The organism is Kribbella sp. CA-247076 (assembly GCF_050942445.1).
GTDB lineage: Bacteria > Actinomycetota > Actinomycetes > Propionibacteriales > Kribbellaceae > Kribbella.
The window spans coordinates 3,818,032-3,874,207 of the sequence record NZ_CP192051.1; the positions used below are offsets into that span (position 1 = coordinate 3,818,032).

The following is a 56,176-nucleotide window of genomic DNA, read 5'->3' on the forward strand; positions in this document are numbered from 1 at the left end:
TCGAGGCGTCGGGCGACTGGTACAACGTCCAGCTCTGCGGGCCGGGGCCGGTCCAGGTGGGCCCGTTCGCGGTCGAGCCCAATCACGGTCTCGACCGACTGATCAGCGCCGACACCGTGATCGTGCCGGCGTGCGCCGATGTCGACGAAACCCCGCCGGCCGAGCTGATCGACGCCGTACGGGCGGCTCACGAGGCGGGGGCGCGGATCGCCTCGCTGTGCACGGGAGCGTTCGTGCTGGGGGCGGCCGGACTGCTCGACGGACGACGGGCGACCACGCACTGGGCGCACACGGCGGAGTTGAGTGCCCGGTATCCGCTCGCGATCGTCAACCCGGATGTGCTCTACACCGACAACGGGTCCGTGCTCACGTCAGCCGGCAAGGCGGCCGCGGTGGACCTCAGCCTTCATCTCATCCACCTGGATCACGGTGCGACGATCGCGAACAGCGTCGCGCGGCGGCTCGTCGTACCGCCGCACAGGTCGGGCGGTCAGGCGCAGTTCGTATCCACGCCGGTGCAGGTGAGTGGTGACAATCGGCTCGCGGAGCTGCTCGCCTGGGTGCTCGAGCGGTTGGACGAGCCGTTGACCGTGACCGACATGGCCCGGCGGGCGAACACGAGTCCACGGCATCTCGGCCGGCAGTTCCGGTCGATGACCGGGCAGACGCCGCTGCAGTGGTTGCTGACCCAGCGCGTACGGCGGGCGCAGGAGTTGCTGGAGACGACGGACCGGAGTGTGGAGTCGATCGCGATCGCGACCGGGATGGGGACGGCGACCACCCTGCGACGGCAGTTCAAACGCGTCGTCGCAGTCCCACCCGACACCTACCGCCGCACCTTCCGCCAGACCGAACCCGCCCAGGCCGCCGACTGAGCCCGCCGCGGCGGCTCCGGCTGGCGAGGGCCATGCGGCGGCTCGCGAACGGCTACGGCTCGGGAACGGCTACGGCTCGGTGACGGCGGCTCGGCGGGCAGCGGGGTCGACCAGCACCGCGACGTTGTCGGTGCGCTGCTCGACGCTGCCGCGCCCTCGCGGCAGGTCGGGCGCGCCGGCCAGGAGCTCGTCGATGATCGCCTCGTTCGGATGCAGGTACGGACGGTCCCAGAAGTCGACCGTCGCCGGCCCGGGCGCCGGCAGGCCGACCGCGCGCTGCCGGTTCAGCAGATGGTCGAGCGCCCGCCCGAGCTGCTGCTGCCGGTAGCGCCAGTGATCGGCCTTCAGCGTCTTCCGGAGCGCGTCGCCGACCTCGCGCGCACACGGCAGTCGCGCGAACATCGTCCCCCGCCATTTCGAGTACGGCGGCCACCGCCGCTCGATCATGAACGCCAGGTGGATGGCCACGTCGACCAGCCGTGCGGCGATCACCCGCGAACCGAGATCGTCCCCGAGATCCCCGGCCCGGCTCATCAGCGGCATCTCCTCCGACAATCGGCACCAGTCGCAGGCCACGACGTACCGCCAGACGTCGTCCGGGTACCACTGCAAGCTCTCACGAACAGCCGTGATCTCCCCGGGCAGATCGACGAACACCGGCCCGCCGACCACTTCAAGCACCGACTGCCCGCTCATCGTCAACCAGTCGATTGTCGACAATCCTCGCCGTGGATCGACGCCGAGCCGAGCCTCGACGAAGCCCTCCACCGACGACACCTCGACGTGGTGGATCGCCTCGGTCTGCCCGGTGAACGGGAACCGCGTCGGCAGCCCGGCGTACGTCTCGGGCAACTCGGCGGCCAGGTAGGCGTCGAGCTCGTCGACCATCGCCTCGTCGACCAGGAGGCTGAGCCGCAGGCCCCAGTCGTGGTCGCGCGACGTCGCGTCGTCCAGCCCGAGTACGTCGGACCCGCTGCCGAGCCGCCCGGCGGCGTGCGGCAAACCCGGCCACTTCCTCCCGATCAACGGCCCCACGACGTCGTCGTAGTACCGCCGAGCGAGTCCCCGTCCGTCCTCCACCCTCCTGATACTGCCTGACCGCGCAGCCGTTCCACGAGCGGATTTCCTGCGCGTGTCGTCCGTCTGCTGGATGCTGGTGGCAACCGAAAGGAGGGCCTGGTGGCTGGATATCCACGGCGGATGCACACCGTGCTCGACGCGATGGACGTGCGTGGGTTGGCGGAGTTCTACCGGGAGTTGTGCGGGTGGCAGTACCGGCCTGGGCACGAGGCGCCGGATGACGGGGCGGTCGACGACGCGGACTGGCTGGTGCTGGTGGACGACGACGGTCGGCGGCAGTTGGCGTTCCAGCAGGTCGAGGTGCTGCCCCGGTCGACGTGGCCGACGCACGACGTACCGATGCAGTTGCATGTCGACTTCGCCGTACCGTCGTTCCAGGAACTGCAGCGGCACCGGCAGCGCGCGGAAGAGCTCGGGGCCGAGCTGCTGCTGGACCAGTCGGCCGACCCCGACGAGCCGCTGTACGTGCTGGCCGATCCGGCCGGCCATCCGTTCTGCCTGCTCGTCGGCCATCCCTAGACTCCGTGGGATGGGCAGACATTTCAATCCGGCGGAAGTCTGGGCGCCGAACGGCCGGGCGTTCAACCAGGGCGTCATCCAACCCGAGGGGTACGTCGTCCACGTCACCGGGCAGGTCGCGTGGGACGCGGACAGCGTGGTCGTCGGTGTGGGCGATGCGGCGGTCCAGCTGCGGAAGAGCTTCGAGAATGTCCAGGCGATTCTCGCCGAGCCCGGCGGCCGGTTGACCGACGTGGTGAGTATGACGATCTACTTCCTCGACCGGGCCGACCTGCCCGCGATCCAGCGGGTGCGGGCCGAGTTCTTCCCCGCCGCGACCGCGCCGGCGAGCATCCTCATCCAGGTTCCCGGTCTCGTCGTCCCGGAGCTCCTCGTCGAGGTCGTGCCGATCGCGGTCATCCCACCGGACCGCTTCCGCGAGCCGGCATAGAACCGTGGGATTCATTGGTATGCCCAACGACTACTGTTATCGTTGGTCACACCAACGTTCACCGATCCCCTGGAGTCACCGGCCATGATCACGCCGTTCCGCATCGACATCCCGCAGGCCGACCTCGACGACCTGACCGACCGGCTGGCCCGCACCCGCTGGCCCAACGAGGTCGCCGGCGCCGGGTGGGACTACGGGTTCCCGCTCGCCCGGCTCCAGGAGCTCGCCGAGTACTGGCGCACCGGCTACGACTGGCGCAAGCACGAGGCCGAGCTCAACGAGCTCCCGCACTTCACCACCGAGATCGAGGGACAGACCATCCACTTCGTGCACGTCCGGTCGTCGGAGCCGGACGCGCTGCCGTTGATCCTCACCCACGGCTGGCCCGGATCGTTCCTGGAGTTCCTGGAGGTGATCGAGCCGCTGTCGCGTGACTTCCACCTGGTCGTCCCATCGATTCCCGGGTACGGCTTCTCCGGGCCGACGCACGAGCGCGACTGGGACATCCTCCGGGTCGCGCGCGCCTGGGCCGAGCTGATGCGCCGGCTCGGGTACGAGCGGTACGGCGCACAGGGCGGCGACTTCGGTTCGGGGATCTCGCTGGCCCTCGGCGCGGTGGCGCCCGAGCAGGTGGTCGGCGTCCACGTCAACTACCTGCCGACGAGGCCGGACCCGGACGCGAACCTCGAGCTGTCCGCGACCGACGAGGCGCGGTTGGACAAGATCAAGCACCTGATGGCGAACCGGCCGCCGTACCAGGCCCTGCTGGCGACCACGCCGCAGACCATCGGGTACGCGCTCACGGACTCGCCGGTCGGGCAGCTCGCCTGGATCGCCGAGCGCTTCGCCCACTGGACGGATCCGCGGTCGCCGATCAGCGACGACCGGATGCTGACCGACATCTCGCTGTACTGGCTGACCGCGACCGCGGCCTCCTCGGGCCGGCTGCACCACGATGCGCCGCGCCGGATCGAGCCGTGCCCGGTGCCCGTCGGTGTCGCCGTCTTCCCGCACGACATCACCCAGTCGGTCCGAACGCTGGCGGAGCGGCTGTACGACATCAGGCACTGGTCGGAGTTCGACCGAGGCGGCCACTTCGCCGCCCTGGAGGAACCGGAGCTGCTGGCCGAGGACGTCCGGGCCTTCTTCACCCGAATCCAGCAGGACTAGACCTCCAGCAGGACTAGACGGCGACCGAGTCAGGTACGCCGAGCTCGAGCCAGTGGAGTCGGGAGTCGGCGCCGGCGAAGGCCTCCTCGATGCCCGATCGGCCCTGGGAGAAGTGGCTCCAGCCCTCGTAGTGGACGGGGATCACCGTATGCGGGCGCAGGAGCGAGCAGAGCTCGACGCCGTCGCGTCCGGTCATGGTGTAGCGCAGCGGTCCGGTCACCCCGAACCGGACCGCCCCGAGGTGCAGCACGACAGTCCCGATCTCGAACCGTTCGCCGACCTGGCGGAGTCCGTCGTACAGCACGCTGTCCCCCGATACCCACAACGCGCCGTGCTCCTGACCCGGCCACTGCAGCACGAACCCGATCACGTCACCGGTGATCCGCCGGCTCAGCGGCGGCCCGTGCCGGCAGGGCGTCGCCGTGATCGACACCGGCGGCAGCCCACGCCGGCTCACGGTGTGGACCGACCACGGCGCCAGCCCGACAGCGCCGCCACCGAGCCGCGCCGCCCCGGCCTGCGTCGTCACCACGGTCTCCACCCGCGGCAGCAGCGACCGGCCCAGATCGTCGAGATTGTCGGCATGCTGATCATGCGTCAGCAGTACGACGTCGATCGGCGGCAGCTCGCCGATGCCGAGCGCGGGGCCCGTCGTCTTCACCGAGAACGAACCCCACCCGAACGTGTACCTCCGGCCCGGAGGGTCGAACGTCGGATCGGTCAGTACCCGCCAGTCGTCGACCTCGATCAGCGTCGTCGGGCCGCCGAGGTGGGTGAACCGGACCACGCTCACGAGTGTTCCAGCGCCCAGTCCAGCACCTCGTCGGCGATCAGTTCCCAGCCGTCCTGGGCGGGCAGCAGGTGCGCGTATCCGTCGTACTCCCGGATCTCGGTCACGGTGTTCGACTTGTAGTGCTTCGCGTTCGAGCGCTGCACCTCCGGTGGCATGATGTGGTCCTCGGAGCCGGAGACGAACAGCAGCGGCGCCCGGGCGTCGTTCTTGTAGTCGACCCAGGTGTCCTGGTGCCCGGGCTGGAAGTTCGCCAGTACGCCGCCCCAGACGATCGCGCCGCTGGCCGGGATCGCGTAGCGCTCGTACAACCGGCGCGCCTCGTCGTCGGGGAACGTGTTGGTGAACGCGTAGTTCCACTGCTCGAAGGTCAGCGGGATCGCCTTGTGCCGGTTCGCCGGGCTCTTCAGCACCGGGAACGTCGACTTGACCTGGGACAGCGGGACGACGCGGACGCCTTCGGTCGGCGCGGAGTTCATCGCCACCCCGGCCGCGCCGAAACCGTGGTCGAGCAGGATCTGGGTGAACGCCCCGCCGGCCGAGTGGCCGATGATGATCGGCGGCGCGTCGAGTCCGCGGATGATCGTCTCGAGGTGCTCGATGATCGCCGGGACGGTCACCTTCGTCACCGGGCCCGGATCGGCGTTCAGCGACTCCACCTCCACCTCGAACCCGCGATAGGCCGGAGCCAGCACCTTGAAGCCGCGTGCCTCGTAGTGCGTGATCCAGTGTTCCCAGCTCCGCGGTGTCACCCAGAATCCGTGAACCAGCACGATGGTGTCAGCAGGCATGGTGGCGCGTCCTTCCGTCCGGCAGGTTTGCCGGAAACGTAGCTGCCGATCCGGCGTCCTCCGTAGGATGTGCGTGCACGGATCTGGGCTGTGTCTGCACAGTTCGCCCACCAGATTCCAGGGGTGGAGGGGGTTGGGCATGGCCGTGCTGCTGGACACCGCCGCGCTGCCGCGGCAGGACCGGGCGGAGGCGTTCTACTCGGCGATGATGTCGGCGAGTGTGCCGTCGCGCATCGAGCACGAGGACCCGGACGGGGAGGTGCACGCGCGGATGGACTTCTGGCGGCTCGGGACGCCGGACCTCTTCCGCAACGAGGGGTCAGGGATCCGGCTCGTGCGTACGCCGGAGCACGTGCGGATCGGTGGACCGGAGCGGCTCGCACTGGCCGTCCAGGTGATCGGATCGGGTCGCTTCAGCCAGAGCGGGTCGGATCAGCGGGTCCGTACTGGTGAACTCATGCTCGTCGACCTGACCGCGCCGTACGAGTTCGCCTGGAGCGGTCAAGGCGCGTCGCAGGCGTTCCAGATCGACTTCGCCGATCTCGGGCTGAGCGTCGAGACGGTCCGCGCGGCGGCTCACCGACTGCCCAGTAGTCCGCTGTACGACCTGATGCTGCACCACCTGACGGCGTTGCCCGGCGTCATCGATGCGCTCCAGGGGACACAGCCGGCGGAGTTGGTCGGTACGGCGACGACCCAGCTGGTCCGAGCCTTGCTCACCTCCGCCGTGGGCGATGCCGATCGGCGTCCGCACGCGATCGCCGACGTACTGTTCACCCGCATCACCTGGTACGCGCGGCAGCACCTGGCCGATCCAGAGCTGACGCCGGCGCGGATCGCGGCGGAGCACAACATCTCCGTCCGCTACCTCTACAAGCTCTTCGCCGAGCAGCAACTCAGCCTCGAGCAGTGGCTGATCACCGAGCGTCTCCAAGGCGCCGCCCGGCAGCTCACCGATCCCGCATACCGCCACCGCTCGATCGCGGCGATCGCTGCCGAGTGGGGCTTCCTCGACGCCGGTCACTTCACCCGCCGCTTCCGCCGGGAGCACGGCATGACGCCTCGCGACTGGCGGCGTACTAACCAGCGACCCTGAAGACCGGCCAACCGATCTCAGTACGCCAACTCGACGGATCCGGGTCGTCTCGCGGTCCGACGACGTACGTCTCATGCACCGGACCGTCGACGGCCAGGGCGTGGTCCACGACCCAGGCGCCCAGCCGCCCGTAGGTCACATCGATGTCGTCGTGGGTGCCGGGGTGGACGGTGGTCGCAAGCTCGACCGCGGGCAGTTCGACCGCCCGCACCCGGCCGTACGACGGTGGATCGGTCGCCGGCCGGTAGACGAGGACAGCCCCGCGCCCGGTCGAGAACAGCTCGTTGTCGTAGCGCCCGCCCGGCGGACCGAGCCGCTCGTGAACGGACGCGTCCAGCTCGGCCATGGCAGCGTCGTACCACTCGAGAACGTCGCCCACGTCGACCACCGCGGCGATGCCGGCGACGGTCCGGGCCGGCACGGACCTGAGGTGGACCGCGAGCTCACCGGTCTCCCGGCGAAGCAGGCGCTGCAGCGAGTTGACCGCCGTACGGGTCCGGTCCAGCGAGGCCTGGAGCCGGTCGAGGTGCCCGGCGATCAGCTCGGCGCGCATCCCGGGGTCGTCCGTCGCCAGGATCCTGCCGACCTCGGCCAGCGGTACGTCGAGCTCGCGCAGCCGGTGGATCACCTGCGCGGACGGGATCTGGCCGGTCGTGTAGTACCGGTACCCGCTGACCGGATCGACCGCGGCCGGCTCCAGCAGTCCGCTCTCGTGGTAGCGGCGAAGCGTTCGCACGCTCAGATGGGTGAGCTGCGCGAACTCGCCGATCGTCAGACCTCCCCGCACCCCGCCACTCTGCACCCTCTCCCCGGGAGAGAGTCAACTTCTTGACCCTCTCCCAGGGAGAGACGCCACCGTGGACGACATGTTGCCGAACACAATCACCACCTACCTGACGACCCCGTCCATCGACCTCTTCGCCGAGCACGCCGAGGTCACCGACGAGGGCAAGACCCACCGCGGTCGCGCCGAGATCCGCGCCTGGCTCGACCGGTCGGCGAGCGAGTACACCTACACCACCGAGCTGGTCGACACCCGACAGCTCGACGCCAACACCTGGGTCGCGGTGAACCACCTCGAGGGCAACTTCCCCGGCGGCACCGTAGACCTCAACTTCACCTTCACCCTCGACAACAACCAGATCACCCACCTAGTCATCGCACCCTGAAGTAGACGTTGCGCGCAGCCAGTCCCTGTCACGCACACCTCGACACCTGGCACGCACACCGACAGCCCAGTTGCTCGACAACCCCGCCCCCGACCGACCACGAGCCGCCACCCGACTACGCCGGCCGCCTCGTCGCAGAGCCCGTCCTTCCACAGTCCGAGCAGGACCGTGCAAGTAGCGGCCACGACCGCGGGCCGCAGCGAGGCGTTCCCGGAGTTCGCCACCGCGGTCCCGGCGGCCCTCGCGGACCGGTCAGACCGGTCTACGTTCTCAACAACGCAGGCGTCGGGCAGTACGCCGTACCGATCGAGGAGACCACTGAGGACCTGTTCGACCAGACGCTGCACCCGCCGCTCGCGGACAGCGGTGCGATCGTCAACACCAGCAGCTCCGCCCTCGCGAACACCAAGTCCGAGCCCAGGTATTCGGTCTGCAGGAGCATGAAGTGTGCGCAACTGGTGCAGGCCAGGTACGTCGCCAAGGCGTTCAGTGCCCGCCGAACGGACGCGCGCGACTTAGCCCCCGGCGTCTCCGAGCCCGGCGTTCCTGGTCGCGACCCGCTCGATCACCGTCTCCATGATCGGCTCGCGGTCTTCCGGCTGAACGCGGTCGTCCTGGGCGTGCCCGTACGCGTCCCGGGGACGACGCGTTCGCGAAGTACCCGGAGCTGATCCCGCCGCCCGCCGCCCGGACCGCCCTCGGCCGGATCGGCGAGCCGGACGGCGTGGGCAAGGTGATCGCCTTCCTCCCCTCCCCCGACGCTTCCTGGATCACCGCGCAGACCCTCAAGGCCTCCGGCGGCTACGACCTCCGACCGGCTTCCCAGCTGTCACCCCAGGTGGCGTCTCGTGCGCTGCGGAACTGCTCGGACGACTTGGGTACGACGAGTTGCTTACGCGTACCGTCCGCCGTACAGAGATCCAGGACGACCCGTCCCTTCGGACGCGTCGGGCGGTTGATGATCCGGTTCGTCGCTGAGGTGCTGGGCCGGCGGGTCGCGACGAGGTAGCTGAACTTCTCGTCCTCGTAGTTGCGGGTGCCGTGCTTGGCGAGCCGATGAAGCTCGCTGCGCGGCACCCGCACGGCGAAGTGACACCAGTCGTTCGCAGCCAGCGGGCAGGCTTGCTCATGCGGACACGGCGCGGCGAACGTCATCCCGAGGTCGATCAGCTGCCGTCGAGCTTCGAGGATCCGCTCGAACCCGCGCGGCGTCCCGGGTTCGACGACGACAACCGTGTCCGCCGTATTCGCCGCCTTGGCGACGACTCGGCCGCGGGTTGCCGCAGTTAGCTCACCGAGCACGTAGCTGATCGTGACGAGCTCGACCCGACGTTCCGGCTCCCATCGCCGAAGGTCCGCTCGCGTCCACTGCTGGTTGCCATTGGCAAGCAGCGTCGAGCCTAGCTCGATGGCGTCAGGTTGCCGCTCGACGATCTCGGTGGAGATCCCCGGCCACACATCGGCGGCCGCCCAGGCGCCGGCCCCGGTGCCGCCGCCCAGATCGAGATGGTTGCTGAATGAACCAACGTGCGCATCCGCCGCGGTCAGGGCCGCCCGCAGCGCGCGGAACGTGGCCGGCATTCGAAACACGGCGTACGCAAGACAATCAAGCCGATCAGCCATGCTGGCCGCGCCATCTCTCACGCACTCACCACGATAGCGAGCCGACAAATCGGCGATCCGCTGCCGCAAGACGTCGTACTTGATCCCGTCGAGGGCCTGATTCAGGGCAGCCTGCAGTTGTTCGTCCACTGAGGACATGGAAGGACTCCGGTTCGGTCGGTACGGGCGCGCGAAACCCCGCGCAGGACCCGCGGCCTCCGCCGCGACGTACCAACCGGTCCAGAAACGCGTCAGTCAGAACACGAACAGGAGGGGGTTGGCACGGAACCGGCTAACCATGCAAGCCATGACCCACCTCCTCAGCAGACGCTGCCCCCCACTCTAACGAACCGCAGCTCTCTGTGCCCCCGATTAAAGGTGACCCAACGCCTACCAGATAGGGCCGCCGCCGGTTGGATTTGTCCACAGGCCTAGATGTCATGTGGACAACGTGGAGGCGCGAGAGCCCTTAAAAACAAGGGGAATCAGCTTTGAAAACTGTCGGACGGGCCGTCTAGAGTTTGATGCATGGAAGATCTGGGACAGCGCCCGGTGTGGTCGATGAGCGGCAGCGAAATGCTGTCGACTCTCGACGTACTGGATGCCGAGCTGGCCCGGTTGCAGACCTACCGCCTCCAGGTCATCGCCGGCCTCGAGGATGTCGGCTACGCGCAAGAGGTCGGTGCCCACGACACCGCCCGACTGCTGACCTTCCGGTACCGCCTCAACAGCACCGACGCCCACCGCGACGTCCGCCTCGCCCGCGCCCTGCCCAAATACGACGCAGTCGCAGCAGCCCTGCCTGACACAGCCCTGCCTGACACAGCACCCGGCGCGCAGACCGCGGCTGCGACCGCCGAGCACGAACATGAGCACGAGCACGACGCCGAGCCCGACCACGACGAGCACGACGCCGATCCCGACGACCGCGGCGAGCATGGCAGTGAGCACGCTGATCACCGCGAGGACGATCAGCGATGGCTGCTGCGACCAGCCCAGGCCGAGGCCATCGTCTCCGCCCTCGAACGGGTCCCGGCAACGGTCCCGGTCGAGGACGTCGAGGTCGCCGAACAGCAACTGGTCAACCTCGCCCGCCACCTGTCCCCGGCCGAACTGCGCCGGGCCGGCAAACAGATCCGCGACCTGCTGGACACCGACGGCCCCGAGCCCGACGAACACAAGGCCTACGCCCGCGAATCACTGACCCTGAGCGACGCCGACAACGGCGTGGCTTTCCGCGGCTACCTGGCCAACGAGAACGCCGAACTCCTCCGCGCCCTCATCCACGCCAACGCCCGCCCCCACAAAACCGTCGACGGCGACCCCGACCCCCGCCCCCGCACCAAACGCCAAGCCGACGCCCTCACCACCACCCTCACCCTCGCCGCCACAACCACCGACACCACCCACCGCCGCGACGACCGCCTCAGCGACCTTGCCCGCCCTGCACCGACCGGCACCGCTGATCGCCGCGACGACCGCCCCGCCACCGACCCGCGCTCGCCTGGTGTCGGCACTCCCCTCGACGGCGACGGCCCGACGTCGGCCGACCATGATCGCCCTACCGCCGAGCCGACCACCAGGCCAGCGGCCGATCAAGCAGACGGGGCCGGGCGGTCTGGCCGGAACAACTGGGTGCCGGGGTTCGGGGCGAAGGCGAACATCACCGTCACCATCGACCTCAACGACCTCAAGGCCGCCACCGCCGAGGCCACCGGCCAACTCGTCTACGGCGACAACCTGTCCGCGGCCGCGATCCGCCGCCTGGCCTGCGACGCCAACATCATCCCGCTCGTGCTCGGCACCAACTCCGAACCCCTCGACATCGGCCGCGCCGCACGCCTCGTCAACCGCCACCTGCGCCGCGCCCTCAACGCCCGCGACAAAGGCTGCGTCGTCTGCGCCGCCCCACCCATCCACTGCGACGCCCACCACCTCCACAGCTGGCTCGACGGCGGCCCCACCGCCATCAACAACCTCGTCCTGCTCTGCCGCCGCCACCACCGCGACCTCCACTCCGGCCACTGGACCATCCACATCACCAACGGCACAGTCCACGTCACCCGCCCCACCTGGGCCGACCCACCACCCCCACCCCCAACCCGCAACCAATCCTGCTGCCACCCACCAACTCGTGAAGCCGGTGACCGCACACCCGCGCCTGACCGCACATCCGCGCCCGAGCAGCCACCGCCACACGAGCAGTCACCGCCACCCGAACCCGCGCGCCCGCGGCCGCCCAGCGCTGACCTCGCGCCCGAACGTTCACCGGCAACCGAAAACCCGCCCGAGAACGCGCGTGTGCCGCAACCGTCACCCGACGCCGAACGTGCGCCCTCGCCCACCCACACGCCCGGATACATCCACACGCCCGGAGACGTCACACGCCCCGGCACGTCCACACTCACCGAGCGTCCGGATCGCCAACCAGCGTCCGCGGACTCTCCGCCTGATTGTTCAGTATCGTCGGGCGGACCGACCGCGGCTCCACCCACGCCCTCCCGCTGGAAGGCCAACGACGAGACACTCAGACAGGCCGCCCGCTTCGCTGTCTGGGGCAACGAACCTCCGGACCAGCAACCGCCCGACAACGGGAGCCGTGTCGATGTGAACACGGCGGGACAGGCCAGCACAGCCCTCACGTAGCTTCACAGGATCCGCAACTCGCAGAACGCGACAGCATCTCGTCCCGCTTGGTCACCGGCCGAACCTTCGCGGGGGTCAGCATTGTCCGTCGACCACCTCGGCTGACGCCGCCACGCCGCGAGTGGTTCCACAGATCTCGTGCTAAAGCGTCAGCGCCAACTGCTGCACGTACGCCGGCGATACGACAGCTGCCCCGCGACCGGTCGCGAGCCGCCGGTCGGGGTTACTCGGAGTCGGCTCTACGGGAGGTACGTCTCGCTCGCACGCGTGCGCAGCCGGCTCTACGGAAGCTGCCTCTAGCACGCACCGGTGCGTAGCGCGCGGTTCCTGCTTCACGCATGGTCCCCGCTGACCTGTGTGAAGCGGCGCACCTTCCTACGACCCTCTCGCCTTGCGCAGACCGGAACGGACCGGCCTTCTTGCTCCGGTCCGGAAGTAGACGTGCACCACGCCGCCTGCTCAACGCATGGTCACCGCAGAGCCGTGGCGAGCGGAGCAGCTTTTCTACAACCGTGTCGCCCTGCGTGGCCTCGAGCGGGACGTCTTGTTCCGGGTGCGACCGTAGACGTGGGCCACCCCGCCTGTTCAGCCGCTTCACCGGGTGATCGCGGTCGACCCACCGCGCACGGGATCCTCGCACAACACCGCCTGAGCTGTACGTCGGGATCGCGCGGGAGATGTCAGTCCCGAGACCGACGAGGAAGCAGGTCGCGACAACTCCGTCCCACTGGCTATCGCCCGGCGTCATCACCTCCAGGTGCAGGAAACACATCACCCCCAGGGTGCAGGAACCCGCATCACCTCCGGATGCAGGGATCACATCGTCTACGGATGCAGTAGCCACCTCCGCACCGTGGACTGTCGGCTGCCCGAAGAACCCCGGGCTGACCCCGACCTGGAGCGAGGGCTTAGCGGTCGAGGCAGGTGCAGATGCAGACTTTGTTGCCTTCGGGGTCGGCGAGGACGGTGAAGGCGGGGGCTTCCTGGTCGTAGGTGATGCGACCGCCCGCGGCCACGCCGGCGGCTATGCGCTCATCCGCAACGTCGTGCGGGACCCACAGGTCGAGGTGGAAGCGCTGGCGCGGGGTCTCGTGTGACTCGGTCGTCTGGAACCAGAGGTTCGGCACCCGGCCGGTCGGGTCCACGACGTCGCCCCCGCCGTACGACGTACCGGCCAGCACCGCCGCCCAGAACGGACCGACAGCGGCCAGGTCAGCCGTGTCGAGCGCGAGCTCGAGCTGCCGCACCGCCATCGGATCAGCCCCGAACCCGAGGGATTCCGCAATCGAACTGATCCGCCGCGCCTGCTCCAGCTCCCGCTCGGTCACCCGTGAGATTGTGTGCTCGTCTCGATGGACCGCGTCCTCGCTGAGCAACTTCAGCTCGACAAACCCGGCCGTCAGTCGGACCTCCGCGCAGCCCTCGCCGACGGCCTCCAGGAAGCGGAGGCCGTCGGCGTACGTCCTGGTCAGGAAGTGACCGTGCAGACCCTGCGCCAGCATGCGCCAGTCGGCCAGCCCGGCGTCGAGGATCGCCTGCGTCGTCACGACATCCATGTCCACACCTCGCCTCTCCCCCAGAGCAGTTCCAGGAGCCCCGAGGCTAGGACACGGCACCGACAGATCTCAGAGCAGCACTTCCTTGCCGTCCTCGACGATGATGTCACCGGTGCCGATCGAGCCGAAGCCCTCCTGCCGCAGCGTCAGCGACACCACGCCCGAGCCGCCGGTGAGCACCTCACCGGAGGTGATCTTGTACGTCGACGGTACGGCGCCGTCCGCGAACAGCCGCTTCCCGTCGCCGACCACGACCGGGAACTGGATCAACCGGTACGTGTCGACGAGGCCGGCGTCGTGCAGTGTCCGGGCGAGCTGCCAGCTGCCGTGGACCTGGAGCTCCCGCCCGGGCTGTTCCTTCAGCCGCCGTACCTGCTCGACGATGTCGTCGCCGCGCAGGACGGTGGTGTCGCCCCAGGCCGCGTCCTCGTCGGAGAGGGTGTTGCTGACGACGTACTTCTTCCAGGTGTTCAGCGCGGTCGACACGATGTTGTCCGGCTCGACCGTGACCTGTGACCAGAAGGTCCGCATCATCTCGAACGTCGACCGCCCGAGCAGGATCGCGTCCGCCTCGCGGAACCACCCGTCGACGGGGTCAAGCTGGCCCTCGCCGGCGTGCGGGACCAGCCAGCCGCCCTGCTCGAACCCGTTGCTGCGGTCCTCGTCCGGTCCGCCAGGACCCTGCATTACGCCGTCGAGGCTGACGAAGGTGTTGACGCTGAGTTCCATGACTGTCTCCTGTGGTTCGTAGGTGCGTTCTCGCCAACGCGTCGAACCGTCCGGACGGAACTCGACACTTTCAGTCCGGGGATTTTGTGAGGACGGCGAGGTCCCGCTCGGCGAAGAGGCGGTGCTCCCACTCCTCGCCCAGGATGCAGCTGAGACAGTCGCCGACCCGGTACGTGTCCGACGCCGGGTAGCCGGGCTCGGGCACGGGTGTCGTCATCTCGTCGATCCGCTCGTCGGTGAGTTCGGCGATGATCCCGCGGACGGTCGCCATCCGGTCGGCGCGCAGCGCGAGCACTTCGTCCAGCGACGGCCGTACGTCGCGGTCGCGCGGGATCGGCGGGGTGTCGTGCATCTCGTCGTGCGGGAGGTCGAGCGGGTTCCACGGTGCTGGGTCGCCGAGGACCGTACGCCGGATCCACGCGTCGGTGGCGAACACGAGGTGACGCTGAGTCTCGATGAACGACCACTCGCCGTCAACGGACTCGTGCAGCTTGGCCGGCGGCAGCGACCGGGCGCGCTCGACGGTCTCACCCCAGAGCCGCTCGAGCAGGTCCCACGCCTCCCGGTACCCGTCCGCGTCGGCCGGCCGCATCTTCACCCGGTCGGGATAGCGGCGGTTGAGCTCGGCGTCGATCAGCGGTACGACGTCGATGCCCCAGACCGTCAGGTTGCGGATGTCACCGTCGAGCGACACGTCGTGCAGCAACGCACCGCGGATCGTCGCGCCTCGCAGGCTGACGTTGTCGAACCGCGCCTCGGCCAGGTCGACGTCGTGGAACACCGCACCCCGCAACGACAGCTCCTCGAAACGAGCCCCGGCCAGATCCTCCTGCTTGAACTCAGTCACCCAGCCAGCCTGCCGCCCCACCCGCCCACACGTCCAGACTCCACGAATTCCGTGGTAGATCTGGGCTCCATGTATCGACGGCTGGTGCTCAAGCTCTCGGGTCAGGCGATCGCCGGCCCGAACGACTTCGGTTTCGACAGCGACCGGCTCACCCACCTGGCGACCGAGGTGATCGCGCTGCGGGCGACCGGCGTGCAGGTCGCGGTGGTGGTCGGCGGCGGCAACGTGTTCCGCGGCAACCGGGCCGCCGACTGGGGCATCGACCGGGTCGAGGCGGACAACATCGGCATGCTCGGCACGGTGATCAACGCCGTATTGCTGCGTGGGCGGCTCGCAGCCCTCGGCGCGGACGACGTACGCTTGATGACGGCGATCCCGATCAACAACCTGGCCGAGCCGTACATCCGGCTGCGGGCGCTGCGGCACCTGGAGAAGGGCTCGATCGTGCTCCTTGCCTGCGGCAACGGGCAGCCGTTCACCACCACCGACTACCCGGCCGTCCAGCGCGCGATCGAGCTCGGCGCCGACGCCCTCCTGGTCGCCAAGAACGGCACCGACGGGGTGTACGACGCCGACCCGAACACCACGCCCGCCGCCACGCGCTTCGACCGCCTCACCTACGACGAGGTGATCACCCGCCGCCTGACCGTCATGGACCAGTCCGCCTTCATCCTCGCCCGCGACCACCACCTCCCCCTGCACGTCTTCGACATCGACCGCCCGCAAGCCGCCCCCACCATCGCCACCGGCGACCCCCTCGGCACCCTGATCACTAACGCGCCAGTTCGTGGGTGATGGTGGTGATGTGAGGGGTGATCCAGGTGCCTCCGGCGGTGTGTTCTGCGTGGATCGCCATCAGGGCCCAGAGGGCTCGGTACATCGAGAAGGTCTGTTCCAAGCCGGTCACGTCCAGGTCGTAGCCCGCCAGGAGGGCCTTGGTTGCCTCCGGGCCGGACATGGTGAAGCGGGCGAGGTCGAAGAGCGGATCGCCGTACATGGCGTCGCCCCAGTCGAGGATGCCGGTCAGGTCGTTGCCGACGGCGTACAGGTGCCGCGGGTGCAGGTCGGCGTGGAGGAGCACGGGGTCGACGTGGGCGACGGAGTCGACGAAGGGTGGGACGACCTCCCGCAGGCGCCGGATCAGGGCCGGGGGGAGGATGCCGGTGAGGGTGTCGAGGTGGTTGATCGGCTCGGACAGGCGCTTGGCCCAGTTGGCGTCACCGTGGAGTTCGTTCATGCGGCGGAGGCGGCGGCCGGCTTCGGTGAGGACGGTCGGGGAGGTGGACGCGCCACCGGGGATCTCGGCGGCGAGCAGGTAGGTCGGCTCGACGTGCAGGATCTCGGGCGCTGGTACGCCGGCGGACCGGGCGAGCCGGCAGACGCGCGCTTCGGCCTCGACGGACGCGCCGGACTTCAGGTAGACGACCGGACCGGCGGCGGTGTGCAGGCGGTACGTCCGGTTGCCGGCGAAGCCCTGTACGGGCTCCACGCGGACGATCGGGCCGACGCGGACGGCGGCGTGGGCGACTGCGGCGGACTCGGTCAGTGGTGTCCGGGATTCGTGCGGCATCCGGGGCAGCCTATGGAAAATCGGTTGAGGGTCGCGTGGGGTTTTGCTGTACTCGGGGAGTCCGAGCAGGTGTGAGTGGAAGGAGTGCGGCGATGCGAGCTCGCTTCATGTGTGTCGCTGAGATCACTGACACCTGTTCAAAGGACATGAAGCTTTGTGAAATTACTGAACCTGGGGATTCTGGCGCACGTCGACGCCGGTAAGACGAGCCTGACCGAGCGGCTGCTGTACGCCGCCGGGGTCATCGACGAGGTCGGCAGTGTCGACGACGGCAGTACGCAGACCGATTCGCTCGCGCTCGAGCGGCAGCGTGGGATCACCATCAAGTCGGCGGTCGTGTCGTTCCCGATCGGCGACGTCACGGTCAACCTGATCGACACACCAGGTCACCCGGACTTCATCGCCGAGGTGGAGCGGGCGCTCAGCGTGCTCGACGGCGCTGTGCTCGTGATCTCGGCGGTCGAAGGCGTCCAGGCGCAGACGCGAGTGCTGATGCGGACGTTGCAACGGCTCCGCATCCCGACGCTGATCTTCGTCAACAAGGCCGACCGTGCGGGTGCGCAGTACGAGCCGGTGCTGAAGTCGATCGCGGACAAGCTCTCCGCGGCGATCGTGCCGATGGGGTCGGCATGCGGTCTCGGCACGCGCTCGGCGACGTTCACGCCGTACGGTCCGGACGACCCGTACGGCGACCTGCTCGAAGTGCTGACCGAGAACGACGACCAACTGCTGGCGACCTTCGTGGAGAACGAGGAAGCACTCTCGGTCCACGCGCTCCGGCGCCAACTCGCCGTACAGACGAAGAAGGCCCTCGTGCACCCGGTGTACGTCGGCTCCGCGATCACCGGCGCCGGCACGGACGCACTGAGCGAAGGCATCCGCGAGTTCCTGCCGCTCGCCTCGACCGATGCCGACGGCCCGGTGGACGGCTCGGTCTTCAAGGTCGAGCGCGGCCCGGCCGGCGAGAAGGTCGCCTACGTCCGGATGTTCTCGGGTACGGCGCACGTCCGCGACCGACTGCGGTTCGGCCGAGGCGAGGCGAAGCTCACCGCCCTTGAGGTCTTCGGCGAGCCGCAGAAGGCAGCCGTCCGGGCCGGCCAGATCGGCAAGCTGTGGGGTCTGGCCGACGTACAGATCGGCGACCGGATCACCTCGACCGGGCAGGAGCCGAGCACCGCGACCGGCGGATTCTTCGCACCACCGACCCTGGAGACGGTGATCTCGCCACTCCGGCCGTCCGACAAGGGCAACCTGCAGGTCGCGCTCACCCAGCTGGCCGAGCAGGACCCGCTGATCAACCTGCGCCAGGACGACCTCCGGCAGGAGACGTACGTGTCGCTGTACGGCGAGGTGCAGAAGGAGGTCATCCAGACGACGCTGGCGACCGAGTTCGGGATCGACGTCGACTTCCGCGAGACCACCACGATCTGCATCGAGCGGATCGACGGCACCGGACAGGCGGTCGAGTTCAACAAGAAGGACCCGAACCCGTTCCTGGCCACGGTCGGTCTGCGGGTCGAGCCGGCGCCGGTGAACGCCGGGGTGACGTTCGAGCTCGAGGTGGAGCTCGGGTCGATGCCGTACGCGTTCATCAAGGCGGTCGAGGAGACCGTCCGCGAGACGCTCGGGCAAGGCCTGCACGGCTGGCAGATCCCGGACGCGCGGGTGGTGATGACGCACTCGGGGTACTCGGCGCGGCAGAGTCACGCGCATGCCGTCTTCGACAAGAGCATGTCGAGCACGGCCGGCGACTTCCGCTTCCTCACGCCGCTCGTGCTGGTGACCGCGCTGCAGGAGGCCGGTACGACGGTCCACGAGCCGATGCACCGGTTCCAGCTCGAGATCCCGACCGACACGACGCGCGCCGTGCTCGCGGCTCTGGCGCGGCTCCGGGCGATCCCGCAGGTGCCGGCGCTGGCGGCCGAGACGTCAACGCTGGAAGGGGAAATCGCCGCGGCCGCGGTGTACCAGCTCGAGCAGCAACTGCCCGCGCTGACGCGGGGCGAGGGCGTGCTGGAGTCGGCGTTCGAGCGCTACCAGCCGGTGACGGGCCCGGTCCCGGAGCGGCCGCGGACCGACCACGATCCGCTGCACCGCCGCGAGTACCTCCTGCACGTGCAGCGCCGGGTATGAACCCGAACCGCATGGCCCCGGCGCGCGGGAACTGGGGTCACGCCGATCCAGGAGCGTGGGGACCGCGACCGCGACGCCTCGGACGGGAGCCACGAGGCCGCGCCAGCCGGCGCGGCCTCGGTTCTCACCTCAGTCCGCGACGCCGATCACGACGTTCGCAGTGAGCTCCTCGTCGGTGGCGACGTACGCGGTGAGGCCGTTCTCCTGCAGCACGGCCCGCGCGAGCGGTGCCTGGTGTTCGCTCATCTCGACGAAGACGTGGCCACCGGGCACCAGCCAGGCGGCGGCCTCGGCGGCAACCCGCCGTACGGTCGCCAATCCGTCGGGCCCACCGTCGAGGGTGACGTGCGGCTCGTAGAGGCGAGCCTCCGGCGGCAGCAGCCGGATCTCGTTCGTCGGAACGTAGGGGACGTTCGCCAGCAGTACGTCGACCCGCCCGCGCAGCTCCGCCGGCAGCGCTGAGAACAGATCGCCTTGATAGACCGTCCCGCCCCAGGCCTCGACATTGCGCGCGGCACAACGCACCGCGGCCAACTCGATGTCCGCGGCATGCAACTCGACCGGTCGCTCGGCCGCGACCGCCACCCCGAGCGCGCCGGACCCGCATCCCAGATCGACGACGACGGCGCCCGGCGTGGTCACCTGGAGCGCTTCGGCCACCAGGAACTCGGTCCGCCGACGGGGAATGAACACACCCGGATCGACCGCGATCCGGAGCCCACGGAACGACGCCCAGCCGAGCACGTGCTCGAGCGGAAGTCCCGCGATCCGGCGGTCGACCATGACGGCCGCCTCCACCTGGTCGCGGGCGGTCGAGGCGATCAGCGCGGCCTCGTCCTCGGCGAACACACAGCCTGCCGCCCGCAGCCGGTCGACGACCGGGGCGAGCTCGAAAGAAGGAACAGAAGATACAGACACGGAAACCCTTCGACTACGAGGCTCCCGCGGTCAGCGAACGTCGCCGACTTCTCGAGGCGGGAGCAACCAACCTGCCCGACCGGTGATCGTTCCCACCTCCTCAGTCCGTCGTACTGTCGCGACTACAGTACCCGACCTGCACCCTCCGAGCTGCGGAGTGGCTCGAGCAAGCGGTGGAGAGCCGGGTTGGGGTTGTCGGGGTTCCAGCAGGCGTGCAGGGTGACCGAGTGGGCGTCGGCGGGGTCGAGCTCGCGGTAGCGGACGCCCTCGACCCGCATGGCCATGATCGAGCGCGGGATCAGCGCGCAGCCGAGGCCGGCCCGGACCAGCGCGAGCATCGTCGGGACCTGCGAGGCGAGCTGGCTGACGGCGTAGCGGTCCATCCCGATCATCGCGGCGCAGATGTCGTGCAGGTACTGCGATCCTTCCGGGCTGTACCCGATGTAGTCGTCGGTGACGTCGACCAGCGCGACCGGTCCGTCCCCGACCGCCAGTGGATGAGCGGCCGGTACGGCGAGCACCAGGTCCTCCGAATGCACCAGGACCGACTCGAACCCGTCCGGGATCGGCGGCCGCACCAGCCCGAGGTCGATCTCCATGGTCGCGATCGCGTCGAACTGCGCCGGGCTGACCAGCTCGGTCAGCTCCGCCGTGACCGCCGGCGTCCACTTCCCGACCATGGTGAGGAAGTCGGCCAGGACGGCGTACGCCCCGATCGCGGTGAACGCGATCCGCAGGGTCCCGGTCTGACCGTCGGCCGCGCGCCGGGTCGCGTCCGGAGCGACGTCCAGCAACGCGAGCACCCGCCGGGCGTGCTCGAGGAAAACACTCCCGGCCGCGGTCAGCCGCACTCCCCTGCCGGTGCGGTCGAACAGCAGTACGCCGAGCGTCCGCTCCAGGCCCTGGATCTGCCGGGTCAGCGGCGGTTGCGTCATGTTCAGCCGCTGCGCCGCCCGGCCGTAGTGCAACTCCTCGGACACAGCGACGAACCCGCGCAGCTGCGGGAGCGAGAGATCCATGGGCGGCACCGTACCCATACCTGCACGGTATCGGTCAATACGTAATCGGGCTTGGACCCGCATAACGGAAAGCGCCTACCGTCAGGGGCACCAGCCGATCGAAGGAGCCCGCACGGTGCCCAGACTCGCCGCCCTGTTCACCCCCGGCCGAGCCGCCGACGTGGTCGACGCGCAGACCCGCCGCCTGCTCGAGGACCGCTTCGAGGTCGTCTGGGCCGGCCCCGAGCACGTCGTACCGGGCAAACCGTTGGTGCTCGCTCCGGATGCCGTCACCATCCTGGGCGCCGGTGCCGACGTTCTATTGACCAGCTGGGGTACGCCGCACCTCGACAAGGAACTGTGGGCCGACGGCAACGGTCCGAGGGTGGTCGCGCACGCGGCCGGCTCGGTCAAGAACCTGATCGACCCGGTGATCCTCGGCCAGGGAGTCGCCGTGTTCTCCGCCGGACCACGGATCGCCTGGTCGGTCGGCGAGTACTGCCTGGCCGCGATGCTCACCCTCGCCCGCCGACTCCCCCACTTCGACCACGCCCTCCGTCAGGGCGGCTGGAAGCAAAGTGCCTTCCGGGGCCACGAGGTCGCCGGCGCGAAGGTCGGCATCATCGGTGCCAGCTCCACCGCCCGGGCACTGATCACCCTGCTCCAGCCGTTCGGCTGCGACCTCGCCGTCTACGACCCGTACCTCACCGCGGAACGGGCGGACCAACTCGGCGTCCGCAGCACCACTCTCGAGGACGCGCTGCAGAGCACCTTCGTCACCATCCACGTCCCGAACGTGCCGGAGACGCAGGGGATGATTTCGCGCGAGCTGATCGAGCGGCTGCCCGACGACGCGATCGTGATCAACTCCTCGCGCGGCCCCGCGGTCGATCAGCAGGCTCTACTCGACCACGTCCTCGCCGGCCGCCTGTACGCCGCCCTGGACGTCTACGACCCCGAGCCGCCATCCTTCGAGGCGACCGTCCTCGAAGCGCCGAACCTCCTGCTCAGCCCGCACATCGCCGGTGATACCGCCGAGGGTCATCTCGCGCTCGCCGGCTACGTGCTGGCGGACGTACTGCGCTATCTCGCGGACGGCACGCGTGGACCGAGCTTCGTCGACCCGGCCGTCTGGTCGATCGCGGCCTGAGAGGACGGCAGCCATGTCCCGGATCACGAACGTCGAGGTGTTCCCCGTCCCGGTCCCGTTCGCACGCCGGTTCGTGCTCGGCAGCGGCGCCGTCGGCTCGCCCGGCGAACGACCCGACCAGGCCACCGCGGTGCTGTTCGTGAAGCTCACCACCGAGGACGGCGTGGTCGGCTGGGGCGAGCAGCGGGCGCTGCCGAGCTGGAGCTACGAGACCGCCGAGACGATGGCGGTGGTGATCAGGCGGCATCTCGCGCCGATTCTGCGCGAGCTCACGCCGTTCGATGTCGAGCTGTTCCATCGGCGAGCCGCCAAGCGTCTCAGTCCCGCGGTGTCGAACGGCTTCCCGTTCGCCCGGGCCGCCGTCGACGTCGCCATGCACGACGCGGCCGGCAAGCTGGCCGGCGTCCCGGTGCACGCGTTGCTCGGCGGCAAGGTGTACGACGAGATCCCGTTGTGCTCCGCGATCGGTGTCGGCGACTCCGAGGCGGTCCGCGACCATGCGCTGCAGTCGTCGGACTATGCGGCGTACAAGGTGAAGATCGGCGGCGACCTGGACGCGGACACGGCCGCGATCGAGACCGTCGCCGAGGTCGCCGGTGGTAAACCGCTCTGGCTGGACGCCAACCAGTCGTACCGCCCGAGTCAGCTGAAGCAACTGCGTGACCGGACGGCACACGTCCGCACGATCCACTGCGTCGAGCAGCCCGTACCGAGCACCGACACGCTCGCGATGCAGCGACTGCGCAGCCTCATCGACCTGCCGATCGCGATCGACGAGGGCAGCTTCTCCGCACAGGATCTGGCCCGGGCGATCCGCTTGGATGCGGCGGACCTGGTCGTGATCAAGGTCTGCAAGTCGGGCGGACTGCGCAACGCGCTGAAGACCGCCCAGACCGCGCAGGCCGGTGGTCTGGAGATCCTGGCCAGCGGCCTGACCGACTGCGGGGTCGCGTTCGCGGCCGCGCTGCACGTGTTCAGCCAACTCGACCTCGCCCTGCCCGCCGAGCTGAACGGGCCGGAGCTGCTCTCCGACCTGTACGTCGAGGGCCTCACCATCACCAAGGCCGTTGCCACGGTCCCCACCGCCCCCGGATTGGGCGTCCAGGTCGACGAGGACCGCATCCGGGCCGAGTCGATCGAGCTCGACTACCGCTGAGGAGTCGCCATGCAGCAGAGGCTGTCCCGCCGCAGCTTCCTCGAACTCACCGGTCTGGCCGGCCTGGGCGCGGCCGTCGCCGGCTGCTCGTCCGGCCCGCCACCCGGCACCGCGACCTGGTCGATGTGGTCGAGCAGCGCCGCGGAGAAGAAGGTCTGGGAGGACTTCAGCGCGTACGTCGAGCAGCAGTTGAAGGTGAAGTCGGTCCCGACCCTCACCCCGTCCGGCGGCTACCCGACCAAGCTCGATCTCCAACTGGTCAGCGGCACGGCCGGCCTGGTGACCGCGATCAACGGCACGCTCATCCCGACGTACGCCGCCCGCGGCGCGCACCGGCCGCTGGACGACCTGATCGCGGCCGATCCCGACTTCGACCTGGACGACTTCTACCCCCCGAGCCGCCGGATCTCGAGCTTCAACCAGAAGACGTACGCGATCGGCTTCGACGTCGCGCCGACGGTCATGTACTACAACAAGACGCTGCTGCGGCAGCACGGCATCGACCCGCCGTCGCCCACCGAACCGATGTCCTGGGCCACCTTCCGCGACCTCGCGGTCGAGCTGACCAGACCGCCGGAGCAGTACGGCTTCACCTGCGCACCGGCCATCGACGACCTGGTCTCCTGGATCTACTGCGCCGGCGGCAACGTGATGGACGACGGCGCCACCCGCAGTACGCTCGGCGACCCGGAGGCGATGGAGGCGCTGCGGTTCGTCATCGACCTGTTCGTGAAGGACCGGGTGACGCCGCCGATCAAGAACCTGGTCACCGAGAGCTCGCTGTCCAACTTCCTGGAAGGCAACGTCGCCTTCATGCAGAACGGGCCGTGGCAGGTCGTCAACGTCCGCAAGGCCAAGTTCGACTGGGACATCATCCCGTTCCCGGCCGGCGCGTCCGGCAGCACGCCCCGGGTCTCGGGGTCCAGCTTCGCGATTCCCTCGGGGGTGCGCGAAGGACCCGACCTCGACCTCGCCTGGCAGTTGCTGAAGACCCTCACCAGCACCGGGGCGCTCGACATCTATGCCAAGGCCGGCCGCAACAACCCGGCCCGGCTCAGCGCCGGCAGTGCGTTCCGGCCGCCACCGGACAACCTCGGCATCGTCCAGCAGATCCTGGCCGGCAAGGTCGCCGGCGGGCACGCGTTCGACGTCACCACGAACTGGAACCAGGTCAAGCAACTCCTCGGCCAGGACCTGCCACGGACGTTCCTCGGGCAGGTCACGGTCGCCGAGGCGGTCTCCGGGCTGACGCCGCGCCTCGACGTCCTGATGCGGCAGCACCAGGACAACATCCGCCAAGCCACTGCCAGGAAGGGGTGACCACGTGGCCGTCCAGACTCTTCCGGCGCCCGCCACCGCTCCGCCGCGCCCGACCTCGAAGCCGACGCCGCGCTGGCGCAACCGGGAGTCCCTGACCGCCTGGCTGTTCCTGCTGCCCAGCCTGATCGGCTTCCTGATCTTCACCGCCGGTCCGGTCGTCGCCGCCGGAGTGATCTCGCTGCTCGACTGGAACCTGTTCAGCCCGCCGACCTGGGCCGGACTGAGCAACTTCGCCCGGCTGGGCCCCGACCCGACCTTCTGGTCCGCGCTCGGCAACACGGCGTACTTCACCTTCCTGAGTGTGCCGCTGACGATCCTGGTCAGCCTGCTGCTGGCCCTGCTGCTGAATCAGGGGCTGCGCCGGGTCGCGGTCTTCCGCTCGCTCCTGCTGTTGCCGTATGCAACTATCACGGTGGCGGTCGCGTTCGTCTGGATCTGGCTGTACATCCCGCACGACGGCCTGGTGAACGCCGTGCTCGGAGCGGTCGGGATCAGCGGTCCCGCCTGGCTGATCTCGGACACCTGGGCGATGCCCGCGCTGGTCGCGATGAGCGTCTGGAAGAGCTTCGGATTCGGCATGGTGGTGTTCCTGGCCGGCCTGCAGGCGATCCCGCAGCAGCTCTACGAGGCGGCGCGGGTCGACGGCAGCTCGGCCTGGCAGAGCTTCCGCAGCGTGACCCTGCCGATGCTCTCGCCGGCGCTGTTCTTCGTGATCGTCACCTCGGTGATCGGGTCGTTCCAGGTCTTCGACCAGGCGCTGATCATGACGAACGGCGGACCGGGCACCCGCACGACCACGCTGGTCATGTACATCTACCGGACCGGCTTCGAGAACTACGACCAGGGGTACGCCGCCGCGCAGTCGCTGGTCCTGTTCGCGTTCATCGTCCTGATCACCGCCACCCAGTTCGTCTTCCAGCGGAGGCTGGTGCACTATGACAACTGAGCTCCGTCGCCGGCTGATCGTCTTCGCCTGCTTCCTGGTCACCGCGGTGACGCTGATCCCGGTCGTCATGATGGTGCTGGTCGCGTTCCAGTCCGACGGCGAGTCGATGGCCGCCAAACCGTCGTTCTGGCCGGGCAGCTGGCATCCGGAGAACCTGACCCGGGCGTTCGACCTGGTCCCGCTCGGCAAGTATCTGCTGAACACCGTGTACTTCGCCGCCGGCACGACCCTGCTCGAGACGGTCACCGCGGCGCTGGCGGCGTACGCGTTCGCCCGGCTGAACTTCCCCGGGCGGAGCTGGCTGTTCGGCGTCTATCTCGCGACGTTGATGATCCCGTCGCAGGTGACGCTGATCCCGCAGTTCGTGCTGGTGGCGAAACTGCACGGCATCGACACCTGGCCCGGCATGATCCTGCCGCACGCGTTCACCGCGATCGGGGTGTTCCTGCTCCGGCAGTTCTTCCTCGGCATCCCGCGGGACTACGAGGAGGCCGCGCGGCTCGACGGCGCGAACCGCTGGCAGGCGTTCCTCCGGATCATCGTCCCGCTGGCGGTGCCGGCGATCGCGACGCTCGCGGTGTTCAAGTTCATCGGTCAGTGGAACAACCTGCTCTGGCCGCTGATCATCTCCAACAGCGACGCGACCCGGACGGCGGCCGTCGGGCTGCAGGTGTTCCAGGACACCAACGGCACGCAGTGGAACCTGTTGCTGATGGCGGCGACCGTCACCACCGTCCCGCTGATCGTCATCTTCTTCCTGACCCAACGCTGGTTCGTCCGTGGCATCACCATGAGCGGGCTCGGAGGCCGCTGACTCATGACCTACCTGTGGTCCGTCTTCACCAAACCGTGGTCCGGGCTCCCCGGTGACCAGCTCGGCCGGCTGGTCGCCGGCCTCGGGTTCGGCGGCGCCGAGATCCCGGTCCGCGACACCGCCTACGTCACGCCGGCGACCGCCGGGGCCGAGCTGCCGAAGTTCACCGAACAGTTGCGGGCCGAAGGCATCGAACCGGTCAGCATCGCGAGCGAGCTGTCCGAGCGCGTGTTCGCGGCGTGCGCCCAGGCCGGCGTACCGATGATCCGGATCATGGCCGAGCTCGGCCCGGACGGCTACGCGGCCTCGGTACGCCGTACCCGCGGGCTGCTCGAGGAGGCGGCGGTGCTCGCCGCGCGGTACGACGTGCAGGTCGGGATCCAACCGCATCACGGGAGGTTCGTGGCGTCGACGCTCGGCGTACTGCAGTTGCTCGACGGTCTGCCGGACCAGTTCAAGCTGGTGTGGGACGCAGCCCATGACGCCCTCGCCGGCGACGATCCCGCGGTCACGCTCGAGCTCGGCGCCGAGCGGCTCGGCATCGTCAACCTGAAGAACGCGCAGTACGTCCGGACCGACGCGGGCTGGAAGACGTACTTCGTCCAGGCCGACGACGGGATGGCTGACTGGGCAGCGGTCTTCGCCACCTTGCGACGACTCGGGTGGAGTGGGCCGGTCTGCCTGACCGGGCAGTACTCCGATCCCGCCGTACCCGTCGAGCAGCGCATCGTCGAGGATCTCCGGGCGGCTCGTGTCACATCGTCCGCCGGGGCTCCGTCAGTGGGGTGAAGACGACAACCACCTGATGGAGAACCTCCCATGACTGCTCGGATGAAGAACCCCGCGGAACTGCTGCCGGACGCGACCAAGGGCGTGCAGAACATCTACAAGGCCGTCTACAAAGGCGGTGTGCCGCCCACGACCCTGGAGCTGGTGCACCTGCGAGCCAGCCAGATCAACGGCTGCGGACCGTGCGTGTTCGCCGGCGTGAGCTCGGCGGTGAAGAACGGCGAGACCGACAAACGGCTGCACCAGGTGGTCGCGTGGCGTGAGTGCGACCTGTTCACCCCGGCGGAGCGCGCCGCCCTCGCACTCACCGAGGCCGCGACCCGGCTGGCCGACCGGCCGGGCGCGGTCACCGACGAGATCTGGGCCGACGCGGCCGAGCACTTCGACGAGAACCAGCTGGCGGCGATCATCCTGATGATCGGGCTGACGAACCTGTTCAACCGGATCAACACGACCGTCCGGGAGCCGGCCGGCGCGACCTGGTGATTCAGTAGCGTGTGACGATGTCGAGTTCGGCGCGCGCGTTCCGACGTACCCAGGTCACCGGACCGGAGAGGCAGCCATGAAGTACATGCTCTTGATCTACGGGAACACCGACACCTGGAACGCGCTCGGCGCCGAGGGGATGGACGCCGTCTACGAGGCGCACCGCAAGCTCTACGAGGAAATGAAGGCGAACGGCGAGTACGTCGCCGCCGACGGCCTGACCACCGCGGACGCCCGGGTGGTCCAGGTCAAGGACGGCGTACCGGCGGTGACGGACGGGCCGTTCACCGAGGCCAAGGAGGTGCTGGCCGGGTACTACCTGGTCGAGTGCAGCCTGGAGCGGGCGACCGAGCTCGCGGCCAAGCTGCCGGAGGCGCGGTTCTCACCGATCGAGGTGCGCGCGCTCACCGACCCGATGCCCGACGAGACGTAGGGCCGCTCCAGGGACTTGCCGGCCTCAGCTGGGCGTTGACACCTGAGACCGGCGAGTCACTGACTCAGCCCTTCACGGGGACCCGGCGGTTCAGCTGGGGTTCCCCGACGCGAGGATGACCCCACCTGAGGCGGGCTGATCACCCATGCCCCGGCCACCCCGGACGAACACGGTGGCACCCTGCTCCGGAGCCGGGGCGCCCTGGCGGAGTCGCAGCGTGGTGGTCAGGCCGTTGCTCAGCCTCAGCACCGCCACGCGTCGCGGCTGCACCGACGGGATCGACGAGCTCACCTCGTGGATGCCGGTACACACCGCTGGTTGGATCGAAGCCCGTCCGAGCCCTGCGTTGCCGTGACTCCTCACATCACGGCACTGCTCGGCGAGCCTTGTCATCGCTGACACACTTCCCCCTTCTTCTCGTCGTTCTCCCCGAGTGACGGTTGACGCGACCACCGTGCCGGACCAGCGGTACGGCGCAGCAGTCACACACTCCCCCGTCCTTCCCGCACCCGGAAACGACGCGGAAGTGATCAGGGAAGCCTTGCTGAGAGTGACGGCGTTTTCAAGGGATCGTGACCGGAATCCCGCGCACTGAAACCGCTGTCCAGCTTCACGAAACGCCCCAGCAAGCGCCCACTTCAAGCAGTGGTCTCATTGATTCTCACCGACCACCGAAGCCGCCCTCACCACCGCACGTAGTCTTATTGACCGCCGAAACCGGTGGTCGCAATCCCCTTGATGATCTGGCGCTGGAAGAAGAGGAACACCACGACCAGCGGCAACGCGGCCAGGATCGCCGACGCCATGTTCTGCGCGTACTGCAACCCGTAGGCGCTCTTCACCGTCTGCAGGCCGACGGGCAACGTCATCAGGTCCGCGTCGGTGGTGACGATGAACGGCCAGAGGAAGTTGTTCCAGGCACCGATGAAGACGAAGATCGCCACCGCGGCGAGGATCGGCCGCGACAACGGCAGCACGATCGACCAGAACACCCGCAACCGGTTCGCGCCGTCCACCCGCGCCGCGTCCTCGAGCTCGACCGGGATCTGGTCGAAGAAGCGTTTGAGGATGAGCACCATCGCGGGTGCGAACGCCTGCGGCAGGATGATGCCCCAGTAGGTGTCGACCAGGTCGAACGCGAGCATCTGCCGGAACAGCGGCACGATCAGCAGCTGCGGCGGGATGATGATGGCGGCGATGATCGCGGCGTACAGCCAGCGCCGGCCGCGGAACCCGATCCGCGAGAACGCGTACCCGGCCAGCGCCGAGGTCGCCACCGTGATGAACGTGATCGCGACCGAGGTGATCAGGCTGTTCCAGGCCCAGGCCGGGATGTCGCCCGCCGACAGCACCTTCCGGTAGGCGTCGAAGCTGAACCCGTCCGGCGGAGTCAGCGTGATCGTCGACGCACCGGCGTCCGCCTCGCTCTTCAGTGACGTCAGCACCGCCCACCCGAACGGCACCAGCCAGGTCGCGGCCAGGAACGCCAGCACCAGCAGCGCGACCATTCTGGACACGCTCCAGGGATTCTCACCCGGCTTGTGACCTTGTTTGATCCCACGGCTCAACGTGTAGGTGCTCACGCCGCATTCCTCCGGTTGATCAGCTTGTACTGCGCGATCGACACCAGCACGATGATCGCGAAGAACAGGTAGGAGATGGCCGACGAGTAGCCGAACCGGTAGCCGGTGAAGCCGGACTCGTAGATGTACTGCACGATCGACCGGGTGGAGCCGGCCGGACCGCCGTTGGTGAGCATGTAGATCTGGTCGAAGACCTTCAGCGACGCCAGGATCTGCAGGGTCACGATCAGCGCCGTGGTCGGCGCCAGTTGCGGGATCACGATCGAGAACAACTGCCGCCACTTGCCGGCGCCGTCGATCGCGGCCGCCTCGAACTGCTGTTCCGGGATGTTCTGCAACGCGGCCAGGTAGAGCAGGAAGTTGAACCCGATCGTCCACCACAGCGTGGTCACCACGACCGAGATCATCGCCACGTTCGGATCCTGCAGCCAGGCCACCGGCGCGATCCCGAACTCGGCCAGCACGCCGTTGATCAACCCGAGCTTGGGGTTGTACATCCACGACCAGAACATCACCACGACGGTCGAGGCGAGCAGGTACGGCAGGAAGAACGACAGCCGCCACAGCCAGCGCCCCGGCAGCCCGAGGTTCACCAGCAGGGCGAACGCGAGCGACAGGACGACGAGCGGAACCGTGCTGAGGACCGTGAACCACACGGTGTTGCCCAGCGAGCGCCACATGTCCGGGTCCCGCAACGCCTCGGCGTAGTTCGCGAAGCCGAGCAACTCGCTCCCTGAACCGGTCAACGTCTCACCGGTGAAACTCAGGTAGAGGCCGTACAGCGCCGGCACGACCAGGAAGAGCACGAACAGGACGGCGAACGGCGCCGCGAACGCCCAGCCGGTGGCCGTCTCCCCGCGGCGGGCCCTGGCCCGGCCGGAATCCGGGCCGTCGGCAACGACCGGCGTACTGGTGGCAGGGCTGTCGATGGCGGTCGACATCAGTGGTCTCCTCTCAGACCGGCTGCGGACGGTCGAGCAGTTCGTTCAGCCGCTTGACGAATCCCTCGAACCCGGCCGCCGGGTCCCCGCTGCCGAGGTACACGCCCTGCACGTTCTCCTCGAAGTAGTTGTGGAAGTCGCTGCCCGCGCCGCCGAACCACACGTCCGGGTCGTAGTTCACGTACTCCGGGATGTCCACGTAGTTCGACTGCGGTTTGAGCTCCTGGTACTCCGCGCTCCGTACCACCGGCTGGTACGCCGGGATGTGGCCGGCACCGGCCCACGACACCGACCGCTTCAGGATCTCCGCGACCATCTGGTACACGTGCCGGCGGCGTTCGGGCGACACCTTCGACTGCCGCGGCAGCACGAACGTGTGCGAGTCGGCGTACGCGGCGTCGGTGCCGAACAGGGTCGGGATCGGCCGGGCGTCGAACGGCAGCTTCGCGTCCTTCAGTACCGGCAGCTCCCACACGCCGCCGAACAGCAGTCCGCTCTCGCCGTGCAGGAACTCGCTGGTCGCCGTACCGCCGTCGCCGCTGCGGGTCGCGATGGTGTCGTTCAGCAGCGACCGGACGAACGTCAGCGCCTTCACCGCGGCGGCCTCGTCCACTTCCGCGGGCCGGCCGGGGACCAGCTTCATCTCCGCACCGGTCTGCCGGTAGAGCGTGTAGAAGAGCCGCCACATCTGCGACCCGTCACCGAGGTAGCCGTAGGACAGCCCGTGCTTGCCGGTCACCTTCTGCAGCTTCGCCGCGACCTCGGTGAACTCCTCCGGGCTCTTCATCGACTGCAGCGCGTCCGTCACCCGCGCCTTCTCCGCGTGCTCGGTGTTGTAGTAGAGCACGAACGGGTGCGTGTCGAGCGCGATCGAGTACAGCTTCCCGTCGTACATGCCCTTCTGCCACACCAGCGGCGGGAAGTCCGCCTCGCGGACGCCGACCTCGGCGAGCAGGTCCAGGTCCCACGGCTCGAGCAGGCCGCCCGGGGCGTAGCCGGCGATCCGCGACGCGTGCATGATCGCGAGGTCCGGAGCGCGGCCGCCGGCTGAGGCCATCGCCAGCTTCGTGTAGTACGGCGGTCCCCACGCGAGCACGGTCTGGGTCGCCGTGAAGCCGAGGTTCTGGCCGTTGACGGCGTCCACCAGGCCGGCCATCACGGTGCCGTCACCACCGGTCATCAGGTGCCAGTAGCTGAGCTCGGCCGTCGAACGGGAGGCATTCGGCGAGCAGCCGAGCAGCAGGCCGCCGCCGGCCAGCGCCGCTGCACCGGACAACAGGTTGCGGCGGGAGATGCGTCGAGTCATTCGGTCTCCTTGGGAGGGCGGGACCGATCATTACATCGTTAGAACGCAGCGACAAGACTCCTGTATGTAGTTTTTTGAGGAAAGTTGTCGATTAGCGTGCGGCGATGGTGCTGGCGCGTTCGACGATCCGGTGCGGGATGATCACTCGCCGTGGCGGGGCGTCCTTGTCCGCCATCCGCTCGGCGAGCAGGTCCAGCGCGGACTGCACGAACGCCCGCCGGTCGAAGTCGACCGTCGTCAGCGGCGGGATCATGAACTGGCTCTCGAGGATGTTGTCGAACCCGGCCACCAGCGTCTGCTCCGGTACGCCGACGCCCGCGGACCACAACGCGGACAGCGCCCCGGAGGCGACCGTGTCGGTGAAGCAGAAGAATGCGTCCGGCAACTCGTGCTCGGTCAGGTACTTCCCGACCACGGTCGCGGCCCCCTCCGGCCGCCACCGGTCGAGGTTGATCTCCAGCGCCGGATCGTTCGGTACGCCGGCCTCCGCGAGCGCCTGGCGATATCCGGCCGTCCGCAACCGGGACGCCGCCGTACCCGGTGCGTCCGCGCTGCCGCCCAGGACGCCGGCGCCACTCGAGCCGCGCGGGATCTCCGGCGTGCCGACGGCCGCGATCCGCCGGCAGCCCTGGGCCAGCAGGTGTTTCGTCAGGTCCCGGGCCGCGGCCACGTTGTCGATCGCGACCTGGCTGACCACATCCTGGTCGACGTCGCCGATCAGCACGACCGGCGGCAGCGGCCCGGCCGTCATGACCGCGCTGTCGTCGACGTTCACCGGGTTGAGGATGAGGCCGTCGACGAGGTGCGCACGCCCCTTGGACAGCAGCTCGAACTCACGCCTCGGCTCGGCCGCCGTCTGCTCGATCTGCACGCCCCAGCCACGCTCGTGCGCCAACTCGACCACGAGATGGGTGATCTCCGCGGAGTACGGCCGGAGCAGGTCGGGCAGGGCGAGCGCGATCATCCCGGAGCGGCCGTTGCGCAGGCCGCGCGCGCTCATGTTCGGTACGTAGTCGAGCTCGCTCAGCGCCTGCTCGACCCGGGCCCGGGTCTCCGGGCGGACGAAGACGACCCCGTTGATGACGTTCGACACCGTCTTCGGGGACACCCCGGCCAGCTTGGCGACGTCTTTGACGGTGGCACGCATGCGGCCATTGTCACACCTGGCCGTCCGGTCACGAACCCGGTTGCGGGGTCAGCGGCTCGTGAGCGCGCCGCCGTTCACGTGCAGGACCTGACCGGTGACATGCCGGCCGGCGTCCGACGCGAGGAAGTGGATCGTGCCGGCGATGTCCGCCACCGTCCCCTCCCGCTTGGTCATCGTTGCTTCGAGCAACCAGGTACGCCGTTCCTCGGTCAGCCTCCCCTGGAAGTACTCGGTGTCCGCGGTGAAGCCGGGGGCGACCACGTTCGAGGTGACGCCGCGCGGCCCGAGCTCGGCGGCGACGTCGAGGTTCCAGGTGGCCAGAGCCGCCTTGGCCGCGCCGTAGGAGCCTGCGCCGCGGGCACCGGCGATCGAGCCCAGGTGGATCACGGCCGTCGTCAACCGAGGCCCGAGCGCGGCCGTGGTCAGGACTGCGGACAGCAGGTTCGCGTCCAGGTTGGCCAGCCAGTTCGCCTTCAGTTGCGCGAGGTCCCCGTCCGGGCGGCCGAAGTCGGTGTTCCCGCCGGCATTGTTGACGAGTACGTCGATCCGCTCCGGCAACTCGTCGGCCAGCCGCTGCACCTGCTCCGGATCGGTCGCGTCGCACACCACTCCCCTGGCTCCGAGCTCGGCGGCCGTCTTCGCCAGCACGTCCTCCCGGCGGCCGGTGATCACCACCTCGTCGCCGTCGGCGCGGAACCGCTCGGCGGTCGCCCGCCCGATCCCGGTCCCTCCTCCGGTCACCACGATCGTCCGGGTCACGGCACTCCTCACATTTAGATCTAAATGTTTAGGCCTAAACGTAGCATGTGGTCATGACTTCCACCGCGGACGGCTATCCCTTCGACGGGCCCGGGACCTCTCCGGCGGCCGAGATCGCGCGCGCCTGGCAGCGCGAGCGGCCCGGGACGCCCACGGACTCGATCGAGATCGTCACTCCCCTGTGGCGGCTGGCCAAACTGTTCGCCGACGACCGTCGCCGGCTGCTCGCCGACCTCGGGGTCGACCCGGCCACGCTCGACCTCCTCAGCGTGCTGCGCCGGGCGGGTTCGCCGTACGAGCTCAGCACGCGGGAGTTGAGCCGCCGTACGCTCGTCACCGCCGGCGCGATCTCACAGCGGGTCGCGCGGGCCGAGGACGCCGGGCTGGTCACCCGGCGAACCGCCGGCGACGGCACCCGGGCCGTCCTGGTCACGCTCACCGACACCGGTCACGACCTGATCGAACGGACCGTCGACCAGGTGCTCAGCCGCGAGTCCGAACTGGTCGCCTCGCTCTCCCCCGCGCACCGCGGTCAACTGGCCGGACAACTCCAGGAACTCCTCGACCAGGTCGGCCGACTCGCCCGCAAACCTTCGCTCGACGTATAAGCTTTCGTCCGAGCGTTCCGCTTGGGTCTTCGGCTCAAGTTTCTATGGTCGGTCCAATGTCACAATTGAAGGATGCCTGCTACCGAATCGACCGGGTCAGCCGGTCCCACGGCCGCCGACAGTCACGACGTCATCCAGGTGCGGGGAGCTCGCGAGAACAACCTCAGCGGGGTCTCGCTGGACATCCCCAAGCGCCGGCTCACCGTCTTCACCGGGGTCTCCGGCTCCGGCAAGTCCTCCCTCGTCTTCGACACCATCGCCGCGGAGTCCCAGCGGCTGATCAACGAGACCTACACCGCCTTCGTCCAGAACTTCCTGCCCAGCCGCAGCCGTCCCGACGTCGACTCGCTGCGCAACCTGTCCGCCGCGATCGTCGTCGACCAGGAGCGGATCGGCGCCAACTCGCGCTCCACGGTCGGGACGGCGACCGACGCGCACACCATGTTGCGCGTGCTGTTCAGCCGCGCCGGGACGCCGTACGTCGGACCGCCCGGCGCGTTCAGCTTCAACCTGGCCGAGGGGATGTGCCCGGACTGCGAAGGGCTCGGCCGGACGACAGAGTTCGTGGTCGACGCGGTGGTCGACCGGGAGAAGACTCTCCAGCAGGGCGCGATCAAGGCGCCCGGGTACGGCGTCGGCACCTGGCCGTGGCAGTTGTACGCGAGCCAGTTCGACCCGGACCTGCCGCTGAAGGACCTCCCCGACGGGGACTGGCAGCGGTTGCTGTACTCCGAACCGACCAAGGTGAAGGTCGGCAAGAGCAACCTGTCCTTCGAGGGCCTGATCCCGAAACTGCGGCGCGGCTACCTCGGCAAGGACCGCGAGTCGCTGCAGAGCCAGGCGCGCGCCTTCGCCGACCAGGCGATCCGGCAGACCACCTGCCCGTCCTGCGGCGGCGCCCGGCTGAACGAAGCGGCCCGCTCGGCCATCGTGGACGGCCGGACGATCGCCGAGTGCTCGGCGATGCAGATCAGCGATCTCGCGAAGTTCGTCGCCACGATCGACCACCCTGGGGTCGGCCCGATGGTCGAGGGTTTGCGGGAGACGCTGGACTCGATGGTCACCATCGGCCTCGGGTACCTCAGTCTCGACCGGGAGTCGTCGACACTGTCCGGCGGTGAGGCCCAACGGGTCAAGTTGGTCCGGCACCTCGGCTCCAGCCTGGCCGACGTCACCTACGTGTTCGACGAGCCGACCGTCGGCCTGCATCCGCACGACATCCAGCGGATGAACGACCTCCTGCTGCAGCTGCGGGACAAGGGCAACACCGTGCTGGTGGTCGAGCACAAGCCGGAGACGATCCGGGTCGCCGACCACATCGTCGACCTAGGCCCGGGTGCGGGGCTCGCCGGTGGGCGGCTGTGCTTCGCCGGCGACCTGGACGGCCTGAAGAAGTCCGGCACGTTGACCGGACGCTACCTGGACCACCGGGTCTCGGTCCGGGACGACGTACGGCGGCCGACCGGCACGATCTCGGTCGAGAACGCGACGCTGCACAACCTGCAGAATGTCAGCGTCGACATCCCGCTCGGCGTGCTCACCGTCGTCACGGGCGTGGCCGGGTCCGGGAAGAGTTCGCTCGTCCACGGGTCGCTGGCCGGCCGCGAGGGCGTGATCGTCGCCGGGCAGGAGCCGATCCGCGGGTCCCGGCGGAGCAATCCGGCGACGTACACCGGGCTGCTCGACCCGATCCGGGCCGAGTTCGCGAAGGCAAACGGTGTGAAGCCGGGGCTGTTCAGCGCCAACTCCGTCGGTGCCTGCAAGACTTGCAAGGGCATCGGGCTCGTCTACACCGATCTGGCGATGATGGCGGAGGTCGCGTCGGTGTGCGAGGACTGCAACGGGGCTCGGTTCACCCCGGAGGTGCTCGCCTACCAGTTGCGGGGCAAGAACATCAGCGACGTACTGCGGATGACGGTGACCGAGGCGCGGGACTTCTTCACCCGTGGACCGGCCCGGAACGTGCTCGACCGGTTGTCGACGGTCGGGCTCGGCTACATCGGTCTGGGGCAGCCGCTCACCACGCTGTCCGGTGGTGAGCGGCAACGCCTGAAGCTGGCGATCAACATGGGCAAGACCGGGTCGGTCTACATCCTCGACGAGCCCACCACCGGTCTGCACCTGGCCGACGTGGATCAGTTGCTGGCGATGCTCGACACCCTCGTGGACGAGGGCAACACCGTGATCGTCATCGAGCACCACCAGGCCGTGATGGCTCACGCCGACTGGCTGATCGACATCGGTCCGGGCGCGGGTCACGACGGCGGGCGCGTGGTGTTCACCGGCACACCCGCCGATCTGGTGGAGAGCAGCCCGACCCTGACCGCGGAACACCTACGGCGCTACGTCGCGGGCGACTAGCTCGCGTCCCGGGTGACTAGCTCGGCGGCGAGTGCCTCGATGAGGTCGTGCCAGGCCTCGAGGTAGTCGCTGGCGGGGCCTGTCTGGATGAGGACCAGACGGGCTCCGCCGTTGCCGTCGCGGAGCGTCCACGAGACCTCTCCCCGCGGCCAGCTGTAGGTCAGCCGCTCCGGCTCGGCGACCTCGGTCACCGGGCCGGCCTCGACACCCTTGGCGACGAATCCGGCCGGCGGCAGGGTGCCCATGGTCGCCGTCGCCGCACCGGCCAGCAGCTGCCACACGAGCTCCTTCGGCCGCACGAGCTGCCGCTCGAACCGGACCCCGCCGTCCTCGCGCACGGCCCCTTCGTCCAGGCCGTACACCTTGACGAAGTGCTCGTGCAGGACGGCGTAGTCCTTCTCCGGCACCGCCGACCCGCCGACCACCTTCTCCAGCGCGTCGAAGCACAGCAGCCAGCCGCTGGTGAAGCTCGCGGACCCCGGCCGGTCGTCGTGGGTCGCAGTCAGGTGCAGCGTGCACCCGTCGGCTGTCGGGACCAGCTCCCAGCGGAGCACCTCGGTCCCCCAGGTGTACTCGATCAGGCGGGGCGGCTCGAAGGCGCGGATCACGCCGCGGCTCTCCTCGTCGATCGGCGCGCCCGGGTCCTCCTCGAAGGTGAAGGTGATCGGGCCGTCCAGCCGCAGGTCCAGCTCGACCGCGGCCGGGAACCACCCGGCCAGCTGGGCCGGCTCGGTGATCGCCCGCCAGACCTTGTCCACCGGATGCCGCAGCTCACGGCGCATCCGCAGGACCGTCCGGCCGTTCTCGGTGCTCAGCGTCTCGGTCATGCGCCCATATATACCCGATGAGGCATATACGATCAACCGGCGAACCGATCGACGTCGTCGAGCTCCGCCGCCAGTCCGTCCGGGTCGCCCGCCTGGTCGAACAGCTCGTAGCTCAGGTCCGCGTGCTTCCACGACCCGACGACCCGGCCGCCGGCGACGATCGCCGGGCGCAACATTCCGCCGCCCGGGTGGATGTGCCGGCGGTGCTCGTCGGCCAGCGCGTGCCGCCGGTCGGCGTACCCCAGGAGGTAGGCGTCGAACTCCCCGAGCAGCCGGAGGTCACGGGTCCCGGGCAGGTCGTCGACTGAGGAGAACTCGACCCCGTCGACGTCGAACGACTTCGCGGCGACGGCTTGCAACGCCTTCCGCGCCGGCGGCGCCGGCAGACCGGACCAGGTCGCGAAGTCCCGCACGGTTGCCGGGCCGTACGCCGTGAGGTACCGCCGGGCGAGAGCCTCGAGATCCCCGTCGAGGACCAGCGGCTTGCCGAGCCAATCGCGGACGGCGACCCAGGTCTCGTCCTTGTCGTGACCCGGCCCGTAACACAACCGCCCGAGCAGCCCGGTGTGCCGGATGAGCGCGTACACCTGCTGCCCCTTCGCCGACGCGATGAGTCCCGCCTGGACCAGTACGTCGGCCAGCGCCGAGCGGCCCGTCGGACCGTTGGCGAGCAGGTGCTCCTCGATCACGTCGGCCGCCTCGGCCCGGATCGACGGGGTCAGGCCGAGTTCGCCGTACCGGCGCTCGGTGTCCTTGATCAGTTTCGGGCCGAGCAGCCCGAGCAACGGGCCCGCGTGCTCGGTGGCCACGAGTTGGAGGGTGCCGCGCATGAACCAGCCGCGGACGACCGAGCGGTCGGTCTCCTGCGCGCGGGTGACGTCGGCGAAGGTGGTGACGGTCGAGCGGGCCCGCACGGCGTACGCGGCGCCGCGCCAGGTCTGGGCCTGCAGTCCCCCCGTCCGGCGCACGACGTCGGCCACCCCTCCGGGGCCGGCCTCGTCCACCGGACGCGCCAAGCAGTTGGCCTGGGACCGAGCCGCCAGCAGCCAGTCCACCGACCTCTGCACCACCCCAGAATGACACCACAAACCGCGCCGGAACGCAGCACAACCGGTCTGCCGGATTGTCCGGCAGACCGGTTGTCCGACCCGTTCGATCAGGCCGGACGGCTTCGAGAGCCGGCTCAGTCGAGCTCGGCGCCGACCAGGTTCGCGTAGTTGGCCTGACCGGTGACGTTCGGGTGGTACGACTCGCTGACCGGGTTGGACAGGCCGTTGATCCACTCCGGGCTGCCGCAGACCGCGTGGCCGATGAAGAGCTGGGTCGGGTTGACGAACGTGAAGCCGGCCGCGCTCGCCGACGCCGCGATCCTGGAGTTGAGCAGGTCGGCGGTCTGGTTCAGCCGGGTCATCTCGGTCGGGCTGAAGAAGGTGCCGGCGTTGCAGTCGGTGCCGTTGAACAACCGCGGGTAGCCGACCACGACCACGCGCGCCGCCGGCGCCTTGCTCTTGATCGACCCGTACAGCCCGTTCAGCCGGCCGGGAAGGGTGTTGTTGATGACCGCCTGGGCGTTGTTGATCGCGCCGGTGCAATCGCCCAGCCAGGACGGCTTCGCGCACTCGGTGATCACCGACGAGAAGCCGGCGTCGTTGCCGCCGACCTGCACGGAGACCAGGTTGGCCGCGCTCGTCACCGAGGCCAGCTGGCTCGCGGTCACGTCGGCGACCCGGGCGCCGGAGCAGGCGACGAAGGTCAGGTTGGCGCCGATCCGGGTCGCGTCGATGTAGGGGTACGCCTTGGTCGAGCGCTGGCAGGCGCCGCTGCCGGAGATGTAGCTGCGGGTGCCGACACCCGAGGCGTAGGAGTCACCGAGCGCGACGTAGTTGGGCGCGGCCGCGTGCGCGATCCCGGGACTGAGGAGCATCGCGGCGCCGAGGGCCGCGGCGGACAGCAAACTGGCGATGGACTTCATGGGGCGGACCGCCTTTGCGTGTGCGAGGGGTGGCGACAGAAGTACTCAAAGTCACCTTCCCGGACCGGCGAGTAACAGACAAGAGGCTGGTAAGAAATTCACCGCCAGTTGCCGATCCCGGTAGGCCGCGTTTCCGCCTAGTCGTTCCAGGACGACAGGCCGGGCCCGGGCGGCAGCGGGTAGCAACCGTCCACCAACTCGACCCGGCCGTCGGCCGGGAGCAGTCCGCTCTCGACGTAGATCGTGTTCGGCAGTGCGGCGAGCAGGTGGATGTGCGCGCCACCGCCGTGCGATGCGTACGGTACGCCGAAGCCGGCCGCCAGCAGCCCGATCTCCAGGCAGTCGGTGAGCCCGCCGGCCCGCCGCAGATCCGGCTGGACGACGCCGACGCCGCCGCGGGCGATCAGGTCGGTGAAGGCGGCCTGGCCGTACCGGTTCTCGCCGGTCGCGATCGGGATGTCCAGCTTCCCGGCCAGCCGGACGTGGCCGTCGGTGTCGGCGGCGGGCAGTGGCTCCTCGAACCACCGGCAGTCGAGTTCCTCGTACACCCGTCCTCGGCGCAGTGCTTCGGCGTACTCGAAGGCCTGGTTGGCGTCGACCATCAGCGGGGTGTCGGGTCCGATCACCGCGCGCACGGCCTTGATCCGCCGGACGTCCTCGTCGAGCGGACCGCCGCCGACCTTCATCTTCACGCCCCGGAAGCCCTGCTCCATCGCCGTGGCCGCGACGGTCTCGAGACCGCGGATGTCGAGCTCGAGCCAGCCGACCATCGCGTACGCCGGAATCGTGGTGCGCTGCGCCCCGAGCAGCTTCCAGACCGGGACGTCGAGCGACTTGCCGAGCAGGTCCCACAGCGCCAGGTCGATCGCCGAGATCCCGTACGACGACAGGCCGGCCGTGCCCTGGTAGTCGGTGAGCGTCCGCAGCTTGTGCCGGATCCCGCGGATCAGCGTCGGGTCCTCGCCGACGATCGCCGGGGCCAGCTGCTCGGTGAGGATCTGCCCGAGCACGGCCGGGGAGCTCTCGACCCGGCCGAAGTACGTGTCGCTGACCCCGCTGACGCCTTCGTCGGTGTCGATCCGCACCCGGGTGTGCCCGTCACGGTCGAGCAGCTGGATCGCGTCCCGGACCGGGTGCGCCTTCGGGGTCGACACCACCTGGACGCTGACCTCGGTGATCCTCATCGTTCGGGCCCCGGGACCGAGAGCGGATCGAACCCGTACGGGAGCTCGAGGCGGTGGGCGGCCATCAGCGCCGCGTCGCCGAGGAGGTCGCGGGTGCTGCCGTCGGCGACGATCCGGCCGCCGTCCATCAACAGGCTCCGCTCGCACAGCTGCAGCGCGTACGGCAGGTCGTGGGTGATCATCAGCAGCGTCACGTCCAGGCCGGCCAGGATGTCCGCGAGCTCGCGCCGCGCGGCCGGGTCCAGGTTGCTCGACGGCTCGTCCAGCACCAGCACCTCGGGCCGCATCGCGAGCACGGTCGCGACCGCGACCCGACGCCGCTGCCCGAACGACAGGTGGTGGGGCGCCAGGTCCGCGTGGTCCTGCATGCCGACCTGGACGAGCGCCTCGTGCACCCGGTCGTCGAGCTCGGCCCCGCGCAGGCCGAGGTTGGCCGGCCCGAACGCGACGTCGTCCCGGACGGTCGGCATGAACAGCTGGTCGTCCGGGTCCTGGAACACCAGCCCGACCTTCCGCCGTACCTCGGCGAGGTGCTCGCGGTGCAGGCCGGTCCCGCCGATCTGGATCCGGCCGCTGCCGGTCCCGCCGCCGACCGACCCGAGGATCCCGTTGAGGTGCAGCACGAGCGTGGTCTTGCCGGCGCCGTTCGGCCCGAGCAGCGCCACGCGCTCACCACGCTGGACGGTGAAGTCGACGCCGTACAGCGCCTGCCGGCCGTCCGGATAGGCGAAGACGAGCCGCTCGACGTGGATCGCGGGACCGCTCACAAGCCCACCACCCTAACGGCGATCGCGATCACGACCGCGGTCAGCGAGATCGCCAGGCCTTCGAACCACTGGGCCGATGTGGCACCCCGCGCACTGAGCAGCGGCATCCGCCCGGTGTAACCGCGGGACCGCATCGCCAGGTGCACTCGTTCACCACGCTCGAAGCTGCGGACGAACAGTGCGCCCACTCCCCCGGCGACCGCCTTCAGCTGACCGGCCCGGCCGCCGGTGTAGCCGCGTGACTCGCGCGCGATCCGCATCCGGTGCAGGTCGTCCGAAACCACACTCAGATACCGGACCATGAACGACAGGATCGCGACCAGCGTGGCCGGCAGCCGCAACCGCTCGAGGCCGGCCAGTAGGTCCCGCGGCCCGGTCGTGGCCGACAGCAGGATGGCCGCGACCACCCCGAGCGTCCCCTTCGCCAGCACGTTCCACGCCCCGAGTACGCCGGACTGCGACAACTCCAGCCCGAGCACGTCGACCCGCGGGCCGGTCGCCACGAACGGCAACAGCAACGCGAACACGACGAACGGCGTCTCCACGGTCAGCCGTCTCGCCACCACGAGGACCGGAAGTCTGGCCGTGACCACGGCGGCCAGCAGCATCACGGCGTACAGGGCGAAGGCCCCGAAAGCCGCGGCCGGGGTCGACACCACGGCCAGGACGAACACGAACAAGGCGACGATCTTCACGTGCGCCGGGAGGCGGTGCACCCGGCTGTCGACCGCTACGAGAAGACCGTCACCGCTCATGAAGCCCGGTTCGCGCGCAGCGACGCCAGTTTGGCGATCGCCAGGCCGACCACGATGGTGACCAGGACGCCGATGATGCCGGCCAGTGCGCCGGACACCTCGGCGTTGCCGATCCCGCTGACGCCGTAGTCAGCCAGCGGGCTGCCCGCGACCGCGGAGTCCTCGGCTGCGCTCTCGAACCCGAGCTCGGCGCCGACGAACTCCAGGCCGTCCGGGTGGGCGCTCGCGAGCAGGCTCAGTCCGCCGGCGATCAGCAGGGTGACGGCCACCGCGACCCCGAGCGTCCGGCCGGCCGGCTTGGCCGCGATCGGCTTGTCCGGCGACACCGTCGAGGTGTTGCCGTCGGCATCGACCAGGACCAGGTCCTGCTGCAGGTGGCGAGCGGCGTACACCAGGTCGGGCCGGGTCGCGACGACCGCGCTCAGGACCGCGGCGGTGATGACCGCCTCGCCGATGCCGACCAGGACGTGCCAGCCGACCATCGCGGTCGCGAGCTTTCCGAGCGGGATGTCCACCGCGCCGCCGATCGCGTACAGGCCGGTGAACGCGAGTGCCGCGACCGGCACCGAGACCAGCGCACCGACGGTCGCCGCCGGAACGACGCTGCCCACCCTCCGGGGAAGGACCTGGAGGAGAGCCCGGGTCAGGAAGTAGCCGACGAGCACGGTGACGACACCCATCAGCGTGATGTTCGTGCCGAGGGCGGTCAGGCCGCCGTCGGCGAAGAGCAGCCCCTGGACCAGCAGCACCGTCGACATCACCAGGACGGCGGTCCACGGACCGACGAGGGCGGCGGCCAGCACACCGCCGAGCAGGTGCCCGCTGGTCCCCGCGCCGACCGGAAAGTTCACCATCTGCACCGCGAACACGAAGGCCGCGGTCAGGCCGGCGAGCGCCGGTCCGGTCTCCCGGATCTCGCGGTTCGCCCGCTGCAGGCTGACACCGACCGCCCCGGCCGCGATCAGGCCGGTGGCGACGGAGGTGGGCGCGTCGAAGAAGCCGTCAGGAACATGCACGGGCACATCTTCATCCTGTTGCGACCGGATCGCAACAAGGGATCTCACAACTGCTTGAGCGCGTCCCCGATCGCCCGGTGGAACGTCGGGTACGCGTAGATGAGCTGTTGCATCGTGTGCACGGGAACGGCCGCGTGCACGGCCACGGCGAGGGCGCCGAGCACCTCACCACCGGTCGGGCCCGCGCTGGTCGCCCCGACCAGCACCCCGCGCTCGTCGTCCACCACCAGTTTGATGAAGCCCTCGTTGCCGGCCTTGTGGATCCAGCCGCGGGTCGACGACGGGATCTGGCTCAGTCCGGTCTTCACGTCCAGGCCGGCGTCCCGGGCCTGCTTCTCGGTCATGCCGACCGCGCCGATCTCGGGGTCGGTGAAGGTCACCCGCGGCATCGCGTGATAGCTCGCCAGCGGCGCGCCCTCGTCGCCGAGGATGTCGTGCACCGCGACGTTCGCCTGGTACATCGCGTTGTGGGTGAACGCCCCGACACCGGTGACGTCACCGACCGCCCAGACGCGGTCGGCGGCCCGGACGTGCTCGTCCACCTCGACCCGGCGGACGCCCGGGTCGATGCCGACCTGGTCGAGCCCGAGACTCTTGACGTCCACCCGCCTGCCGGTTGCCACCAGCAACTTCTCCGCGGTCAGCGTGGTACCGTCGTCGAGCGTCACCGTGAAGGTCTCACCGTCGTGCGCGACCTGCTTGGCGGGTGTGCCGGTGTGGAAGGTGACGCCGTCGCGCTCGAGCGCCTCGCGGGCGAGCTCACTCGACTCGGGCTCCTCCATCGCGAGGATCCGGCCGGCCGCCTCCACCACGGTCACCTCGACGCCGAACCGGGCGAACACCTGGGTGAGCTCCAGCCCGATCGCCCCACCGCCGAGCACCAGGATCGAGGCCGGCAGCGTGTCCGCCTCGATCGCCTCGTGGTTCGTCCAGTACGGCGTACCGGCGAGGCCGTCGATCGGCGGTACCACCGGGACGGTACCGGTCGCGATCACGATGCCCCGGGACGCCTCGAACTCGCGGTCACCGGCCTTGACCGTGCGCGGGCCGGTGATGGTGCCGCGCTCGCGCAGGAAGGTGACGCCCTTGTTCACCAGCCGGTCGACCGCGACCTGGTCGTTCCAGTCGTCGGTGGCCTCCTCGCGGATCCGCCGGGCCACCGGCGCCCAGTCCGGCCGCACGGTCGCCGTACCGGCCATGCCGTCCACCCGACGGGTCTCGGCGATCAGGTTGGCGGCCCGGATCATCATCTTGCTCGGGACACAGCCCCAGTACGGGCACTCGCCGCCGACCAGGCGGGGGTCCAGGCCGACCACGGACAGCCCGGCCTCGGCCAGCCGTCCCGCCGTTTCCTCGCCGCCGACACCGAGCCCGATCACGACCACGTCAACCTGTTCAGCCATGCGAACAATCTCGCAGAACCACCGCATCCGGCCAAGCCCACACCCCGTACGTCATCGCGCGGTAAGGACCCGTTCACCGAGGATCACTAGCGTCTCCGGCGGGAGGGAACGGTGGATTTCTCTGGTCTGGGCGACATCAATCTCGAAACGATCATCGCCGCCGTCGCACTGATCGGAACGGCGGTCGCCTGGCTGGTCGACCGGTACGTCCTGCGGCGCAAACGGCTCGTCTACCGGGTCCAGGTGGACGCCCCGATCGGGGTCTACCCGAGTGCCGACAAGACGCAGCGGATGGTCGACGTCGAGGTGCGGCACCAGGGCGCGGTGGTGCAGAACCCGAGCATCGTGCTGCTCCGGCTGGACAACGCCGGCGGGATGGACATCGACCCGCAGGACATGCACGAGAAGGTGTCGTTCGCCTTCCCGGACCGGTCCATCGTCGGGCTGAAGGTGACCGAGGCGCACCCGCAGTCGCTCGGCGAGATGCTGCAGCGCCGGATGGTGCCGGCGAACTACGTCGACACCAGCAAGCTGGTCGTGCCGCGGATCGCGATCAACCGCGGCGACCACTTCAAGTTCCTGCTGGTGCTGTCCGGCACCGGCCGGGGCGTCAGCCACTCCGGGTACCTGGCCGGCGGCTCGACCGGCGGCGGCGTGTACCACGAACCGCGGCCGCGCGGGCCGGGTCGCCGGACGCTGATGTTCGGTGCGATGTCGCTGCTGCTGGTCGGGGCGCTGGTCGCGCTGTTCGTGGTCGACGTCCTGCAGCCGCCGGACAACTGCGCCTCCGGGCAGGTGCGGGTCATCGGGTCGACCGCGGTCGAGTCGACTATGCGCGAAGTGCGGACGGCGTACGCGGCCGAGTGCACCGACGCCGACATCACCATCGCCGCGAACGGCAGCCGCAGCGGCATCCGGACGCTCGAGGAGATGGGTGCCCAGGACGCCGGCGCGGCCGCGAACCTGATCGCGATGTCCGACGGTACGGCGGAGGACGCGCCGGACCTGTCGGGTGAGCCGGTGGCCGTGGTGGTGTTCGCGGTCGCGGTGAACCGGTCGGCGAACGTGTCCGGGCTGACCACCGCGCAACTGCGCGACATCTACGGCGGCCGGGTGACGAACTGGAAGCAGCTCGGCGGCCGGGACCTGCCGATCCGGATGGTCAGCCGGGTCGGCCCGGACTCCGGCTCGCGCCGGGTGTTCCGCGACAAGGTGCTGGCCGGCGACCAGGAGCTCGGCATCTCCTCCGACGACTGCCGGCGTGACGACCCGGTCGCCAGGCACCACCGCTGCGAGGTCGGCACCACCGAGGAGCTGCTGACCCGGGTCAACGAGATCGAGGGCGCGATCGGGTACGGCGAGCTCGGCAGCGCCCGGAAGTACCCGGAGATCACGGTCGCGTCGATCGACGGCGTCGTACCGGACGGAGCGAAGGTGGGTGACGGGACGTACAAGTTCTGGGAGGTCGAGCACGCGTACACGTACAAGACACCCGAGCCCGACTCGCTCACCGCGGCCTTCCTCGACTACCTCCGCTCGGCCCAGGCGCGGCCGGTGCTGGCGCGGGGCGGGCTCGTTCCCTGCAACGATCTGCCGGGTGGTTTCTGCGGTTAGGGTGCAGGCATGTACGTGATCGCGCACCTCAGTGACCCGCATCTCGACGGCTCGGAGGAGGCGCGTTCCCGGCTCCGGCGGATCACGGCGTACCTGCGCTCGTTCCGGCGGCCGGCCGATGTCGTCGTGGTCACCGGCGACCTGGCCGACCACGGCCTCGACGCCGAGTACGCCGAAGTGGCCGCCGAGCTCGCGCTGGACGTGCCGGTGCTGATGCTGCCGGGCAACCACGACGTGAGCGCGCCGCTGCGGGCCGGGCTGGCGGCGTACGTCGACGCCGCCGGCGAAGGTCATCCGGTCCATCAGGTCCGTGAGGTCGGCGACGCGCGGTTCGTCCTGGTCGATTCCACGGTCCCGGGCGAGGACCACGGGTTGCTGTCGAAGGACTCGCTGACCTGGCTGGACGACGTACTGCGGGAGCCGTTCGACGGGCCGGTCTTCGTTGCCTTCCACCACCCACCGATCGCGCTGCACCATCCGGTGATGGACCAGTGGATGCTCCAGGAGCTGGACGCGTTCGAAGCCGTCCTGACCGGCAAGCCGATTACGGCCCTGCTCACCGGACACGTGCACAACGCCGTCGTCACCACCTTCGCCGGCCACCCGGTGCTCGGTGCCCCCGGCATCCGTTCCACCGTTCCGCTCCCCTTCGAGCCCGCCAGTCCCGGCGGTGGCCTGGTCGACACGACGGCGTACCCCGGCTTCGCCCTGCACGTCCACTTTCCCGGCGAGCCGCTGCAGACCTTCTACCGGTTCCCGGTCTGATGACACGCCAGTTCGTGGTCCGTCCGATCGGCCACGTCGAGTCCGTACTGCGGAGTCGTGACGACGCGCCGCGACAGCCGGACGAGGGTGCGCCGAGCGCCTGGCTGGTGTTCGACGAGTCGGTCCGCGACGGGCTGCGCGACCTCGCGCCCGGCGATCGGATCATCGTCATCACCTGGTTCGACCGCGCCGACCGGGAGGTGCTCGCGGTCCATCCTCGCGACGACCGCACCCGGCCCGAGACCGGCGTCTTCAGCACCCGCTCCCCCGACCGCCCCAACCCGCTCGGCCTGCATCCGGTCACCGTCATCGAGACCGCCGGACTCCGCGTCCAGGTCGACCACCTCGAGGCTCTCGACGGCACTCCGGTCGTCGACGTCAAGCCGGTGCTCGGCGACCTCGCCGACCGCTAGTTGACCTCAACCTCTGTTGAGGTTCCAGACTGCGATGCGTGACATCGACCAAGGACGAGGTTTCCCGGGCCGGGCGGCGTGAATGGGTCGGACTGGCGGTGCTCGCGCTGCCCGCCTTGCTGGCGTCGCTCGAGCTGACCGTGACGCACCTGGCGTTGCCGTCGATCGCGGCCGACCTGCGGCCGAGCGGCTCCGAACTGTTGTGGATCGTGGACATCTACGCGTTCCTGCTGGCCGGCTCCCTCATCACCATGGGCGCGCTCGGCGACCGCATCGGCCGCCGGCGGTTGCTGCTCGGCGGTGCCGCCGTGTACGGCGTCGCCTCGGTGCTGGCGGCATACTCCGTGAATCCCGCGATGCTGATCGGCACCCGGGCGCTGATGGGGATCGCCGGGTCGACCTTGATGCCCTCGGTGGTCTCGCTGGTCGCGTCGATGTTCAAGGACGAGCGGCAACGCGGGGTCGCGATCGGCATCGTGATCGCGAGCGTGTCCGGCGGTACGGCGATCGGTCCGCTGGTCGGAGGCTGGTTGCTCGACAACTTCTGGTGGGGCTCGGTGTTCCTGGTCGGCGTACCGGTCATGGCGGCGCTCCTGGTCGCCGGTCCGCGACTTCTCCCCGAGTACCGCGCGCCCGGCAGCAGGCCGCTGGATCCGGTCAGTGCGGCGCTGTCACTGGCCGCGATCCTGCCGGTTGTCTACGGCCTGAAGCAGATCGCCGCGGACGGGTTCGCCTGGCGATTGATCGGTGCGATCGCGGCCGGCCTCATACTCGGCCTCGTGTTCCTCCGGCGGCAGCGGCGACTGGCGGACCCGATGGTCGACCTCGCGTTGTTCGCGAGCCGCGCGTTCAGTGCGTCCGCGATCGCTCTGGCGCTGGCGATCTTCGTGCTCTGGGGCGTCACCTACGCGGTCGCCCAGTTGCTCCAGCTCGCGCACGGCCTGGATCCGCTGACCGCCGGCCTGTGGACCGCTCCGTCGGCCGCCGGGACGATCGCCGGATCCCTGCTCGCGCCGCGCCTGGCCCAGCGCTTCGCCCCCGGCGGGGTGATCGCGGCCGGCCTCGTCCTGGCCGTCGCCGGGTTCGTCGTCCTCACGCAGGTCGGTCCGCTCTGGTTGCTGGTGACCGGCACGATCGTCATCTCGGCCGGGCTGGCGCCGACGATGGCGCTCGCCACCAACCTGATGATCGGCGCCGCCCCGGCCGAGCGAGCCGGCGGCGCGGCCGCGATCTCGTCGACCGCACCCCAACTCGGCGGCGCGCTGGGCATCGCGTTGCTCGGCAGCCTGATCACCGCGGTCTACCGCGACCGACTCGGTCACGACACCGAGCTGACCCGGGAGGCCCTCGGTTCAGCGGCTGCCCAGGAGGCCTTCACCACCGGCTTCCAGGTCTCGGCCGGCGTGAGCGCCGTACTGCTCCTCGTCACCGCCGCCGGCGCGGTGAGGTTCCTGCCGCGATGAGCCGCGGATGTAGAGCAGTTGGGCGACCTCGCGCCAGACCGGGGTGTCCTGTGGTGGTTCGCGGAACTGGTCGATGACCAGGCCGGCCGCCGTGAGGCTGTTGACGTAGGTGCTGAGGGTTCGGTGATAGGCGCCGACCGGCAGCGCGTTGCGGTGCGCGCCCGGGCCGTCCCAGTAGCCCTCGACGAAGTACTTCCCGACCGTACGCCGGACGCTCTGGTCCACGTGGTCGACCAACTCGCCCGTGGCCGGCGCCTTGAAGCACGGATGCGTGATCGACACGACGAACCAGCCGCCCGGCCGCAGTACCCGGGCCATCGACCGCAGCGCGTCGTCGAGATTCGGGATGTCCATCAGCGCCATGTAACAGACGACACCGTCGAACGAGTCGTCCGCGAGCCCCTCCAGGGTGTGCGCGTCACCCTGCTGGTACGTGATGGCGAGAGACGTCTCGTGTGACCGCGCCTTCTCGATCAGCTTTCCGGACAGGTCGACACCGGTGACGACCGCTCCGCGCGCCGCCAGGAAGCGGGCTTCGCGGCCTTGGCCGCAGGCGACCACGCACACGCGCTGACCGGCGACGTCGCCGATCAGTTCGGTGAACGTCGGGTCGTCGAGGGCCGCGCCGGCTCCGACCCACTCGTCGTACTCGGCCGCGACATCGTCGTACGAAGCTGTCATGTGGTGCTCACGAACGGGCGCGCCCTACGGTTCCGTCCTTCTGCCGTCAGGAGACGGCCGGCTTGCCGAACTCCCAGTGCCACGGCTCTTCGCGAGAGCCACCCTGGTCGGCCCAGGCCGGGTGCACCCACCCGAACTTGCTCGCCTGCGACTTCATCCACTGGTACTGCGCGGTGCCGAAGCGGTCCACGCCACCGCACAGGTCGACGGCCACACCCCAGCCGTGGTTCGACGTGCCAGGCAGCGCCGCCAGCGACGGCTTCCGGGAGTACAGGCTGACCTGGGACGAGTACGAGCGGTACGAGTCGGTGATGCACAGCGACCTGCCGAACTCCGCCCGGTAGGCCCGAGCCAACTGCAGGTACGCCGCGGCCGCGTCACACCTCAGCAGGTGACCGGATCCGACCGCACACAACTTGCTGGCCGGGATCATGCCGTTGCTGTAGCCACCCCAGCCGACGGTCGCGCTGCCGGTCGCGAGGAACGGCATCGGGTTCACCGGATCGCCGCCCAACCGGACCTCGAAGTGCAGGTGCGGACCCGTCGAGTTGCCTTCCGAGCCGACGGCACCGATCCGCTGCCCGGCGGTCACCTGACTGCCGTCGGCCACGTCGACCGAGCTGAGGTGTGCGTAGAGGGTTTCCAGCCCGTTGCCGTGGTCGATGCGCACCAGATTCCCCGCCCAGGCCGGGTGCTCGACCCGCACGACGCCGGAGGTCACCGCGCGGACCGCCGTACCGACGGCGGCCGGGAAGTCCTGACCGGTGTGGTACCCGGTCGACCACAGCGAGCCGGCCTGGCCGTACGACGTACCGATCTCGTAGGTGCCCTCGGCCAGCGGCCACGTCCAGGAGCCCGTAGCGACGTTGTACGACGTCGCCGTGTTGCCGCACCGGAACGCGTACGCCTCCGACGTCGCCACCGGGGCGACCTGGGCCTTCACCGGCTTGCCGAGCGTCGGCCGCAGGGCGGCGTACAGGTTGTCCGGGACCCTGGTGACGACGACCGCACCCTTGGACTCGTCCGCGGCGATCATCTCGTTGTTGTCCAGGGCGACGCCGATGTGCACCAGGCCGAGCGTCTTGCTGCCCATGACGAGCAGGTCGCCGGGCTGGACCTGGGAGGCCGGGACCGCCTGGTACTCCGGGTAGACCTTGCCGACCAGGTTCGGCAGCGTGGTGTACGGCTGCCAGGCGACCCGGGCCGCGCCGAGGCAGCCGTAGCTGCCGGGGCCGGTCGCGGCGACGCCGTACGGCTTGCCGAGCAGGCTGAACGCCTGGTTCACCGCCCGGATCGTCTCGGCCGACAGCACCTTCGCCGTCCGCGTGCCCTGGACCAGCGCGGCCGCGCCGGGCACCGGCGCGCCGGCGCGCGTCAACGGCACCAGACCGGCGGGCAGCCTGGCCGGGTTCTTGAGTACGGCGGCCGCCGGCGGCGTGATCTTGGCCGTCGTCAGCTCGGTCAGGTACGCCTGCCAGCGGGCCAGGGCCTGCTGGTTCCGCGCGACCTGCAGTTGCTTGGACAACGCCGAGGCGCCGTCGAGATCGGCGTACTGGCTCTCCATCATCAAGGTGGCGTCGGCCGCGCGCTGCTGAACCTCCTGGCTCAGCTGCTTGGCCTTGGCCGCGGCCGCGTCCGCGGCGGCGCGCTTGCTCGCGGCCTCCGCCTTCGCCCGGCCGGCCGCGTTCTCGGCCGCCATCGCGGTCTGGTACTGCGAGACCTGCGTGCTGCCCAGCTGCTGAATCGCGGTCTGCCGGTCGGCGATCTCCTGCAGGTTCTCCGCGATCGGGGCGAGCGACCAGAGCATCGACTCGGCGCCCATCACGGTCGGGATGCCGGTCTGGTACGCCTGCACGGTCAGCAGGCCGAGGCGCCGGCGCTCCTCGTCCGCCTTGCCCTTCGACGTGGTCGCCGAGGTCTCCGCCTGCTTCGCCGCGGCCTCGGCGGTCTGCGCCGCCTGCAGCGCGTTCGTGTACGCGATGGTCGCCTTGGCGAAGTCGGCCTGGACCGCGGCCGCCTCGGCCTGGAGCTGCTCGAGGGAGCGGTTCACGTCCGTCACGGACGCCGGTGGCGGCGGGGTCGGGTCGTCGGCGTACGCGGGCAGCGCGAACGCCGCCAGCAGTGTGCCGAGTGCCGCGAACCGCAGCCCCCGACGGCTCCCCACAACCATCAGGCCCCCATCGTCGATCGCCTCACGCGCGCAGAGGGTAGCGGCCACCGCGCGTCCCCAGCCTAGGCGGCGATCGGTTCCCACGAAACCCCGCTCACGGACCGTGACCGAATCGGGTCCCGGGCGGCCTGATCGTGACTGCCGGAGGGCGCGCTCGGTGACTCCGGTCACGCTCGCGGGCCGGCGCCGCACCACCGCTCCGATCCGCTGGTCCGACCCATTAAAGTTCACTTCATGGCCTCGCACTTTGACGTTGTTGTCCTCGGCGCGGGTCCGGGTGGGTATGTCGCGGCGATCCGCGCCGCCCAGCTCGGGCTCAAGACCGCCATCATCGAGAAGAAGTACTGGGGCGGTGTCTGCCTGAACGTGGGCTGTATCCCGTCCAAGGCGCTGCTGCGCAACGCCGAACTGGCGCACATCTTCCGCGCGGACGCGAAGACGTTCGGCATCAGCGGCGACGTCAGCTTCGACTTCCCGACCGCCGTCCAGCGCAGCCGCAAGGTCGCCGACGGCCGGGTCAAGGGCGTCCACTTCCTGATGAAGAAGAACAACATCACCGAGTTCGACGGCTGGGGCAGCTTCGTCGACGCGAACACCCTCGACGTCAGCCTCAACGACGGGAACTCCGAGACCGTCACCTTCGACCACTGCATCATCGCCACCGGCGCGACCACCAAGCTGCTGCCGGGCACCCAGCTGAGCGAGCGGGTGGTGACCTACGAGGAGCAGATCCTCACCGAGGAGCTGCCGGGCTCGATCGTCATCGCCGGCGCCGGCGCGATCGGCGTCGAGTTCGCCTACGTGCTGGCCAACTACGGCGTGAAGGTCACCATCGTCGAGTTCCTCGACCGGATCGTGCCGCTCGAGGACGCCGAGGTCTCCAAGGAGCTGGCCAAGGCGTACAAGAAGCTCGGCGTCGACGTCCTCACCTCCACCCGGGTGGACGCGATCGACGACTCCGGCGAGAAGGTCAAGGTCACCGTCACCGGCAACGACGGCAACCAGCAGACGCTGGAGGCCGACAAGGTGATGCAGGCGATCGGCTTCCAGCCGCGCGTCGACGGCTACGGCCTGGACAAGATCGGCGTCAAGCTGACCGAGCGCGGCGCGATCGAGGCCGACGGCTTCCTGCGCACCAGCGTGCCGAACATCTTCGCCATCGGCGACGTGAACGCGAAGCTGATGCTCGCGCACGCGGCCGAGGCCCAGGGCGTGATCGCGGCCGAGACCATCGCCGGCGTGGAGACGATGGAGCTCGATCACGTGATGATCCCGCGGGCGACGTTCTGCCAGCCGCAGGTGGCCAGCTTCGGCTACACCGAGGAGCAGGCCCGCGAGCAGGGGTACGACGTCAAGGTCGCGAAGTTCCCGTTCACCGCGAACGGCAAGGCGCACGGCCTCGGCGACCCGACCGGCTTCGTCAAGGTGATCAGCGACGCCAAGTACGGCGAGTTGCTCGGCGCCCACCTGATCGGCCCCGAGGTCACCGAGCTGCTGCCGGAGCTCACGCTCGCGCAGAAGTGGGACCTGACCACCAAGGAGCTGGCCCGCAACGTGCACGCCCACCCGACCCTCAGCGAGGCCCTCCAGGAAGCCTTCCACGGCCTCGAGGGGCACATGATCAACTTCTGAACCACCGGCGGCCGACGGCGGCAGATCCTTCGCGGATCTGCCGTCGTTCCGTTACGAGGCGTTCCGTGGGATTGCCTGACCCCTCACGTACGCTGGGGGCGTGGCCGAGAAGAGGGGTGGTCCCGACCGCACTGATCACAACATCACGCTGGACGCTGAGGACGACCGGTGGGAGTGGCGGCGGCGGATACGGGCGGATCCGAAGAAGCATCTGATCTACCGGATCGGTGTCGGTGTGGTGGGCGGGTTGCTGCTCATCGCCGCACCGTTGACCGGGTGGCTGCCCGGTCCGGGCGGTATCCCCCTGTTCATCCTGGGGCTCGCCGTACTGTCCAGCGAGTTCGAGTGGGCCCAGCGGCTGCTCTACCGGGTCAAGGACTGGGTCACGGTGTTCACCACCTGGACCGCCAAGCAGCCCGCCTGGCTGAAGGCCCTCGGCACCCTCGCCCTCTTCCTCTGCGTCCTGGTCGCGATCTGGCTCTACCTCGCCGTCCTCGGCGTCCCCGGCTGGTTCCCCGACTCCTGGGAAACCTTCCTCCACAAGCTGCCCCTACTGGACGACTGAGTAGTTGTCGAGTTCAATCAGCTCGCTCACCGTGTTCCCGAGCTGGAGCATCCGGTTGAGCAGGAACGGCTGGGACAACAGCCGGTTCCGTGCCGCGATGCCGAATCGGGTGCCAGGGGCAAGGAACTTCCCGGTGCGGCTGCCGCCGGACTGCGTCTTCGCCACCGGCTTGCGCAACCGCTCCTCGTAACGCCGGTACGCCGCTCGGTAGTCGCCGCCCGAGGTGGCGAGCTCCCCGGCCAGGACGTACGCCGCGACGACCGCCGTACTGGTGCCCATGCCGCCGACGGTGGCGCCGTAGCCGGCGTCGCCGAGGAGCACGACCCGGCCGGCGGACCAGCGATCCACATCGACCCGGCTGATCGAGTCGAAGTACACGTCTGTTGCCGTCGGCAACCCCGCGAGCAACTCCGGCACGTGCCAGCCGAGGCCCGCGAACGCGGCCACGACGATCGCCTTCTGCTGCTCGCGATCCCGGCGGTCGTACGGCAGTTCCGGCGACCTGAACACGACCATCGCGCCCGCCCGGGCCGGATCCCGCCGGTCCGCGCCGACGCTCGCCAGCCTGCCGGGCACGTTGTACATCAGCGCGTCGGTGCCGATCCCGAGCGTGTTCGGCAGGTCCCAGCAGGCGATGTAGTACCCGAGATGGCGGACGTAGTCCTTCTCCGGCCCGAACGCCAGCCGGCGCACGATCGAGTGCATCCCGTCCGCCCCGATCACCACGTCGTACGTCTCCTCGATCCCGCTCTCGAACCGCACGTCCACCCCGCCGGCGTGCTCGGTCAACCGAGCGATCGAGTCGCCGAACCGGTACGACGCCCGGTCGCGCGAGTGCTCGTACAACACCCGGGACAGATCCGACCGGAGTACCTCCAGGTCTCCCCCGGCGAACTCACCGGGCAGGTGCAGGAGTTGCCGGCCGTGCTCGTCCACGAAGCGCATCGGACTGCCGCCCGTCTGCCGGGCCTGTAGCTCCTCGAGCACCCCCATCCGGGACAGCACCTCGCGATTCACCGACCCGCGGAAGTCCACGGCGTACCCGCCCTCGCGCAGGGCCGGGGCGAGCTCGACCACCGTCACGTCGTACCCGTACCGCCCGAGCCAGCACGCCACCGCGGGACCGGCCACGCTCGCCCCCGACACCAGAACCTTCATCCCCTGACCTCCGTCGGCGTAATTGTGTCCATTAGACACAGTGATGTGTATGGTAGACACAGTTGAGGGCGATCGGAAAGGACGGCGATGACGGAGCTGCTCTGGGGCGGGCACCAACCCCGCGGCCGCGGGCCCAAGCCGGTGATCACGTTGGCGGCCGTGGCCGAGGCCGGGATCCGGATCGCCGACACCGAGGGCCTCGACGCGGTCTCGATGCAGCGGGTCGCCGACGAGCTGCCGGTGACGAAGATGGCGCTCTACCGGCACGTCCCCGGCAAGGCCGAGCTGGTCGCGGTCATGAGCGACCTGGCCATCGGTCCGCCGCCCGAGCACGACCCCATGCCGTGGCGGGCCGCGCTGAAAACCTGGGCTCTCGACCTGTACGCCGCCTTCGCCGCGCACCCGTGGCTGCTGCGGTCCACGATCGGCCGCCGGCTGCTCGGGCCGAACGAGCTCACGTGGATGGAGCACGGCCTGGCCGCCCTGACCGACTCGGGCCTGGACGGCGGCGAGCAGTTCGACTCGATCCTGCTGCTCAGCAGCCACGTCCGGAACCTGGCCCAGCAGACCCTCGACACCGGGCTGACGGAGGCCCACCTCAACCAGGCCTTCGCGGAAATTCTCGCCACCGAGGCCGACCGCTTCCCCAGCCTGGCCGCGGCGATGCGGACCGCCGGACGTCAGGACCAGGGACTGGAGTTCGGCCTCGACCGCATCCTCGACGGTCTCGAGCTGCACCTCAGCGCGGTGAGGGGCTGAGTTTGCGGGCGTTGAAACGTTGTCGGTAGGTCGTCGCGGTCAGGCCGTAGTGGGACTTGAATCGGCGGGCGAAGTAGTTCTGGTCGGGCCAGCCGACGGACTCGCCGATCCGGGCGATCGGGAGGTCGGTGTGCAGCAGCTGGTCGGCCGCGAGCTCGACCCGGTGCCGGTTCAGGTACGCGATCGGCGGCAGCCCGGTCGCGGACTTGAACAACCGGACCAGGTACCCCGGCGCGAGGTGCAGCGCGTTCGCCAGATCGGTCAGCATCCACTGCCGCGCCGGGTCCGCCTCCATCATCCGCATCGCGTCCAGT

The 56,176-nt window shown here is 69.5% G+C and carries 55 protein-coding genes and 1 pseudogene (2 of these 56 running past the window's edge); 27 read left to right on the plus strand and 29 right to left on the minus strand.

The window, feature by feature from the left end:
- Positions 1-875, plus strand: partial view of a helix-turn-helix domain-containing protein gene (locus tag ACQPYZ_RS18150; RefSeq protein WP_433157061.1) — the 3' portion only. It extends 85 nt beyond the left edge of the window; only the last 875 of its 960 coding nucleotides appear in the window; the start codon falls outside the window, past its left edge; its stop codon occupies positions 873-875.
- A 69-nt stretch (positions 876-944) separates the two neighbouring features.
- Here ACQPYZ_RS18150 and ACQPYZ_RS18155 read toward each other — a convergent pair whose 3' ends face one another.
- On the minus strand, positions 945-1,955 hold the full coding sequence (locus ACQPYZ_RS18155; RefSeq protein ID WP_433157063.1) for a DUF4037 domain-containing protein: 1,011 nt from the start codon (positions 1,953-1,955) through the stop codon (positions 945-947).
- 99 nt (positions 1,956-2,054) lie between these two features.
- Here ACQPYZ_RS18155 and ACQPYZ_RS18160 point away from each other — a divergent pair, with 99 nt between their 5' ends.
- The 3 genes from ACQPYZ_RS18160 to ACQPYZ_RS18170 all read left to right on the plus strand — a co-directional run bounded on the left by ACQPYZ_RS18160 (position 2,055) and on the right by ACQPYZ_RS18170 (position 4,074).
- Positions 2,055-2,474 (plus strand): VOC family protein, encoded by a 420-nt coding sequence (locus ACQPYZ_RS18160; RefSeq protein WP_433157066.1) that lies wholly within the window; start codon positions 2,055-2,057, stop codon positions 2,472-2,474.
- Positions 2,475-2,484: 10 nt separating this feature from the next.
- Entirely contained in the window at positions 2,485-2,904 is a 420-nt protein-coding gene (locus tag ACQPYZ_RS18165; RefSeq protein ID WP_433157069.1) for a RidA family protein, read from the plus strand.
- 84 nt (positions 2,905-2,988) lie between these two features.
- A complete protein-coding gene (locus tag ACQPYZ_RS18170; RefSeq protein ID WP_433157072.1) occupies positions 2,989-4,074 on the plus strand; it encodes an epoxide hydrolase family protein in 1,086 nt (361 codons plus the stop codon).
- Between the two features lie 13 nt (positions 4,075-4,087).
- On the opposite strand, the gene ACQPYZ_RS18175 is transcribed toward ACQPYZ_RS18170, so the two are convergent.
- Positions 4,088-4,861 carry an MBL fold metallo-hydrolase gene (locus tag ACQPYZ_RS18175; RefSeq protein WP_433157074.1) on the minus strand — a complete coding sequence of 258 codons (774 nt, stop codon included), beginning with the start codon at positions 4,859-4,861 and terminating at the stop codon, positions 4,088-4,090.
- Between the two features lie 2 nt (positions 4,862-4,863).
- Complete coding sequence (locus ACQPYZ_RS18180) at positions 4,864-5,655, minus strand: alpha/beta hydrolase (RefSeq protein ID WP_433157077.1); 792 nt, start codon at positions 5,653-5,655, stop codon at positions 4,864-4,866.
- A gap of 139 nt (positions 5,656-5,794) precedes the next feature.
- On the opposite strand from ACQPYZ_RS18180, the gene ACQPYZ_RS18185 reads away from it, so the two are divergent.
- Entirely contained in the window at positions 5,795-6,751 is a 957-nt protein-coding gene (locus ACQPYZ_RS18185; RefSeq protein ID WP_433157080.1) for a helix-turn-helix domain-containing protein, read from the plus strand.
- Here ACQPYZ_RS18185 and ACQPYZ_RS18190 read toward each other — a convergent pair.
- Positions 6,735-7,538 carry a MerR family transcriptional regulator gene (locus ACQPYZ_RS18190; protein ID WP_433157082.1) on the minus strand — a complete coding sequence of 268 codons (804 nt, stop codon included), beginning with the start codon at positions 7,536-7,538 and terminating at the stop codon, positions 6,735-6,737. The two genes, ACQPYZ_RS18185 and ACQPYZ_RS18190, sit on opposite strands and share 17 nt — an antisense overlap.
- Positions 7,539-7,617: 79 nt before the next feature.
- On the opposite strand from ACQPYZ_RS18190, the gene ACQPYZ_RS18195 reads away from it, so the two are divergent.
- Both ACQPYZ_RS18195 and ACQPYZ_RS18200 read left to right on the plus strand, forming a co-directional pair.
- Entirely contained in the window at positions 7,618-7,920 is a 303-nt protein-coding gene (locus ACQPYZ_RS18195) for a hypothetical protein (protein WP_433157085.1), read from the plus strand.
- A 670-nt stretch (positions 7,921-8,590) separates the two neighbouring features.
- Positions 8,591-8,665 (plus strand): annotated as a pseudogene (locus ACQPYZ_RS18200) (hypothetical protein); the annotation flags it as partial.
- Between the two features lie 56 nt (positions 8,666-8,721).
- Here the strand turns inward: ACQPYZ_RS18200 and ACQPYZ_RS18205 are convergent.
- Positions 8,722-9,672, minus strand: a complete 951-nt coding sequence (locus ACQPYZ_RS18205) for a small ribosomal subunit Rsm22 family protein (RefSeq protein WP_433157088.1) — start codon at positions 9,670-9,672, stop codon at positions 8,722-8,724.
- 378 nt (positions 9,673-10,050) lie between these two features.
- On the opposite strand from ACQPYZ_RS18205, the gene ACQPYZ_RS18210 reads away from it, so the two are divergent.
- Positions 10,051-12,168, plus strand: coding sequence for a DUF222 domain-containing protein (locus tag ACQPYZ_RS18210; RefSeq protein WP_433157090.1), 2,118 nt, complete (start codon positions 10,051-10,053; stop codon positions 12,166-12,168).
- Between the two features lie 908 nt (positions 12,169-13,076).
- Here the strand turns inward: ACQPYZ_RS18210 and ACQPYZ_RS18215 are convergent.
- From ACQPYZ_RS18215 to ACQPYZ_RS18225, 3 genes are all read right to left on the minus strand, one after another.
- Complete coding sequence (locus tag ACQPYZ_RS18215) at positions 13,077-13,724, minus strand: VOC family protein (protein ID WP_433157092.1); 648 nt, start codon at positions 13,722-13,724, stop codon at positions 13,077-13,079.
- 69 nt (positions 13,725-13,793) lie between these two features.
- Positions 13,794-14,453: a dihydrofolate reductase family protein gene (locus tag ACQPYZ_RS18220; protein WP_433157095.1), complete on the minus strand. Its 660-nt coding sequence runs from the start codon at positions 14,451-14,453 to the stop codon at positions 13,794-13,796.
- Between the two features lie 70 nt (positions 14,454-14,523).
- On the minus strand, positions 14,524-15,300 hold the full coding sequence (locus ACQPYZ_RS18225) for a DinB family protein (protein WP_433157098.1): 777 nt from the start codon (positions 15,298-15,300) through the stop codon (positions 14,524-14,526).
- A gap of 69 nt (positions 15,301-15,369) precedes the next feature.
- Here ACQPYZ_RS18225 and pyrH point away from each other — a divergent pair, with 69 nt between their 5' ends.
- Positions 15,370-16,095 (plus strand): UMP kinase, encoded by a 726-nt coding sequence (pyrH, locus tag ACQPYZ_RS18230; protein WP_433157100.1) that lies wholly within the window; start codon positions 15,370-15,372, stop codon positions 16,093-16,095.
- Here the strand turns inward: pyrH and ACQPYZ_RS18235 are convergent.
- Entirely contained in the window at positions 16,073-16,870 is a 798-nt protein-coding gene (locus ACQPYZ_RS18235) for a phosphotransferase family protein (RefSeq protein ID WP_433157103.1), read from the minus strand. The genes pyrH and ACQPYZ_RS18235 overlap by 23 nt on opposite strands.
- Positions 16,871-17,026: 156 nt before the next feature.
- On the opposite strand from ACQPYZ_RS18235, the gene ACQPYZ_RS18240 reads away from it, so the two are divergent.
- Entirely contained in the window at positions 17,027-19,003 is a 1,977-nt protein-coding gene (locus ACQPYZ_RS18240; protein WP_433157105.1) for a GTP-binding protein, read from the plus strand.
- Positions 19,004-19,132: 129 nt separating this feature from the next.
- Here ACQPYZ_RS18240 and ACQPYZ_RS18245 read toward each other — a convergent pair whose 3' ends face one another.
- Both ACQPYZ_RS18245 and ACQPYZ_RS18250 read right to left on the minus strand, forming a co-directional pair.
- Positions 19,133-19,921, minus strand: a complete 789-nt coding sequence (locus ACQPYZ_RS18245) for a putative protein N(5)-glutamine methyltransferase (protein ID WP_433157108.1) — start codon at positions 19,919-19,921, stop codon at positions 19,133-19,135.
- 122 nt (positions 19,922-20,043) lie between these two features.
- The gene (locus ACQPYZ_RS18250) at positions 20,044-20,940 is read right to left on the minus strand and encodes a LysR family transcriptional regulator (protein ID WP_433157110.1); all 897 of its coding nucleotides are present in this window, start codon (positions 20,938-20,940) and stop codon (positions 20,044-20,046) included.
- 115 nt (positions 20,941-21,055) lie between these two features.
- Between ACQPYZ_RS18250 and ACQPYZ_RS18255 the strand changes: the two genes are divergently transcribed.
- The 8 genes from ACQPYZ_RS18255 (at position 21,056) to ACQPYZ_RS18290 (ending at position 28,013) form a co-directional block, all read left to right on the plus strand.
- Positions 21,056-22,069: a hydroxyacid dehydrogenase gene (locus ACQPYZ_RS18255; protein WP_433157113.1), complete on the plus strand. Its 1,014-nt coding sequence runs from the start codon at positions 21,056-21,058 to the stop codon at positions 22,067-22,069.
- Between the two features lie 13 nt (positions 22,070-22,082).
- Positions 22,083-23,225: a mandelate racemase/muconate lactonizing enzyme family protein gene (locus tag ACQPYZ_RS18260; RefSeq protein WP_433157115.1), complete on the plus strand. Its 1,143-nt coding sequence runs from the start codon at positions 22,083-22,085 to the stop codon at positions 23,223-23,225.
- 9 nt (positions 23,226-23,234) lie between these two features.
- Positions 23,235-24,545, plus strand: coding sequence for an ABC transporter substrate-binding protein (locus tag ACQPYZ_RS18265; RefSeq protein ID WP_433157118.1), 1,311 nt, complete (start codon positions 23,235-23,237; stop codon positions 24,543-24,545).
- Positions 24,546-24,549: 4 nt separating this feature from the next.
- Positions 24,550-25,491 carry a carbohydrate ABC transporter permease gene (locus ACQPYZ_RS18270; RefSeq protein ID WP_433157120.1) on the plus strand — a complete coding sequence of 314 codons (942 nt, stop codon included), beginning with the start codon at positions 24,550-24,552 and terminating at the stop codon, positions 25,489-25,491.
- The gene (locus ACQPYZ_RS18275) at positions 25,481-26,305 is read left to right on the plus strand and encodes a carbohydrate ABC transporter permease (RefSeq protein ID WP_433157123.1); all 825 of its coding nucleotides are present in this window, start codon (positions 25,481-25,483) and stop codon (positions 26,303-26,305) included. The genes ACQPYZ_RS18270 and ACQPYZ_RS18275 overlap by 11 nt, the downstream gene beginning before the upstream one ends.
- 3 nt (positions 26,306-26,308) lie before the next feature.
- Positions 26,309-27,094 (plus strand): sugar phosphate isomerase/epimerase family protein, encoded by a 786-nt coding sequence (locus ACQPYZ_RS18280; protein WP_433157126.1) that lies wholly within the window; start codon positions 26,309-26,311, stop codon positions 27,092-27,094.
- Between the two features lie 30 nt (positions 27,095-27,124).
- On the plus strand, positions 27,125-27,580 hold the full coding sequence (locus tag ACQPYZ_RS18285) for a carboxymuconolactone decarboxylase family protein (RefSeq protein ID WP_433157129.1): 456 nt from the start codon (positions 27,125-27,127) through the stop codon (positions 27,578-27,580).
- A gap of 76 nt (positions 27,581-27,656) precedes the next feature.
- Positions 27,657-28,013: a YciI family protein gene (locus ACQPYZ_RS18290; RefSeq protein ID WP_433157132.1), complete on the plus strand. Its 357-nt coding sequence runs from the start codon at positions 27,657-27,659 to the stop codon at positions 28,011-28,013.
- Between the two features lie 90 nt (positions 28,014-28,103).
- Here the strand turns inward: ACQPYZ_RS18290 and ACQPYZ_RS18295 are convergent, their stop codons facing one another.
- The 6 genes from ACQPYZ_RS18295 to ACQPYZ_RS18320 all read right to left on the minus strand — a co-directional run bounded on the left by ACQPYZ_RS18295 (position 28,104) and on the right by ACQPYZ_RS18320 (position 33,749).
- Positions 28,104-28,304 (minus strand): hypothetical protein, encoded by a 201-nt coding sequence (locus tag ACQPYZ_RS18295; RefSeq protein ID WP_433157135.1) that lies wholly within the window; start codon positions 28,302-28,304, stop codon positions 28,104-28,106.
- 410 nt (positions 28,305-28,714) lie between these two features.
- Positions 28,715-29,596 carry a carbohydrate ABC transporter permease gene (locus tag ACQPYZ_RS18300; protein WP_433157138.1) on the minus strand — a complete coding sequence of 294 codons (882 nt, stop codon included), beginning with the start codon at positions 29,594-29,596 and terminating at the stop codon, positions 28,715-28,717.
- Complete coding sequence (locus tag ACQPYZ_RS18305) at positions 29,593-30,537, minus strand: carbohydrate ABC transporter permease (protein ID WP_433157141.1); 945 nt, start codon at positions 30,535-30,537, stop codon at positions 29,593-29,595. Before ACQPYZ_RS18305 ends, ACQPYZ_RS18300 begins: the two co-directional genes overlap by 4 nt.
- Positions 30,538-30,550: 13 nt before the next feature.
- A complete protein-coding gene (locus tag ACQPYZ_RS18310) occupies positions 30,551-31,843 on the minus strand; it encodes an extracellular solute-binding protein (RefSeq protein ID WP_433157144.1) in 1,293 nt (430 codons plus the stop codon).
- 91 nt (positions 31,844-31,934) lie between these two features.
- Positions 31,935-32,990, minus strand: a complete 1,056-nt coding sequence (locus ACQPYZ_RS18315) for a LacI family DNA-binding transcriptional regulator (protein ID WP_433157146.1) — start codon at positions 32,988-32,990, stop codon at positions 31,935-31,937.
- Positions 32,991-33,038: 48 nt separating this feature from the next.
- Entirely contained in the window at positions 33,039-33,749 is a 711-nt protein-coding gene (locus tag ACQPYZ_RS18320) for an SDR family NAD(P)-dependent oxidoreductase (RefSeq protein WP_433157149.1), read from the minus strand.
- Between the two features lie 53 nt (positions 33,750-33,802).
- On the opposite strand from ACQPYZ_RS18320, the gene ACQPYZ_RS18325 reads away from it, so the two are divergent.
- On the plus strand, positions 33,803-34,357 hold the full coding sequence (locus ACQPYZ_RS18325) for a MarR family winged helix-turn-helix transcriptional regulator (RefSeq protein ID WP_433157152.1): 555 nt from the start codon (positions 33,803-33,805) through the stop codon (positions 34,355-34,357).
- A gap of 72 nt (positions 34,358-34,429) precedes the next feature.
- Complete coding sequence (locus ACQPYZ_RS18330; protein ID WP_433157155.1) at positions 34,430-36,718, plus strand: ATP-binding cassette domain-containing protein; 2,289 nt, start codon at positions 34,430-34,432, stop codon at positions 36,716-36,718.
- On the opposite strand, the gene ACQPYZ_RS18335 is transcribed toward ACQPYZ_RS18330, so the two are convergent.
- The 8 genes from ACQPYZ_RS18335 to ACQPYZ_RS18370 form a co-directional block, all read right to left on the minus strand.
- On the minus strand, positions 36,715-37,545 hold the full coding sequence (locus ACQPYZ_RS18335) for an SRPBCC family protein (RefSeq protein WP_433157158.1): 831 nt from the start codon (positions 37,543-37,545) through the stop codon (positions 36,715-36,717). The genes ACQPYZ_RS18330 and ACQPYZ_RS18335 overlap by 4 nt on opposite strands.
- Before the next feature lie 32 nt (positions 37,546-37,577).
- A complete protein-coding gene (locus ACQPYZ_RS18340) occupies positions 37,578-38,612 on the minus strand; it encodes a winged helix DNA-binding domain-containing protein (RefSeq protein WP_433157161.1) in 1,035 nt (344 codons plus the stop codon).
- Between the two features lie 116 nt (positions 38,613-38,728).
- Positions 38,729-39,517, minus strand: coding sequence for an SGNH/GDSL hydrolase family protein (locus ACQPYZ_RS18345; RefSeq protein ID WP_433157163.1), 789 nt, complete (start codon positions 39,515-39,517; stop codon positions 38,729-38,731).
- 137 nt (positions 39,518-39,654) lie between these two features.
- Positions 39,655-40,701 carry a mandelate racemase/muconate lactonizing enzyme family protein gene (locus ACQPYZ_RS18350; RefSeq protein WP_433157166.1) on the minus strand — a complete coding sequence of 349 codons (1,047 nt, stop codon included), beginning with the start codon at positions 40,699-40,701 and terminating at the stop codon, positions 39,655-39,657.
- Entirely contained in the window at positions 40,698-41,468 is a 771-nt protein-coding gene (locus ACQPYZ_RS18355; RefSeq protein WP_433157168.1) for an energy-coupling factor ABC transporter ATP-binding protein, read from the minus strand. The genes ACQPYZ_RS18350 and ACQPYZ_RS18355 overlap by 4 nt, the downstream gene beginning before the upstream one ends.
- Positions 41,465-42,223 (minus strand): cobalt ECF transporter T component CbiQ, encoded by a 759-nt coding sequence (cbiQ, locus tag ACQPYZ_RS18360; RefSeq protein WP_433157171.1) that lies wholly within the window; start codon positions 42,221-42,223, stop codon positions 41,465-41,467. Before cbiQ ends, ACQPYZ_RS18355 begins: the two co-directional genes overlap by 4 nt.
- Positions 42,220-43,239: an energy-coupling factor ABC transporter permease gene (locus ACQPYZ_RS18365; protein WP_433157174.1), complete on the minus strand. Its 1,020-nt coding sequence runs from the start codon at positions 43,237-43,239 to the stop codon at positions 42,220-42,222. The genes cbiQ and ACQPYZ_RS18365 overlap by 4 nt, the downstream gene beginning before the upstream one ends.
- Before the next feature lie 44 nt (positions 43,240-43,283).
- Positions 43,284-44,642, minus strand: coding sequence for a dihydrolipoyl dehydrogenase family protein (locus ACQPYZ_RS18370; protein WP_433157177.1), 1,359 nt, complete (start codon positions 44,640-44,642; stop codon positions 43,284-43,286).
- A gap of 111 nt (positions 44,643-44,753) precedes the next feature.
- Between ACQPYZ_RS18370 and ACQPYZ_RS18375 the strand changes: the two genes are divergently transcribed.
- From ACQPYZ_RS18375 to ACQPYZ_RS18390, 4 genes are read left to right on the plus strand one after another with little or no spacing between them, the layout of a single operon-like run.
- Positions 44,754-46,256 carry a PstS family phosphate ABC transporter substrate-binding protein gene (locus ACQPYZ_RS18375; RefSeq protein WP_433157180.1) on the plus strand — a complete coding sequence of 501 codons (1,503 nt, stop codon included), beginning with the start codon at positions 44,754-44,756 and terminating at the stop codon, positions 46,254-46,256.
- Between the two features lie 9 nt (positions 46,257-46,265).
- Entirely contained in the window at positions 46,266-47,021 is a 756-nt protein-coding gene (locus ACQPYZ_RS18380) for a metallophosphoesterase (protein WP_433157183.1), read from the plus strand.
- On the plus strand, positions 47,021-47,434 hold the full coding sequence (gene tsaA / locus ACQPYZ_RS18385; protein ID WP_433157186.1) for a tRNA (N6-threonylcarbamoyladenosine(37)-N6)-methyltransferase TrmO: 414 nt from the start codon (positions 47,021-47,023) through the stop codon (positions 47,432-47,434). Before ACQPYZ_RS18380 ends, tsaA begins: the two co-directional genes overlap by 1 nt.
- A 38-nt stretch (positions 47,435-47,472) precedes the next feature.
- Positions 47,473-48,897, plus strand: coding sequence for an MFS transporter (locus ACQPYZ_RS18390; RefSeq protein ID WP_433157189.1), 1,425 nt, complete (start codon positions 47,473-47,475; stop codon positions 48,895-48,897).
- Here the strand turns inward: ACQPYZ_RS18390 and ACQPYZ_RS18395 are convergent.
- A complete protein-coding gene (locus tag ACQPYZ_RS18395) occupies positions 48,787-49,578 on the minus strand; it encodes a class I SAM-dependent methyltransferase (protein ID WP_433157192.1) in 792 nt (263 codons plus the stop codon). The genes ACQPYZ_RS18390 and ACQPYZ_RS18395 overlap by 111 nt on opposite strands.
- A gap of 46 nt (positions 49,579-49,624) precedes the next feature.
- Positions 49,625-51,796 carry a peptidoglycan DD-metalloendopeptidase family protein gene (locus ACQPYZ_RS18400; RefSeq protein WP_433157194.1) on the minus strand — a complete coding sequence of 724 codons (2,172 nt, stop codon included), beginning with the start codon at positions 51,794-51,796 and terminating at the stop codon, positions 49,625-49,627.
- Positions 51,797-51,982: 186 nt separating this feature from the next.
- Here ACQPYZ_RS18400 and lpdA point away from each other — a divergent pair, with 186 nt between their 5' ends.
- Together lpdA and ACQPYZ_RS18410 are read left to right on the plus strand one after the other, a co-directional pair.
- Positions 51,983-53,380, plus strand: a complete 1,398-nt coding sequence (lpdA, locus tag ACQPYZ_RS18405; protein WP_433157197.1) for a dihydrolipoyl dehydrogenase — start codon at positions 51,983-51,985, stop codon at positions 53,378-53,380.
- Positions 53,381-53,480: 100 nt separating this feature from the next.
- Positions 53,481-53,945 (plus strand): PGPGW domain-containing protein, encoded by a 465-nt coding sequence (locus ACQPYZ_RS18410; protein WP_433157199.1) that lies wholly within the window; start codon positions 53,481-53,483, stop codon positions 53,943-53,945.
- Here ACQPYZ_RS18410 and ACQPYZ_RS18415 read toward each other — a convergent pair.
- Positions 53,931-55,103 carry an FAD-dependent monooxygenase gene (locus ACQPYZ_RS18415; protein ID WP_433157202.1) on the minus strand — a complete coding sequence of 391 codons (1,173 nt, stop codon included), beginning with the start codon at positions 55,101-55,103 and terminating at the stop codon, positions 53,931-53,933. The genes ACQPYZ_RS18410 and ACQPYZ_RS18415 overlap by 15 nt on opposite strands.
- Positions 55,104-55,190: 87 nt before the next feature.
- On the opposite strand from ACQPYZ_RS18415, the gene ACQPYZ_RS18420 reads away from it, so the two are divergent.
- Positions 55,191-55,862, plus strand: a complete 672-nt coding sequence (locus ACQPYZ_RS18420) for a TetR/AcrR family transcriptional regulator (protein ID WP_433157205.1) — start codon at positions 55,191-55,193, stop codon at positions 55,860-55,862.
- Here the strand turns inward: ACQPYZ_RS18420 and ACQPYZ_RS18425 are convergent.
- On the minus strand, positions 55,843-56,176 hold the 3' portion of the coding sequence (locus ACQPYZ_RS18425; RefSeq protein WP_433157208.1) for an AraC family transcriptional regulator. 563 nt of this gene lie beyond the right edge of the window; 334 of the gene's 897 nt are visible here — the last part of the coding sequence; its start codon lies off the right edge, out of view; the stop codon is at positions 55,843-55,845. The two genes, ACQPYZ_RS18420 and ACQPYZ_RS18425, sit on opposite strands and share 20 nt — an antisense overlap.

Coding starts and splice junctions, on each gene's coding strand:
- ACQPYZ_RS18305 (WP_433157141.1), bottom strand. CDS start 30,537: ATGTCGACCGCCATCGACAGCCCTGCCACCAGTACGCCGGTCGTTGCC.
- ACQPYZ_RS18220 (WP_433157095.1), bottom strand. CDS start 14,453: ATGGAACTCAGCGTCAACACCTTCGTCAGCCTCGACGGCGTAATGCAG.
- ACQPYZ_RS18380 (WP_433157183.1), top strand. CDS start 46,266: ATGTACGTGATCGCGCACCTCAGTGACCCGCATCTCGACGGCTCGGAG.
- ACQPYZ_RS18310 (WP_433157144.1), bottom strand. CDS start 31,843: ATGACTCGACGCATCTCCCGCCGCAACCTGTTGTCCGGTGCAGCGGCG.
- ACQPYZ_RS18210 (WP_433157090.1), top strand. CDS start 10,051: ATGGAAGATCTGGGACAGCGCCCGGTGTGGTCGATGAGCGGCAGCGAA.
- ACQPYZ_RS18395 (WP_433157192.1), bottom strand. CDS start 49,578: ATGACAGCTTCGTACGACGATGTCGCGGCCGAGTACGACGAGTGGGTC.
- tsaA (WP_433157186.1), top strand. CDS start 47,021: ATGACACGCCAGTTCGTGGTCCGTCCGATCGGCCACGTCGAGTCCGTA.
- ACQPYZ_RS18215 (WP_433157092.1), bottom strand. CDS start 13,724: ATGGATGTCGTGACGACGCAGGCGATCCTCGACGCCGGGCTGGCCGAC.
- ACQPYZ_RS18325 (WP_433157152.1), top strand. CDS start 33,803: ATGACTTCCACCGCGGACGGCTATCCCTTCGACGGGCCCGGGACCTCT.
- ACQPYZ_RS18180 (WP_433157077.1), bottom strand. CDS start 5,655: ATGCCTGCTGACACCATCGTGCTGGTTCACGGATTCTGGGTGACACCG.
- lpdA (WP_433157197.1), top strand. CDS start 51,983: ATGGCCTCGCACTTTGACGTTGTTGTCCTCGGCGCGGGTCCGGGTGGG.
- ACQPYZ_RS18290 (WP_433157132.1), top strand. CDS start 27,657: ATGAAGTACATGCTCTTGATCTACGGGAACACCGACACCTGGAACGCG.
- cbiQ (WP_433157171.1), bottom strand. CDS start 42,223: ATGAGCGGTGACGGTCTTCTCGTAGCGGTCGACAGCCGGGTGCACCGC.
- ACQPYZ_RS18170 (WP_433157072.1), top strand. CDS start 2,989: ATGATCACGCCGTTCCGCATCGACATCCCGCAGGCCGACCTCGACGAC.
- pyrH (WP_433157100.1), top strand. CDS start 15,370: ATGTATCGACGGCTGGTGCTCAAGCTCTCGGGTCAGGCGATCGCCGGC.
- ACQPYZ_RS18315 (WP_433157146.1), bottom strand. CDS start 32,990: ATGCGTGCCACCGTCAAAGACGTCGCCAAGCTGGCCGGGGTGTCCCCG.
- ACQPYZ_RS18345 (WP_433157163.1), bottom strand. CDS start 39,517: ATGAAGTCCATCGCCAGTTTGCTGTCCGCCGCGGCCCTCGGCGCCGCG.
- ACQPYZ_RS18265 (WP_433157118.1), top strand. CDS start 23,235: ATGCAGCAGAGGCTGTCCCGCCGCAGCTTCCTCGAACTCACCGGTCTG.
- ACQPYZ_RS18195 (WP_433157085.1), top strand. CDS start 7,618: ATGTTGCCGAACACAATCACCACCTACCTGACGACCCCGTCCATCGAC.
- ACQPYZ_RS18250 (WP_433157110.1), bottom strand. CDS start 20,940: ATGGATCTCTCGCTCCCGCAGCTGCGCGGGTTCGTCGCTGTGTCCGAG.
- ACQPYZ_RS18165 (WP_433157069.1), top strand. CDS start 2,485: ATGGGCAGACATTTCAATCCGGCGGAAGTCTGGGCGCCGAACGGCCGG.
- ACQPYZ_RS18335 (WP_433157158.1), bottom strand. CDS start 37,545: ATGACCGAGACGCTGAGCACCGAGAACGGCCGGACGGTCCTGCGGATG.
- ACQPYZ_RS18415 (WP_433157202.1), bottom strand. CDS start 55,103: ATGAAGGTTCTGGTGTCGGGGGCGAGCGTGGCCGGTCCCGCGGTGGCG.
- ACQPYZ_RS18370 (WP_433157177.1), bottom strand. CDS start 44,642: ATGGCTGAACAGGTTGACGTGGTCGTGATCGGGCTCGGTGTCGGCGGC.
- ACQPYZ_RS18260 (WP_433157115.1), top strand. CDS start 22,083: ATGTCCCGGATCACGAACGTCGAGGTGTTCCCCGTCCCGGTCCCGTTC.
- ACQPYZ_RS18420 (WP_433157205.1), top strand. CDS start 55,191: ATGACGGAGCTGCTCTGGGGCGGGCACCAACCCCGCGGCCGCGGGCCC.
- ACQPYZ_RS18235 (WP_433157103.1), bottom strand. CDS start 16,870: ATGCCGCACGAATCCCGGACACCACTGACCGAGTCCGCCGCAGTCGCC.
- ACQPYZ_RS18275 (WP_433157123.1), top strand. CDS start 25,481: ATGACAACTGAGCTCCGTCGCCGGCTGATCGTCTTCGCCTGCTTCCTG.
- ACQPYZ_RS18330 (WP_433157155.1), top strand. CDS start 34,430: ATGCCTGCTACCGAATCGACCGGGTCAGCCGGTCCCACGGCCGCCGAC.
- ACQPYZ_RS18285 (WP_433157129.1), top strand. CDS start 27,125: ATGACTGCTCGGATGAAGAACCCCGCGGAACTGCTGCCGGACGCGACC.
- ACQPYZ_RS18185 (WP_433157080.1), top strand. CDS start 5,795: ATGGCCGTGCTGCTGGACACCGCCGCGCTGCCGCGGCAGGACCGGGCG.
- ACQPYZ_RS18280 (WP_433157126.1), top strand. CDS start 26,309: ATGACCTACCTGTGGTCCGTCTTCACCAAACCGTGGTCCGGGCTCCCC.
- ACQPYZ_RS18350 (WP_433157166.1), bottom strand. CDS start 40,701: ATGAGGATCACCGAGGTCAGCGTCCAGGTGGTGTCGACCCCGAAGGCG.